This is a genomic window from Paenisporosarcina sp. NPDC076907 (assembly GCF_050269735.1).
Taxonomy (GTDB): Bacteria; Bacillota; Bacilli; order Bacillales_A; family Planococcaceae; genus Paenisporosarcina.
This window is the reverse complement of the sequence record NZ_JBNNIX010000004.1, coordinates 57347-115017: the sequence shown is the minus strand read 5'-3', so window position 1 is coordinate 115017 and position 57671 is coordinate 57347. Positions and strand designations below refer to the sequence as shown.

The 57671-nt window shown below is 38.0% G+C and carries 56 protein-coding genes (1 of these 56 cut by a window edge); 18 read left to right on the top strand and 38 right to left on the bottom strand.

The window, feature by feature from the left end; genetic code table 11:
* Window positions 1–3: 3 nt before the first annotated feature.
* From ACQKEV_RS13585 to ACQKEV_RS13575, 3 genes are all read right to left on the bottom strand, one after another.
* Window positions 4–354, bottom strand: coding sequence for a hypothetical protein (locus ACQKEV_RS13585; RefSeq protein ID WP_427446882.1), 351 nt, complete (start codon window positions 352–354; stop codon window positions 4–6).
* Window positions 355–554: 200 nt separating this feature from the next.
* On the bottom strand, window positions 555–893 hold the full coding sequence (locus ACQKEV_RS13580) for a hypothetical protein (RefSeq protein ID WP_427446880.1): 339 nt from the start codon (window positions 891–893) through the stop codon (window positions 555–557).
* Window positions 894–1021: 128 nt separating this feature from the next.
* Window positions 1022–2317 carry an MFS transporter gene (locus tag ACQKEV_RS13575; protein WP_427446878.1) on the bottom strand — a complete coding sequence of 432 codons (1296 nt, stop codon included), beginning with the start codon at window positions 2315–2317 and terminating at the stop codon, window positions 1022–1024.
* A gap of 175 nt (window positions 2318–2492) precedes the next feature.
* On the opposite strand from ACQKEV_RS13575, the gene ACQKEV_RS13570 reads away from it, so the two are divergent.
* Complete coding sequence (locus tag ACQKEV_RS13570; protein WP_427446876.1) at window positions 2493–2954, top strand: GNAT family N-acetyltransferase; 462 nt, start codon at window positions 2493–2495, stop codon at window positions 2952–2954.
* 198 nt (window positions 2955–3152) lie between these two features.
* Here the strand turns inward: ACQKEV_RS13570 and ACQKEV_RS13565 are convergent, their stop codons facing one another.
* Together ACQKEV_RS13565 and ACQKEV_RS13560 are read right to left on the bottom strand one after the other, a co-directional pair.
* The gene (locus ACQKEV_RS13565) at window positions 3153–3668 is read right to left on the bottom strand and encodes a hypothetical protein (protein ID WP_427446874.1); all 516 of its coding nucleotides are present in this window, start codon (window positions 3666–3668) and stop codon (window positions 3153–3155) included.
* 185 nt (window positions 3669–3853) lie between these two features.
* A complete protein-coding gene (locus ACQKEV_RS13560; RefSeq protein WP_427446872.1) occupies window positions 3854–4354 on the bottom strand; it encodes a hypothetical protein in 501 nt (166 codons plus the stop codon).
* A gap of 96 nt (window positions 4355–4450) precedes the next feature.
* On the opposite strand from ACQKEV_RS13560, the gene ACQKEV_RS13555 reads away from it, so the two are divergent.
* Complete coding sequence (locus tag ACQKEV_RS13555) at window positions 4451–5035, top strand: vWA domain-containing protein (protein WP_427446870.1); 585 nt, start codon at window positions 4451–4453, stop codon at window positions 5033–5035.
* Window positions 5036–5109: 74 nt separating this feature from the next.
* Here the strand turns inward: ACQKEV_RS13555 and ACQKEV_RS13550 are convergent, their stop codons facing one another.
* The 5 genes from ACQKEV_RS13550 to ACQKEV_RS13530 form a co-directional block, all read right to left on the bottom strand.
* Window positions 5110–5484 (bottom strand): VOC family protein, encoded by a 375-nt coding sequence (locus tag ACQKEV_RS13550; protein WP_427446868.1) that lies wholly within the window; start codon window positions 5482–5484, stop codon window positions 5110–5112.
* A gap of 33 nt (window positions 5485–5517) precedes the next feature.
* A complete protein-coding gene (locus ACQKEV_RS13545; RefSeq protein WP_427446866.1) occupies window positions 5518–6156 on the bottom strand; it encodes a VOC family protein in 639 nt (212 codons plus the stop codon).
* Between the two features lie 115 nt (window positions 6157–6271).
* Complete coding sequence (locus tag ACQKEV_RS13540; RefSeq protein ID WP_427446864.1) at window positions 6272–6730, bottom strand: N-acetyltransferase family protein; 459 nt, start codon at window positions 6728–6730, stop codon at window positions 6272–6274.
* A 189-nt stretch (window positions 6731–6919) separates the two neighbouring features.
* Complete coding sequence (locus ACQKEV_RS13535; protein WP_427446862.1) at window positions 6920–7408, bottom strand: DinB family protein; 489 nt, start codon at window positions 7406–7408, stop codon at window positions 6920–6922.
* Window positions 7409–7636: 228 nt separating this feature from the next.
* On the bottom strand, window positions 7637–9328 hold the full coding sequence (locus ACQKEV_RS13530) for a M3 family oligoendopeptidase (RefSeq protein WP_427446860.1): 1692 nt from the start codon (window positions 9326–9328) through the stop codon (window positions 7637–7639).
* 297 nt (window positions 9329–9625) lie between these two features.
* Here ACQKEV_RS13530 and ACQKEV_RS13525 point away from each other — a divergent pair, with 297 nt between their 5' ends.
* Together ACQKEV_RS13525 and ACQKEV_RS13520 are read left to right on the top strand one after the other, a co-directional pair.
* On the top strand, window positions 9626–9751 hold the full coding sequence (locus tag ACQKEV_RS13525) for a hypothetical protein (protein WP_427446858.1): 126 nt from the start codon (window positions 9626–9628) through the stop codon (window positions 9749–9751).
* A 30-nt stretch (window positions 9752–9781) separates the two neighbouring features.
* A complete protein-coding gene (locus ACQKEV_RS13520) occupies window positions 9782–10213 on the top strand; it encodes a hypothetical protein (protein WP_427446856.1) in 432 nt (143 codons plus the stop codon).
* Between the two features lie 66 nt (window positions 10214–10279).
* Here ACQKEV_RS13520 and ACQKEV_RS13515 read toward each other — a convergent pair whose 3' ends face one another.
* The 3 genes from ACQKEV_RS13515 to ACQKEV_RS13505 all read right to left on the bottom strand — a co-directional run bounded on the left by ACQKEV_RS13515 (window position 10280) and on the right by ACQKEV_RS13505 (window position 13878).
* On the bottom strand, window positions 10280–11062 hold the full coding sequence (locus ACQKEV_RS13515) for a GNAT family N-acetyltransferase (protein WP_427446854.1): 783 nt from the start codon (window positions 11060–11062) through the stop codon (window positions 10280–10282).
* Between the two features lie 169 nt (window positions 11063–11231).
* Window positions 11232–13199, bottom strand: coding sequence for a phospholipase D-like domain-containing protein (locus ACQKEV_RS13510; protein WP_427446852.1), 1968 nt, complete (start codon window positions 13197–13199; stop codon window positions 11232–11234).
* A 337-nt stretch (window positions 13200–13536) separates the two neighbouring features.
* On the bottom strand, window positions 13537–13878 hold the full coding sequence (locus ACQKEV_RS13505; protein ID WP_427446850.1) for a winged helix-turn-helix transcriptional regulator: 342 nt from the start codon (window positions 13876–13878) through the stop codon (window positions 13537–13539).
* Window positions 13879–14015: 137 nt separating this feature from the next.
* On the opposite strand from ACQKEV_RS13505, the gene ACQKEV_RS13500 reads away from it, so the two are divergent.
* Complete coding sequence (locus ACQKEV_RS13500; protein WP_427446848.1) at window positions 14016–14510, top strand: lactoylglutathione lyase family protein; 495 nt, start codon at window positions 14016–14018, stop codon at window positions 14508–14510.
* Window positions 14511–14578: 68 nt separating this feature from the next.
* Here the strand turns inward: ACQKEV_RS13500 and ACQKEV_RS13495 are convergent, their stop codons facing one another.
* The 4 genes from ACQKEV_RS13495 to ACQKEV_RS13480 all read right to left on the bottom strand — a co-directional run bounded on the left by ACQKEV_RS13495 (window position 14579) and on the right by ACQKEV_RS13480 (window position 18163).
* On the bottom strand, window positions 14579–15193 hold the full coding sequence (locus ACQKEV_RS13495) for an NUDIX hydrolase (protein ID WP_427446846.1): 615 nt from the start codon (window positions 15191–15193) through the stop codon (window positions 14579–14581).
* A 104-nt stretch (window positions 15194–15297) separates the two neighbouring features.
* Window positions 15298–16233: an SDR family NAD(P)-dependent oxidoreductase gene (locus ACQKEV_RS13490; RefSeq protein WP_427446844.1), complete on the bottom strand. Its 936-nt coding sequence runs from the start codon at window positions 16231–16233 to the stop codon at window positions 15298–15300.
* 50 nt (window positions 16234–16283) lie between these two features.
* Window positions 16284–16853 carry a TetR/AcrR family transcriptional regulator gene (locus ACQKEV_RS13485; RefSeq protein WP_427446842.1) on the bottom strand — a complete coding sequence of 190 codons (570 nt, stop codon included), beginning with the start codon at window positions 16851–16853 and terminating at the stop codon, window positions 16284–16286.
* A gap of 119 nt (window positions 16854–16972) precedes the next feature.
* Window positions 16973–18163: an oxalate decarboxylase family bicupin gene (locus ACQKEV_RS13480; protein WP_427446840.1), complete on the bottom strand. Its 1191-nt coding sequence runs from the start codon at window positions 18161–18163 to the stop codon at window positions 16973–16975.
* A 228-nt stretch (window positions 18164–18391) separates the two neighbouring features.
* On the opposite strand from ACQKEV_RS13480, the gene ACQKEV_RS13475 reads away from it, so the two are divergent.
* Window positions 18392–18778 carry a hypothetical protein gene (locus ACQKEV_RS13475; protein ID WP_427446838.1) on the top strand — a complete coding sequence of 129 codons (387 nt, stop codon included), beginning with the start codon at window positions 18392–18394 and terminating at the stop codon, window positions 18776–18778.
* Between the two features lie 153 nt (window positions 18779–18931).
* Here ACQKEV_RS13475 and ACQKEV_RS13470 read toward each other — a convergent pair whose 3' ends face one another.
* On the bottom strand, window positions 18932–22090 hold the full coding sequence (locus ACQKEV_RS13470; RefSeq protein WP_427446836.1) for an SNF2 helicase associated domain-containing protein: 3159 nt from the start codon (window positions 22088–22090) through the stop codon (window positions 18932–18934).
* Between the two features lie 322 nt (window positions 22091–22412).
* On the opposite strand from ACQKEV_RS13470, the gene ACQKEV_RS13465 reads away from it, so the two are divergent.
* Window positions 22413–23888, top strand: a complete 1476-nt coding sequence (locus ACQKEV_RS13465; RefSeq protein ID WP_427447098.1) for a protein adenylyltransferase SelO — start codon at window positions 22413–22415, stop codon at window positions 23886–23888.
* 241 nt (window positions 23889–24129) lie between these two features.
* Here the strand turns inward: ACQKEV_RS13465 and ACQKEV_RS13460 are convergent, their stop codons facing one another.
* The 4 genes from ACQKEV_RS13460 to lexA all read right to left on the bottom strand — a co-directional run bounded on the left by ACQKEV_RS13460 (window position 24130) and on the right by lexA (window position 31410).
* Window positions 24130–26517 (bottom strand): AAA family ATPase, encoded by a 2388-nt coding sequence (locus ACQKEV_RS13460; protein WP_427446834.1) that lies wholly within the window; start codon window positions 26515–26517, stop codon window positions 24130–24132.
* Window positions 26504–27211 carry an ABC-three component system middle component 1 gene (locus tag ACQKEV_RS13455; RefSeq protein WP_427446832.1) on the bottom strand — a complete coding sequence of 236 codons (708 nt, stop codon included), beginning with the start codon at window positions 27209–27211 and terminating at the stop codon, window positions 26504–26506. The genes ACQKEV_RS13460 and ACQKEV_RS13455 overlap by 14 nt, the downstream gene beginning before the upstream one ends.
* Window positions 27211–28665 carry an ABC-three component system protein gene (locus tag ACQKEV_RS13450; protein ID WP_427447097.1) on the bottom strand — a complete coding sequence of 485 codons (1455 nt, stop codon included), beginning with the start codon at window positions 28663–28665 and terminating at the stop codon, window positions 27211–27213. Before ACQKEV_RS13450 ends, ACQKEV_RS13455 begins: the two co-directional genes overlap by 1 nt.
* A 309-nt stretch (window positions 28666–28974) precedes the next feature.
* Window positions 28975–31410, bottom strand: a complete 2436-nt coding sequence (lexA, locus tag ACQKEV_RS13445; protein ID WP_427446830.1) for a transcriptional repressor LexA — start codon at window positions 31408–31410, stop codon at window positions 28975–28977.
* Between the two features lie 388 nt (window positions 31411–31798).
* On the opposite strand from lexA, the gene ACQKEV_RS13440 reads away from it, so the two are divergent.
* Both ACQKEV_RS13440 and ACQKEV_RS13435 read left to right on the top strand, forming a co-directional pair.
* Window positions 31799–32281 (top strand): RNA polymerase sigma factor, encoded by a 483-nt coding sequence (locus ACQKEV_RS13440; protein ID WP_427446828.1) that lies wholly within the window; start codon window positions 31799–31801, stop codon window positions 32279–32281.
* A complete protein-coding gene (locus ACQKEV_RS13435; protein ID WP_427446826.1) occupies window positions 32271–33122 on the top strand; it encodes a zf-HC2 domain-containing protein in 852 nt (283 codons plus the stop codon). The genes ACQKEV_RS13440 and ACQKEV_RS13435 overlap by 11 nt, the downstream gene beginning before the upstream one ends.
* A gap of 101 nt (window positions 33123–33223) precedes the next feature.
* Here the strand turns inward: ACQKEV_RS13435 and ACQKEV_RS13430 are convergent, their stop codons facing one another.
* Both ACQKEV_RS13430 and ACQKEV_RS13425 read right to left on the bottom strand, forming a co-directional pair.
* Window positions 33224–33970 carry a hypothetical protein gene (locus ACQKEV_RS13430; RefSeq protein WP_427446824.1) on the bottom strand — a complete coding sequence of 249 codons (747 nt, stop codon included), beginning with the start codon at window positions 33968–33970 and terminating at the stop codon, window positions 33224–33226.
* 1 nt (window position 33971) lies between these two features.
* Window positions 33972–34673, bottom strand: a complete 702-nt coding sequence (locus tag ACQKEV_RS13425; protein WP_427446822.1) for a hypothetical protein — start codon at window positions 34671–34673, stop codon at window positions 33972–33974.
* 263 nt (window positions 34674–34936) lie between these two features.
* Here ACQKEV_RS13425 and ACQKEV_RS13420 point away from each other — a divergent pair, with 263 nt between their 5' ends.
* Window positions 34937–35563 (top strand): restriction endonuclease, encoded by a 627-nt coding sequence (locus ACQKEV_RS13420; protein ID WP_427446820.1) that lies wholly within the window; start codon window positions 34937–34939, stop codon window positions 35561–35563.
* A gap of 185 nt (window positions 35564–35748) precedes the next feature.
* On the opposite strand, the gene ACQKEV_RS13415 is transcribed toward ACQKEV_RS13420, so the two are convergent.
* Together ACQKEV_RS13415 and ACQKEV_RS13410 are read right to left on the bottom strand one after the other, a co-directional pair.
* Complete coding sequence (locus ACQKEV_RS13415; protein WP_427446818.1) at window positions 35749–36516, bottom strand: DUF6710 family protein; 768 nt, start codon at window positions 36514–36516, stop codon at window positions 35749–35751.
* 224 nt (window positions 36517–36740) lie between these two features.
* Window positions 36741–37604 carry an HAD family hydrolase gene (locus ACQKEV_RS13410; protein WP_427446817.1) on the bottom strand — a complete coding sequence of 288 codons (864 nt, stop codon included), beginning with the start codon at window positions 37602–37604 and terminating at the stop codon, window positions 36741–36743.
* Between the two features lie 272 nt (window positions 37605–37876).
* Between ACQKEV_RS13410 and glcT the strand changes: the two genes are divergently transcribed.
* Together glcT and ptsG are read left to right on the top strand one after the other, a co-directional pair.
* Complete coding sequence (gene glcT, locus ACQKEV_RS13405; protein ID WP_427446815.1) at window positions 37877–38719, top strand: glucose PTS transporter transcription antiterminator GlcT; 843 nt, start codon at window positions 37877–37879, stop codon at window positions 38717–38719.
* 204 nt (window positions 38720–38923) lie between these two features.
* A complete protein-coding gene (gene ptsG / locus ACQKEV_RS13400) occupies window positions 38924–40990 on the top strand; it encodes a glucose-specific PTS transporter subunit IIBC (RefSeq protein WP_427446813.1) in 2067 nt (688 codons plus the stop codon).
* A 136-nt stretch (window positions 40991–41126) separates the two neighbouring features.
* Here the strand turns inward: ptsG and ACQKEV_RS13395 are convergent, their stop codons facing one another.
* The gene (locus ACQKEV_RS13395) at window positions 41127–42743 is read right to left on the bottom strand and encodes a DUF2075 domain-containing protein (protein ID WP_427446811.1); all 1617 of its coding nucleotides are present in this window, start codon (window positions 42741–42743) and stop codon (window positions 41127–41129) included.
* Window positions 42744–43328: 585 nt separating this feature from the next.
* On the opposite strand from ACQKEV_RS13395, the gene ACQKEV_RS13390 reads away from it, so the two are divergent.
* Window positions 43329–43985, top strand: a complete 657-nt coding sequence (locus ACQKEV_RS13390) for a hypothetical protein (protein WP_427446809.1) — start codon at window positions 43329–43331, stop codon at window positions 43983–43985.
* A 73-nt stretch (window positions 43986–44058) separates the two neighbouring features.
* Window positions 44059–45618, top strand: coding sequence for a glycine betaine uptake BCCT transporter (locus tag ACQKEV_RS13385; RefSeq protein WP_427446807.1), 1560 nt, complete (start codon window positions 44059–44061; stop codon window positions 45616–45618).
* A gap of 119 nt (window positions 45619–45737) precedes the next feature.
* On the opposite strand, the gene ACQKEV_RS13380 is transcribed toward ACQKEV_RS13385, so the two are convergent.
* From ACQKEV_RS13380 to ACQKEV_RS13350, 7 genes are all read right to left on the bottom strand, one after another.
* Window positions 45738–46001 (bottom strand): zinc ribbon domain-containing protein, encoded by a 264-nt coding sequence (locus tag ACQKEV_RS13380; protein ID WP_427446806.1) that lies wholly within the window; start codon window positions 45999–46001, stop codon window positions 45738–45740.
* A gap of 34 nt (window positions 46002–46035) precedes the next feature.
* Window positions 46036–46431, bottom strand: a complete 396-nt coding sequence (locus ACQKEV_RS13375) for a VOC family protein (protein ID WP_427446805.1) — start codon at window positions 46429–46431, stop codon at window positions 46036–46038.
* A 327-nt stretch (window positions 46432–46758) separates the two neighbouring features.
* On the bottom strand, window positions 46759–47985 hold the full coding sequence (gene sstT, locus ACQKEV_RS13370) for a serine/threonine transporter SstT (protein WP_427446803.1): 1227 nt from the start codon (window positions 47983–47985) through the stop codon (window positions 46759–46761).
* Window positions 47986–48517: 532 nt separating this feature from the next.
* Complete coding sequence (locus tag ACQKEV_RS13365; protein WP_427446801.1) at window positions 48518–49480, bottom strand: tRNA dihydrouridine synthase; 963 nt, start codon at window positions 49478–49480, stop codon at window positions 48518–48520.
* A gap of 474 nt (window positions 49481–49954) precedes the next feature.
* Window positions 49955–50695: a hypothetical protein gene (locus ACQKEV_RS13360; protein WP_427446799.1), complete on the bottom strand. Its 741-nt coding sequence runs from the start codon at window positions 50693–50695 to the stop codon at window positions 49955–49957.
* Window positions 50696–50936: 241 nt separating this feature from the next.
* Entirely contained in the window at window positions 50937–52304 is a 1368-nt protein-coding gene (rlmD, locus tag ACQKEV_RS13355) for a 23S rRNA (uracil(1939)-C(5))-methyltransferase RlmD (protein ID WP_427446797.1), read from the bottom strand.
* 110 nt (window positions 52305–52414) lie between these two features.
* Window positions 52415–52633: a hypothetical protein gene (locus ACQKEV_RS13350; protein WP_427446795.1), complete on the bottom strand. Its 219-nt coding sequence runs from the start codon at window positions 52631–52633 to the stop codon at window positions 52415–52417.
* Window positions 52634–52912: 279 nt separating this feature from the next.
* On the opposite strand from ACQKEV_RS13350, the gene ACQKEV_RS13345 reads away from it, so the two are divergent.
* Window positions 52913–53386: an SRPBCC family protein gene (locus ACQKEV_RS13345; RefSeq protein WP_427446793.1), complete on the top strand. Its 474-nt coding sequence runs from the start codon at window positions 52913–52915 to the stop codon at window positions 53384–53386.
* 32 nt (window positions 53387–53418) lie between these two features.
* Window positions 53419–53832, top strand: a complete 414-nt coding sequence (locus ACQKEV_RS13340) for a VOC family protein (protein WP_427446792.1) — start codon at window positions 53419–53421, stop codon at window positions 53830–53832.
* Window positions 53833–54032: 200 nt separating this feature from the next.
* Here the strand turns inward: ACQKEV_RS13340 and ACQKEV_RS13335 are convergent, their stop codons facing one another.
* The 3 genes from ACQKEV_RS13335 to ACQKEV_RS13325 form a co-directional block, all read right to left on the bottom strand.
* Entirely contained in the window at window positions 54033–54722 is a 690-nt protein-coding gene (locus ACQKEV_RS13335) for an aspartate/glutamate racemase family protein (RefSeq protein ID WP_427446790.1), read from the bottom strand.
* 30 nt (window positions 54723–54752) lie between these two features.
* Window positions 54753–55193 carry an SRPBCC family protein gene (locus ACQKEV_RS13330; RefSeq protein WP_427446788.1) on the bottom strand — a complete coding sequence of 147 codons (441 nt, stop codon included), beginning with the start codon at window positions 55191–55193 and terminating at the stop codon, window positions 54753–54755.
* A 109-nt stretch (window positions 55194–55302) separates the two neighbouring features.
* Window positions 55303–55593, bottom strand: a complete 291-nt coding sequence (locus tag ACQKEV_RS13325) for a DUF3221 domain-containing protein (RefSeq protein WP_427446787.1) — start codon at window positions 55591–55593, stop codon at window positions 55303–55305.
* A 142-nt stretch (window positions 55594–55735) separates the two neighbouring features.
* On the opposite strand from ACQKEV_RS13325, the gene ACQKEV_RS13320 reads away from it, so the two are divergent.
* Together ACQKEV_RS13320 and ACQKEV_RS13315 are read left to right on the top strand one after the other, a co-directional pair.
* Window positions 55736–56719 (top strand): quinone oxidoreductase family protein, encoded by a 984-nt coding sequence (locus ACQKEV_RS13320; protein WP_427446785.1) that lies wholly within the window; start codon window positions 55736–55738, stop codon window positions 56717–56719.
* A complete protein-coding gene (locus ACQKEV_RS13315; RefSeq protein ID WP_427446784.1) occupies window positions 56716–57531 on the top strand; it encodes an MBL fold metallo-hydrolase in 816 nt (271 codons plus the stop codon). Before ACQKEV_RS13320 ends, ACQKEV_RS13315 begins: the two co-directional genes overlap by 4 nt.
* A gap of 64 nt (window positions 57532–57595) precedes the next feature.
* On the opposite strand, the gene ACQKEV_RS13310 is transcribed toward ACQKEV_RS13315, so the two are convergent.
* On the bottom strand, window positions 57596–57671 hold the end of the coding sequence (locus ACQKEV_RS13310) for a hypothetical protein (RefSeq protein WP_427446782.1). Its footprint extends 683 nt past the window's final position; 76 of the gene's 759 nt are visible here — the last part of the coding sequence; the start codon falls outside the window, past its right edge; the stop codon is at window positions 57596–57598.

Below are 57671 nucleotides of genomic sequence, written 5' to 3'. Positions count from 1 at the left end.
TCATTACCAGAAAAAACCGTAGCCGTAAGCGAGAAATACAATTAGGGCAATTGCAAATAGGGTCAAGCTTCTTTTTATACTTATTGACCACATGACAAAACCCGAAGAGATACTAGAAACAATAAATAAGAAGACAGCAATATGCTGAAACATCACAGTGGAAGTAATTATTCCAGTGACATATAGAGCCATCCACACGGTACTTCCTGCATGGGATAGTAGAACAGATGGACGTTTCAGTTCCTGCTTTATTTCTATTTTCTCTTCTTGAGTCAATTTCCTATATTCTTTCCTAAGTAGAAAAAGGGGAATTCCCCATAATAAAAATAGAAATATAGAATCAATTACGATCATTTGGAACAACCCCTTTTTAATTCCAAATTAACAATTACTTATGGTATAGATTCTTATGTTTTTTAATAAATAATATTGTTGGTTTTCTTTAGTAAGATTGTTCTTCTATAACTCTTACAACCTCAAAGCAATTTTGATTGGCGCTTGGAAATTAGATGTATCTGAATAAAAGACACGATTTTCAAGTGCTCCTGTCTTTTTTATGTTGTTTCAAGTGTTTTCTTCTTGGTAGACGAAAACTTGCTTAATCCTAATAACAAAAACAACATACTGATTGCCCATAAAACTCCTGTAATTCCGAGTCGAAGAGAAATTTCTTCAGAGGCCATCGGATGGTTTATATCAAATCGGAGTGTCTGTAAAGCTTGAACTATCGCCCAACTAAAGAACACGAAGAACCCAAGTACCCATGCATATGCAACTTTAAAAGGCTTACGTTCTTTGGAAAGCATGAGCCACAGTACGACAATAAACGAGATACCCATTACAATTGAAAACCCACCGATTAACATTCCCATTGTTTCCTCTTCCATTGGCATACTTCTTCACTCCTAGAAGACTAAATTTTCATTTAATTAATTTTAACATAAATTTACAATAGCTTTCAGAGAATATTTCAATAAACAAAAGGAGGTCAATTCACATTTGAATTGACCTCCTTTTTATCTTATTTGGCTATTTTACGTGACCAGATTACAACAGGTATGAGCAACAATGACAGGAAGCCCCCTCCTAGTGAAAGTGTGGCGTAACTCGTCTGTGCGAATAACATGCCAGAAAATCCGCCTCCTGTTGCGCCAGCTAAAGCTACTAACACATCTACCTTCCCTTGCGTCTTCGCGCGAGTGGTTTGATCTGTGGAATCAACGATAAGTGCAGTTCCACTAATTAATCCAAAATTCCAGCCTAGTCCAAGCAGAATCAGTGCTAGGATGATTCCAGATAAGGAATCTACAGGTGCGAATGCTGCCACAATTCCTGCAGCCATCAACGTAACTCCAGCTGCGATGGTGATTCCCATACGCCCTACTTTATCTACTAGAACTCCAGTCACCAAAGACGGCAAATACATAGCAGCGATATGAAAGCCGATGACCATGCCGACATCACCCGCTCCATGTCCATGATGCTTCATATGTACAGTTGACATGGTCATAATAGCAACCATGACCATCTGGGTGATTACCATTACGGTTGCCCCCAAGACAATGCCTCGATTATTAAGTACGGGTGCAGGTGGAGTGTGATCCGGAGATTCGCTCATTTTCTGATCTTCTGCAATGGCTTTCGCCACGATAAGCGGATCTGGTCGTAAGAATAATAGCAAGACTAAACCGGCAACGATAAAAGCTGCGGCTGCTAAAATGAAAGGCCCTGCAAGAGCCGGTACCCCAATGGAAGTCGCAAAACTGCCCATGACATCCACTAAGTTCGGACCTGCAACAGCACCGAATGTGGTAGAAACCATGGCAATACTAATTGCCTTGCCACGTTGTTTGGCACTTGCCAAATCCGTTCCTGCATAACGTGCCTGCAGGTTGGTCGCAGTCCCGAAACCATAGATGAGTAATGATATAAATAACAGGAAGATACTGTTTGTTAACGCTGCCGTCACGACGCCGACCGCGCCGATTCCACCAGTTATGAAACCTGTGGCCAATCCAAAACGTCGACCAAATCGTTGAGAAATTCTTCCTACTGCAAGCGCTGCACCAGCTGAACCAAGTGTAAACAAGGCGACCGGAACTCCTGCAAAACGATCCGTTCCGAGCATATCCTGTGCAAGAAGTGCTCCGACCGTTATTCCTGCTGCTAGACCTGCTCCGCCAAATATTTGTGAGATTACTACAACCCATAATGTCCTACGATACAGCTGTTGTTGCTTTTCAGGAGAATCAATATAACTTTTTATCCACTCTGGTTGACTGTTATTTACGCCTGATTCATCAGGGATTTGTGACATTGCAAAGTCCTCATTTCTTAAGATGCATCTCTAGTAAGTTTATGAATCTTGTATTTGTTTATCAGAATAATTATATGCTTTCCCATTTAAAATAGAAATTCATTAATCGAACAGTTTTCGTTTATAATTAACTAATTGTACACAGTAACTACCTCTTGCTAAGGAGCTAACTTTAATGGAATTAAGACGTGCCACACTATCTGATGAACTTCTAATTGCCGATTGGTTACAAAATGATACTGATTGTTTCTATGCGACCGGAGAAGATGTTTACTCTGCTGAAATGTATCGTAGCTGGTATGAAGCTTCTGACCAATTTGGCTACATCTTATTGAAGGAAGACCAACCGGTAGCCTATGGGGAGATTTGGGAAGATGTTGAAGAGAGGGACTTGGAACTGGCTCACTTGATAGTCCACCCTTCCTATCGCAACAAAGGAATTGGAAAACAACTTGTGCGAATGCTACAAAAAGAATGTCTGGCATTTCCTTATCCATGGATTTATTTAAGAATTGAGCCTGAAAATAGCCGTGCTCAAAAATGCTACGCAGGAGCAGGATTTATCGAAGATGTGAGTCTACGTACATCATGTAACTCACAATGGATTTGGATGAAAGCAAGAAATGGTGAAGCATAAGCAAAAGCAGTTAGGAAATGCATCTCCTAACTGCTTTTTGTGTTTGATTTATAAGTGCCACGGATTATTTTCGTAGCCAGGTAGACGGATTGTCATTCCAAGTAGACAGAAATACTCTCCAGGTTGAAGATTTGGTATTCCAGGTAGACAGAATCACTTTCCAGGTTGCACAAAAACAAGTCCCCAGTCCTTAAACAGCTAAATATCGTTCAAGACAACCAACGTTTCCAACACATGATCAAGAAATTCAGGGATTTCACTAATATGGTCCTCATTGATTTTGTGGTTAAATACCACTTCAATCATGTTCATATAACTAGAAGCTTCATGACCATACACGAAGCTCAGCGTTTGAGTAATATAGACGTCTTCCTCCCAAATACCGTTTAGTGCTAACTCAATGTTCTTGCACTGTTCCGTTACATTTTGAACCTGCTTGTAAAATCTTAATATCAAGAAACAACCAGGATTCCCGTCAGGCTTCTCCAAAATCTCTGCTGCCAGATCTTCCAAAGATGCTTTCAACACAATTTCCGCAGTCACGTTATTTTGATCGACAAGCGTAAATTCAATGGCAAAATCCCTAGCCATCACGGAAAAATCCATCCGATCGTCCCGGTTCGTGATATCGATAATGCGCTCCAGATTATCCAGGTCGTACACCTGATTTTCAATTGCCACTTTTAAGTTCTCGAAAATGGTTGGATCGTACATATAGACACCTCCGAATTTTATTCACTTATGCTATGAAATGAAAGACTCTGATATCACTTTTGCAAAACAAATGATTGTTGCCACATTGCTAACTGCAGGCTGCAGCTTAAACTGAAATTATTTTCTTCCTTCGTATCCGTTCTATAAATTTTGTTTAGTCATTCTCCTCGTATTTCCTGTTATCCCTACAAACATTTTTGATCGAAGTGATCTAACGCCACATTGACTGAATAAATGTCGTGGATGTTATGTTCAAGACAATATTGGATGACCAGATCGAAGACGTTGCTGTCCGATAACGAGTAGCCCGCAGCACTTAAAAGCTCTTCCGTGTCATCGATATCGAGTTGCAACGCCAAAGCAAGCGCAATGGTCGTGTTTTTACTTGGACGATAGTCAGGATTGGAGCGTATCTTTGAAAACAGCTTCCGATCGATTCCTGCTTTTTTATAAATGTCGACATCGCTTTCACCTGAATCGTCAATCAAACGAAATAACACTTGGTTTAATGTAGGCTTCCGGTGATTGTTTATATAGTCTTCCAAATCAATGGTAAGACTTTCGGATTGTTGGATGTATTCCATATCCATATTCATTGGAGATTCCAAAATGATGTTCAATGTCTCGTTATGTAAGTGATTCTGAATATACGCGTCTATGTCTTTCAAAATTTGTGGATTGAGCAAAACATCCGCCTCCTAAAATGTCGCTTTGCAGGCGACCAAATCGTTTTGATTACTGGTTATGATTATCTTACCAACAAATGAAAGAGGATGATGACTTTGATTAACAATCGTACAGAAATTATTTTTCTGCTTGACCGAAGTGGCTCGATGTCAGGACTAGAAAAAGATACAATTGGTGGATTTAACGCGTTTATTGAAAAGCAATGTGAACTTGACGGCGAAGTATCACTAACAACTGTGCTGTTTGATCACGAATATGAAATTTTGTGGAACGGCATCAATGCAAAAGGTGCAAAGCTAACACAGGAAGATTATTATGTACGAGGTTCAACTGCTTTGTTGGATGCAGTCGGAAAGACTATTTTAGATGTCGACCGCAGATTGGCAAAGACAGCAGATGAGCTTAAACCGGGCAAAGTCATTTTCGTCATCACGACAGACGGAATGGAAAATGCTAGCCGAGAATTTACGCATGAAAAAGTAAAAAAACTAATTTCGCTTCAGGAAGAGAAACAGCAATGGGAGTTCATTTTCATCGGAGCCAACATGGATGCAGCAAAAGAAGCAAGCAGCTTAGGTATCCAGGCAGAAAATGCCTTTGATTTTGTCGCATCTGAAATGGGTGTAGAAGCCATGTATGAAATGGTGAACGAGAATGTTTCGATGAGAAGAAAACGTTAAAAAGTTCTTAATTCATAAATGGAGCGATGACAACCGTCATCGCTCCATTCTCTATTAAAAGACGATTCTAATATTTATAGCCCAGTCGAACAAAATAAAACAATTCGCCAGCCATCTGGATCTTCAATGGTAATACTATCTTCTTCCCAATAAGGATTTTCCGCTTCAACCTCCGGGTATCCCATCTTCGCTAATCTGTTCGCAACATCGGTAATGACCGCCCAATTCGGTAAATAAAGAACGAGGAGATTGTCTTTAGTTGGTGCTGGGCATGGTGACCCTGATACATGACGCGTAAACTCCAAGTGATAATTCTTGTCGGGCAGCCCGTACATCACCCCGTCATATTCATTATGGCCCCAAAACTCCCCGACCCGCTGTAGCCCTAAACCTACTTCATAAAAATCAATCACCCTATCTAGTTGATCTGTCGGTCTTGCGATTCTCATTTGCACAACAGGTAGTGCACTGGACCAAGGCTTTTACAACTTAACAGTAATCGGCAATACCGGATGTTTCAACTCTTGATATTGATCCCCTTCAACTTCGACTACGATTGGATGAATCGTAGCCGGTCGATTTGTCGGATACCAATGACGGCCTTCTTTCACTAATACAAGACTCCCAAGATTATCACCATAAAAACTAAAGGTATCTGACTCAGTTTGATACACATTTTTTATCGGCGATAAGAAATTGCTAAATTCAGTAACACTTGCAGAAGGTATTCCGACTTCACAAACATCAACCCAACCCGATTGATCATTAGAAATTTCCCGCTCCAAGATCTCCACAATATTCCCATCCGGATCAGTAAAGTACACTTGCTTTCCTTCCCAATACCCACTTAATTCCCCGTTAGAATTCGGCAAAATATTCACTTTTAAATCACTCAGTTTCTCAAACATATAATCATAAAAAGAAAGACTCGTTTTTAATGCAAAGTGGTAAAGGGGAGCTTCAGCACTGTCAGTTTGCTGAAAGGTAACAAGTGTTTTTCCCGCTCTTACGGTAAAGAAGCTTTGCTTTTCCTTTACAATGGGCATCTCCAAAGTTTCCGTATAAAATTTTTTCATCTCTTGAATATTCACGGTTTCAAAAACAACTTTTAAAATCTTCATTCTCAACACCTCAATGTATTGTACAAAATCACTTACCCCAAACCATATGTACATAAGGATGAAAGAATGCTACGGCTTTTGATTGATGACTTTTTTTCGCAAACAAAATCACCCTTTAAATCATTTGTTTGGATATCCATTCATATTGAATATCAGGTAAATTTTCTTCATTTTCTTGTCCTCTAGCTATGATTTCAAATCCATGTTTTTCATAAAATCGTTGTGCATTTTCATTTACTACAAATGTGTATAACGTTAATTTCCCACTTGATTGCGCTTTTACTTTATCTAATAATTTATGACCTATACCGATGCCTTGATATTCTGTATGTATATAAAGTTGGCTTATTTCCCGTTCATTGTAGGCAATCATTCCAACTACTTTTTCATCAATTAACGCAATATCTATTTGAAACTGTTCAGGTAATATTTGATTTAAAAAATAAACGTGATTTTCAAAGCTGTGAATTTCTTTCTGACCAATAGCCTGTTCCTTACTACCTCGCCACATTTCAACTGTTTGTTCAGCGTATTCGGGGCTATACTGTGTAATTATCATTTTGTGTTGTTTCACTACACTACCTCCTCAAGTTTCGTTATAGATTAATTAACAACAAAAAATGACCATCAAATTAGTTTTCAAATTGATGATCAATTTAATGTTTGCGATATAACGGAACGCGTTAATGGAACCCATTCCTTCTTTAATCTCCAATTCAGTTATATTCAGTTTGATTCATTTCCACACCCCATAGTAGATAATCTAATATTCCTCTTCTATTTTCCAGCTGTTTTGTAACTTCCTAATATAAATGATTTGACCAATGTGATAGGCATTATGAGTTGAGACATTACCGAGTACTTCCCACCACTCCACATGTTCAGGAAAACCATTTACTTCACTTTCAACTTTCTCTTCAGTTAATAATCCTTGCCATTGTAATAGCACTTCTAACAGTTGTTTTTTTAAGTCAGTAAATGTTTGACGTTCAAGAATGATAAAGCTATTATCATTATTTCCTATAGAAGGCACGGCATTGACGTGAGATTTTTGGTACCTTGTTTGCCATGTTTGATTCCAATATAAGAGATGCTGGACTATTTCAGCTATGCTATTACTATTTTCATTTGGTTTCCAAAATGCTTCTTCCTCAGACAAACTTTTCACTGATTCTGAAAATGGAGCGTACCAGCTAGGGTCATTCGCATTTGCTAACAACTGATCCGCTAAAACATCTTTTGCATGAAACATACTCTCACACTCCCTATCTTTTAGAGTTATTAGTAAATTCTACAAAGTACATGAATTGTCCTGTTATTATTGTTTATCACCTGTTCGCTTATTCTGGAATCAAAAATGGTCAATGTATCGATGGACTTTTTCAAAGGGATGCTTGATGGAAGAATGAAAGAATCGACACCAGCTTCCACAAAAAACAAGTAGCCGAAGATGCTATTTCGGCTACCCACAGACTTGCTATTAAAATGAACGGTCATCCACCTGATCGACCCAGCTTTTGACCTTTTCAAGAAGCCGCTCCATGCTTCCTTCTTCAAAAGGTGACTCCAGTTCGGCACTCTTTAATAGCTCTGGATACGGGAGTCTTCCCCCTTGCTTGCACATGTTCAGGAAGCTTTCCCAAGCCGATTTCGGATCCTCCTGCTGTTTGATCCACAACTGGACTGCCGCAAAATGGGCCAGGTCATAGTCCATGTAATAGAACGGCGTCGTGAACAGATGCCCGATTTCATAATATCCCGTTCCTTGCTCTAAAAATTCATCGTCATCATAGTCGCGCTCTGGCAAGTATTCCTGCTCCAGCTCTCTCCACTTTTGCTTACGCTCTTGCGCGGAGGCTGTCGGGAGATCGTACAGGAAATGTTCAAATTCATCGACGACAGAAACAAAAGGCATATATATGAATGCTTCCGTCAGATTCGAAAACTGGTATTTCTGTGTGTCCTCCCAAAAAAAACGATCCAGCCATGTCCAGACAAAACGTTCCATCGTAAATGAAAACACTTCACAGGAATCATACGGAATAATGTACTCATGCATGTTCGAGTGCCGGCTCATATAAAACTGGAAGGCATGACCAGCTTCATGTGCAAAAACCCGGACATCATTGGACGTGCCATTGAAATTAGCGAAAATAAATGAAGAACTTTCGGGACTCTGATACAAAGCGAATGCCCCGCCTACTTTGTTTGCACGCGATTCTACGTCCACATTCTTTTTTTCCATCAGCTCATCAATAAATGCGCCAGTTTCAGGTGACAGTTCATGGAATATGGAACGATAGACCTCCAGTATTTCCTCAGGTGTTCCTTTTGGCGCCGGTGCACCACTTGGGAAAGAAAAGGGCTCATCATAATACTTCATTTTGGATACGCCGATTCGGTTCCGCTGTTTCTCTTTAAGCGCCGAAATGAATGGCACTCCATGTACTTTTACTTGCTTGCGATATTGTACCAAATCTTCTGGAGTATGCCCGGTTCGATGCATACGGTCATAGCCAAGACCAACAAAAGAAGAATAGCCTAACGTTTTCCCGATCTTGTTACGTGTCTTTACCAGCTCATCAAGAATCCTGTCAAATTCAGCTGAATGTTTTTTGAAATATCGCGATTTCGCTTCAAACGCTTCTTTTCGCACCAAGCGATCAGTTGAGGCCAGATATGGGGCCATGGAGCTTAATCCCAATTCCTTCCCATCGAAAGGAATGACCGCTTTCCCTAACAGTTGCTGATACTCGGATACCAATTGATTTTCCTTTTGGATATCCACTCCCACTTCATCTGAGTAGGTTCTCTGCCTAATCTCCGCAATTTTAAAAATCTGTTTTCCCCACTGACCTTCCAGCTGTTCCCGAAACGTCGCGCTTAAGATAGCTCGGTAATAGGCACCGGTCATCCCCAGCCAAAGCGGTTCAAGCTGTTGGAATATTTCATACTTTTTTTTGTACTCTTCATTTGCCGTATCTCCAAAGTAAAGAATCCTCGCTTCATTTTCTGACGCTTGATAAATAAGACGATGACGGTTCAGTCTTTCGAACTGGATATTTTGCTCCTCAAAAGAAGCTGCATTTATAAAGCCTTTCAACATTCCCTCAAAGTCTTTTCCATATTGGTCAATATCCAAGATGGCATTCTTTTGTTTGATCGTATTCATCTTTCTCCCCCTACCCTTGTTACCTTAAAGAGTAATTTATTTTACTTTAAAACACAACAAAAAATACTCTGAAATAAAAAATAATTACGGCAAAGCGCAATTAATTCCCAGTCAGAATTAGGTAAAATTTAAGAGTGGGAAAAACACTTGCCCTTTCAGCAATCTGACATTGCTGAAGCGATTAGCATCGTAATAAGGGAGTAATTGGAAACGTATACATGAACAATACAACCAAGCCATTCAATTTCTTAACAAGCACGCATTGAGGATAAATTTAATAATAAAAGGGGGTTTGAAATGAAGTATGTAAAACTTGGTGTTCTCACGATATTCCTGTTAAGCGCTTGTTCGGGGGAATCTAAAAATGGAGATGCCGAAATTAAGCGTTCCGAATTGACCCAATTTGAAGAGAATCTGCTTTAACTTTCCAGTCAACATTCCCTGGTCTATGATTTGGAATTGAAGAAGGAAGCGGCAAAAGAAATCGTTGTGACAATCGACTATTATGAAAAAGGGAAGTTTGTCCGTCAAATTACCGAAATGACAGATCGGATTGTAGAAGATCAAGACAGTTTAAGACTTGCTGTTCTCCAACAAGTCAATAAGGACGAAGATAATTGGATTACTTCCATCATGAATGAGTCCGGTATGTCTTCAATTGCTTTTCCGCAACATACTGATGAACGGGAAAGAATGAATTTTGCAGCTACATCTGGCGGAATCGAATTAGGGGCCTTGGTGATTGGGGAAAGAAAAATAATACATACTATTGTTTACTCTAATTCAGACGATATGTCCATTTTACATGACATTGAAACAAAAGAAGATTTGAAGAAAGCCACTGACTATGAGCAAGTGTATATTGTTTCTGTAGAATTACGATAAAAACGAGAGGTGACTAAGTCATCGCTCGTTTTCAGTTATAGATGATGGTTGCTCAGTCAAAAGTGCCTACCCTCGAATCTCCGTAATGCTTTTCCCACGTAAATATGCGTGTCCTGTTATCCGTTTCTCCACTGACTGAAATCCATACTTTTGATATACTTTTTCTATTTTTTCATCGATTGGAAACACCCAAAGATTTTCAATTTCTTGTTTGACCGCTTCTTTTTGAATATGTCGAATAAGTTCTCCTATCAAACCTCTTCCTCTATATCCTTCTAATGTCGCGACGCTTTCCAATCTTGCTTGCTTCTCATTAATGAATAGACAGGCAGTGGCACAAGCTACCCCCTTGTAGCGGAGTAAATAGTGAACAAAGCTTGGATGATTAAATTCTTCTTCAAATGCTTTTTCCCTTACTTCTTTGCCACCAAATTCTTTAATGCTGCAATCAATAAACAAGGTATCCTCATAATTCTCTTCGGTGACAATTTCTATTGTGACATCATCATTGTGCTCTAATTCTATTATCTTTTTGTCCCAAAGCTGAACAGGGCTAATTAATTCTTCATAGCCAAAATGATTTTCTTTTAATGAAGCAATTAGATTTTGTAGCGAGTCCAGATTATACAGATAGAATCTAGGAACTAGTTGACGTGACTCATAAAAGGCAATCACTTCATCAATGATCGCTTGCGGATTATCACATGTCTCGCTGACTTGGGCATGGTTGGCATCATAATAAGATGGTTGATGTTCATTACAAAATAACGTCCCCCAAGTGGTATCGGTACGTTTTGAAAAAGTTTCTAAATAGGCAAAATCCAATTGAAAAATATCTTGTACAATCATGTTCTTACTCTCCTAATAAAAATCAATTCTATTTTCTACTTTCAATAAATTGCATTAAAATACCTGCATTCCACGACAGTAAAAACCTAATAATTTATACATAAAAAGTAGCCGATGATACAACCTCGGCTACTTTTGTATTTCCTATTTATTTTCGAAGTTACTGGTTTTAAGGATTGTTAATCGTACCGCCCGCCAGTGAATAACGTGCATTGAACTCCTGCAAGAATTGATTCGTAATTGCTTGATCATGAATGATAAGTAAATTCTCATCATTGATGTCTTCGCCGTTGGTACTCCAATTTGTAGAACCCACAATGACCGTTGGATCGCTATTCGTATCGGCATCAACAATCATCGTTTTGCTGTGCAGTTTGCGAGATTCAGCATCTTTGTAAACCGGTGCCGGATTTGCCCAACGTGTATTTGGATTGTTGACACTTCCCGTCACGGTTTGGCCAGTCATTTCAATACTTGCTGACCACCATTGCGTCCAGAAGCTACTGTCAAACACACCTTTTACATCGAACCCGGTAAGCGTTCCTTGTTGGTCTTCATAAGACCCTTCCCACTTATTCTTCAACTCATCTACAAGTTCCTGACTACTCCAAGCAAATATGGTGAAATAGGTTTTATAATCAGCTTCTGTTTTAATCAGATCGACCATTCTAGCAACTGCATTATCACCAGGTGAGAAATACACTTCGATTTTTTTACCGCCAACTGTAACTTGATGGGCAGTATTATCACTTTTACGTGAGCTGAAGTTAGAGATTTGAAGATTTGGAATCAATGTGCTTGACCCCCACATTTCATTAAACTCTGTTTCATAAATACGAGCCATTTCAGGTGAATTAACTTCTACAACATGATTCTGGTTGCCATCAAGAACACCCTTGGCCATGTTCTCATCAGACCCGTAAAGACCTGTAACGGTGAAATTCCAACTTCCAGTAAATACCCATTTATCATCAATAATAGCAAATTTATTGTGCATTTGTGTTGAGGGTGAGTAATAGCTACCATCCGTATCCTGTTCCGCCTCTACAAATAAATACCCTGTCATTTCAGTATTTCCCACCATAATGGTCTTTTGAGGAAAGTCGTTTGGTGACGAAGGTAATCCATGACTGCCGCGTTTTGTTGAATCTTCAACAGCTAACATAGCTGAGTCTGAAAGAACGGTTATATCATCTGTTGTTCCGATTACCATGTCTTTTCCTCTGACCATTTCTTCTATATAAAGTCTCATTTCTTCAAAACGTTCAATATAACTTGGGTCTGTCGCATCTTTTGAATCTGCAATTACTCGAACATCAACGCCTTGAGACGCTTTCAATAGTAGTGCATCCACTACTTTCGGAAGATTGATTTCATACGTGGCAAAATCAATACTCGTTTGCGCTCCGTTAATTCGCTCAATCAATCGGTTTTCAAGATTCACATTGTAATTGGCTTCATTATTAGTTGAATCATATTGATTAAGTGCACATTTATTAAAGTAAACATTAATGGCATCAGCAGCATTAGAAACCTGGTTTAAATGTTCAGCTGTATCAGTGCAGGCTCCATTTTGAATTTCTTTGGAATTAACTTTTCCAGGAGTCCCTATTCCTTCTACGTATGTGTCTGTTGATGTACGCCAATTGGTACCATCTGTACCTGCCGCCAATGGATCAATTCTTTCCATCGTCGCTTTTGCTGTATTGTCACCACTATGCCAAGCGTTAACTTGATCAATAACAGCTCCGCTAGCATCTTTTAATATAAAATTCTCACCAGCATTACCCATGCCCCCACTATAAATCTGGTTAGCAGAGACTTCAGAAATCGTTGCATCATCTGTTCTTTCAAGAATAAAGTAGCCGTTTGCAGGAATGGTTCCTGTTAAAGCAATATTCGGAGTTCCATCGGCAGTAGTCAATGTCCATCCATTTAAAGATATGGAAGCACTTGAATTATTGTAAAGCTCGATCCATTCATCATTATAATCTACGGTTGTTCCCATCCATGCGATTTCATTAATGACAATTTCCCCGGTCGCAGCAGCCTGAGCAACCTTTACCGGTGATACCGTTGGGATTAGTAAAGCTAACATTAAACCTACAGATGCGATGATTCTAACGATTTTTTTCATCAGTTCTCCCTTTTAAAAAATATTTGTTTTTTCAAACAAGTTAATCTTACCTGCAAGGAATGATTATTCACATGATTCTTTGTTTTTAATTTTTTGTTAATTTAACCCTTCAAAATCTTATATTTTAAAAACATGTTAATAACTTAGTAGGAGATGGGAGTGTCTTATTCCCTGCTCTGCGCATCAAATTGGGTGGCACCTTTTCCCCTTTCGGTACCTGTGCGTTTTGGGCATTAAAGTGCCACCCATATCTACATTCAGTACCACCTTTGAAGGTGCCTAATAATACAACAGGAAGCAAAAAAGCCAAGTTGGGCATCATCCAACTTGGCACTTTCTATTCATGTAGTGTTATCTCATTTTCTTTCGCATATTCTTCCGTCCACGTACAGAGACCATTGATTAATGGAATCAGACTGGTGCCGAAGTCAGTCATTGAATATTCTACTTTCGGGGGAACCGTGGCGTAGACTTTTCTCGAGATAATCGCTCGTTCTTCAAGCTCCCTTAACTGCTCAGTGAGCATTTTTTGCGTGATGCTCGGGATTGATTTTTTCAATTCGCCAAAACGCTTCGCCCCACTGATTAAATACCACAGAATAATGAGCTTCCATTTGCCCCCGATTAAATCGATTGTCAGTACCAACGCGCAATCGTACTCCTTTTTGACTTTGCTCATGTCGTCCTCCCTTTATTCATTCGTATGGTTTTCGTGCCTAACGCACAAAATAGTGCCGTATTGTGAAATTAATAAGCACTTCGTATACTAGCATCGTAAAGAAAACAATTATATTAACTGATAGGAGAGAATTAAAAATGACTTATCCACGCGCATTTTCACACATTGGATTATCTGTACCCAATTTGGAAGCAGCCGTTACATTTTATCACGAGGTCATGGGTTGGTATATCGTTATGGAACCATCGGAGGTTGTGGAAGAAAGAGAAACAGCAATCGGCCAAATGTGCATCGACGTATTCGGAGAAGGCTGGAAAACATTCAAGATTGCTCACATGGTCACATCTGACGGTATCGGCATCGAATTATTTGAGTTTGCCAATAGTGAAAAACCTGAAAATAACTTTGAATACTGGAAGAGTGGCGTCTTCCACTTCAGTATCCAGGATCCAGATATCGAAGGCATGGTGAACAAAATTGTGGAAGCCGGTGGCAAACAGCGAATGCCAATCCGCGAATATTACCCGAACGAAAAACCGTATAGAATGTGTTACGTCGAAGATCCTTTCGGCATCATCTTTGAAGTGTATAGCCATAGCTATGAAGTTACTTATTCCAAGGGAGCTTACTAAGCTACCTCCTACTCAGCAGGAAAGAAACGAGCGATGAATTGATCATCGCTCGTTTACTTCCTATTCTTCTACCTAATCGTTTCAATAAAGTGTTTCAAAATCCGCGCAGTCAAACCCCAAATCGTGTATTGCTCGTAATCATAAAACCATTCCTCCATCATCCGTGATCTCCATTGGTACTGATTACCGTTGGCTATTTTGTCGTATGGGAAATCGTTTTGTGGCATTGGTTGAACGGGAACCATATGCACGTATGGCTTGTGCTCCAACAGCCATTTGACTGGGATTGTGAAGATTTCTTCCACTTCATCTTTATTAAGGGCATGTATATGATGATTATCAATCGTCGCAACGAATGGGTAGACCACTAGTGAAGACGAAGGAATAAACACGCTCATCTGACCCAGCACGTGGATTGCTGAAGGTTCAATGCCCAACTCTTCATGGGTTTCACGAACTGCCGCATCCATTGGTGATGCATCAGTCGGATCGATTCGGCCACCTGGAAAACTGATATCCCCTGGTTGCTTTCTCATCGTCAGTGAACGCACTTCAAAAAGAACATGCCATTCTCCATCCACTTCAACTAGTGGAATGAGAACTGCCGATCGCATCGCTGTCTCTTCTCCAATAAATAGAGGTTGATTATGATTCAACCCATTTTTAATCTTTTCTAGAAACATTGAATCTTCCCCCACTTCATCGTTTTATCTCCCCCTATCGTATCATGAAAATGGTTTAATAAAAGAAATGAAGTGCTTGCTAATAACGGACTTGGAATCAGTTTCTATTGATTATGTCTCATATATACTATGGTCTGTTTCAAGCCTTCTTCATATGAAGTATTCGAGACTTTTCCAATCAGCTTTTCAACTTTTTCACCATTTAGTACAACTGGTTCTTCATTTAAATAGAACATTTCAACCACTTCACGCATCTGGCGATTAAACATCCCCAAAAAGCGAATCATATTCTTTGATATCGTGGACACACTCTTTTGATAGCCCGTGATTTCTCTGATCGTCTTGACCATTTCTTCACCAGAAATGACACTATGCCCCGGAATGTTCCAATTTTGACCATATGTCTCATTAAGTAGGGATAGACTGACGATGGCCTTTGCACCGTCTGGCGTGTAAATAAATTCCCTGGCAATCCGTTGATCTCCGACATAGCTCGATTTTTTATCTTTCACCACATTGACCAATGTGTAATGTAATATCGTATTTTCCGCATTGGGACCGTAGAAGTCAGGAAAATGGGCAATGAATGCCGAAACACTAGATTCCTTGACTAGTGTTTCAACTTGCAATCGTATGTTTCCTTTTTTCGTATGTGGATTTTTGATCGTCGTTTCACTTACTAGCGCACCACCACTACGTCCATAAGCATAAACATTATCCACTACGGCCAGCTTTGCAGCATGTTTTTCTGCAGTTTGAAGGATATTGGACATCAACAGAGGAAGCCGTTCTTTCCATTCGATATATGGAATATTGGCGGATTGATAAATAATGTCCACGCCCTGAGCCGCCTTATCCAAATCATCTAAACGAAATACATCTCCAACAAAGATCGTGACATTTTCATCGTTCCCAAAAAGCTTTTCTAACTTTTCCCGATTGCGTGCAAATGCGGTCACCATAATCCCTCTACTTAGCAATTCTTTTACAATTGAATAACCCATTCCACCGGAAGCGCCCAATACTAACACTTTCATCATCCCGATCCCCCTCGTTAATTAACCACCGGTAAATTAATATCAAAAAAAAATTAGGCAATGGCTTTCATCAAAAATTTTACGTGAACAATTGCCATTTCCCTAACATCCTCAAATGTATGAACATGCCTGCAATAATGCGTGACAAAACCATGTAAAGACAAGAAGATACTGTATATCTCCTGGAGTGATACTTTATCGCCACATAATGAGGATACGTTTTGTGCAAACAATTCGTAGCTCTTGGAAGGTCCTTGATTGATAAAATTTCGGACTTGCTCATCTTTAATTAAAAACATGATTTCATAATGACTTTGATGTGTAAGACCAAACTCAATAAACCCCAAAAGAATTTCCTTTAGTTTATCTTCGTTGCCGATCTCTTTTTTCATTACATCCATTTGTATTTGATCCAACATGAAGAAATGTTCTTGCACTAATGCGTAAAACAACTCGGCTTTATTTTCAAAATGATAATAAAGTGCCCCATGACTATACCCTAATTCTTTTGCTATTTGTCTCATGGATACATGCTGATACCCCTTCTTCACAAAAAGGTTTCTCGCAGCTTCCATAATCATTTCTCTTGTTAATTCCTGAAGCACAGATTTTCTTGGTGACATAATTTCCTCCTAATTAACCACTGTTCAATTAAATTATATTTGATAAATTTTCCATTGTCAATTTCAAAAAGAATCCAGCCACTAACTTAGTTGCTGGATTCTTGTGTACGTAAAAAAGGTTATTTAGGATAGTAGGAAAACCCCGGATATTTGACGACCGGCGAATCCACTTTGCGCAACGCATTCAATAATTCTGGTCCAACATGCAAATTGCTACTAACCAGTTGTTGAGGGGTAAGGGCCATCCATTGGTTTAACGACACATCAACAAATCGATCGCTCTTAAATATCTCCAAAAACCACAATGTTTCCGTACCGGTATTTTGAATATAGTGCCCTGTGGCAAAAGGGACATAACCTACATCACCAGCTCGATAATCAAAAGTACGAGCTGTCCCATTTCCAGCAAACACCGTCATGCGTCCCTGTCCGGTTAGGTAATACTGCCACTCATCGTTGTTCGGGTGCCAATGTAGTTCTCTCATCGCACCTGGTTTAATCTCAACAAGCGCAGCTGCAATTTTTTTAGATATAGGGAAATTTGATGAGTCGACGATTCGAACGCTACCACCAGGGGTAATAATTGGTGTTTGTGCTAGCAACTGATGCTTGAAGCTTTGAGGAATGGTTCCATAAGGAGACTGGACCTTCTCGCTTTCCAACGGACCGGGGACCTTGTCTTGATATATATAGACCTGCCCCGAAGGAATGTGGTCAAATGTACTGATTGGCACACCAAAATTGGCAGACAACACATCGTTCGGCGTGTGTGCAAACCAATCGGAGATGGATAACGTGTTAAGGTCTGAAAAGTTGCCGTCATCGAAGACAAGTAGAAATTCACAGTGTTCTAACCCTTGAATTGAATGCGGAAGACCAGGGGGGAAGTACCAAAGGTCGCCGGGACCTACGTCGGCAATGAAATTTCGCCCCTCTGAGTCGATTGCTGTAATTCGTGCCCTACCTAATATCATATAAGACCATTCCGCTTGTTGATGCCAATGCAATTCCCGAACACCACCGGCTGTTAAGCTCATATCTACCCCTGCCAGCGTGGTCGCAATGGGCAATTCCCTGACGGTTATTTCCCTTGACCAACCCCCGTGATTTAATGTCATTGAAGTATCTGAGAACGAAAATTTCATGTTAGGAAGCAAACCAGCGTCCGTTATAGGTGGCACTAACAAGTCAGGGTTTTCAAGATCCCGCATAATATCCCGGGGACCTGTATCATACCCTCCCGCACCGTCATTTCGGATCGGTTGTGGCACATTTACGCACATACCTTGATTCTGTTCCGGACTTTCCATCTCATAGACCCCTCTCATTGATTCGCATTCTGCGTGTACTCACTAAATGATATATGATGCAGAATCCGTATAAATGATGCCTCTCAAGTGTGATTAATAAAAATCGACGCTTTCTAATTAGGAAGAAACGGCAAAAGAATAAAGGAACATTTAAAATGATAGGGAATATAGTAAATTAAATTTAATAAAAGGCACAAGTCTAATTTTGAACTGAAAGGGAGGATAATCATGATACCACCCAAAAAATCGTTTCAATGGATTGGAATTTTTATTCTTTATACAGTAATTATATTTATCAGTTTGCTTGCAACCAGAGTACTGTTTGGAAGTGAACTTTCGAATCCTTCGATAATTAGTTTGCTGATCATTTCCAAAGTCTCTGCTTTAATACCGAGTATTGGTGGGTTTTTGGGTAAGCGGATTTTCTTTATCATCTATACAGTGTCTACGATAGTAGGTATGCTTTATATGTTTTATGTAGTGTTAGGGAATACTGCACCTGGATGGGGAGATTTAACCAGCATTATAGGTTACCTATTTATCGTTGGAGTTGGAGCTGTTTTAGCTTTAGTAACGGAAGTTGTTAGTTACTTTGTAAAAAAAAACACTAAATAAATAAAAACCCCCTGTCAAGTTTGCAGGAGGCTCAAATATCAAGATTTAATATTAATGTCAATCGTTGAAGCGACCGAATTCAATTTCGGCCGCTTTTTTATTTTGACCAGTCCTCATATTGCTGACAAAGAGCCATAAAGTTTCTTATTTTTCTCAACCCATTAATATTTCGCGGATATCTTCTTCCGTCATAGCCTTTACTGGCTCTTCACCTGCCTGAATGACTTCGTCAATCAGGTTTTGCTTTTTCATTTGAAGTTCGGTGATTTTCTCTTCAATGGTTCCTTTCGCGACTAAGCGGATGACCTGAACTTCGTTTTTCTGCCCCATGCGGTATGCCCGGTCGGCAGCTTGCTGCTCGACCGCAGGATTCCACCAAAGATCATACAGAATCACCGTATCGGCACCTGTCAGATTCAATCCAGTACCGCCTGCTTTTAATGAAATAAGAAATAAATCTCCTTCGCCTTCATTGAAGCGGTTGCATAAATCTACACGTTCCCTAGGAGGTGTTTTGCCGTCTAAATAAAAATAATGGTGTCCACTTTTACTCAGTCGCTGCGCGATGATACCGAGCATTTGCGTAAACTGGGAAAAGACCAATACTCTTCTTCCTGAGACTCGGCATTCTTCCAAAATTTCCATCAATTGATCAAATTTCGCTGACCCACCATCATATCCTTCAACAAATAAAGCAGGATGGCAACATAGTTGCCGAAGCCTGGTCAATCCAGCTAAAATTTTAATGCGATTTTTTCTAAAGCTGTCTTTGTTCAAATGCTTTAACGCATCTTGTTTCAATTCCGCCAAATAAGCGGCATACAACTTCTTCTGCTCTTTATGCAACTCGGACAACTGAATGATTTCGACTTTATCAGGCAGTTCTTTCAAGACCTCTTTTTTCAATCTACGTAAAATGAACGGGCGTACTCGTTTTGCTATATCTGCCCGTCTCATTTCACTATAGAGTCTTCGATTCGGCAGCAGTTCCGGAAAGACGACAGAGAAAATCGACCATAATTCATCCAACGAATTTTCAATTGGCGTCCCAGTAAGAGCAAAACGATATTCTGCCTGAATCACTTTGACTGCTTTCGCCGTTTGTGTGACCGGATTTTTAAATGCCTGTGCTTCGTCTAAAAACAAAGTATGAAAGTTTTTATCACGGTACAGCGCTCGATCCATACGCAACACCGGGTAAGAGGTAATGATGACATCAAGTCCCGTACTTTTTTTTGATAAAGACGCTCTTTTGGCTTTATTGCCATCTATAATTCCTGCTTGTATATCAGGAGCAAATTTTTTCAATTCATTCAACCAGTTATAGACCAAAGATGAAGGCGCGACAATCAAGACCGGCAACTTCCGCGCACGAATATCCGGAAGCACAGATAAGATGAACGCAATGCTTTGCAGTGTTTTGCCAAGCCCCATATCGTCAGCCAGAATGCCTCCAAATTTATATTTGGCCAGCAACTTGAACCAGCTAAATCCGACTTTCTGGTAGTCACGGAGCACGTTCTCTAAACTCTCCGGCACTTCACTAATCAAGTCATTGGGACGATGTAAATTCTTCATTAACTTTGCAAATGTTTTCCCTTGATCCACAAGCTGCCCTTCTTCAAGAGACTCAACCAGATGCATTCCTTGAATCAAAGGGACACGAATAACTTCCTCATCGAAATTATCTGCCGTTATTCCTAAGTCCCGCAGGAAATCATTCAATGCCAAGAATTCCTTTGTCTCGAGAGACATTAACGTACCGTTAGGAATTCGGTAGTATTTTCGCTTTTCTTCAAGAGACTTCAAGATTTTCTTGATTTCTGATTCTGGAATTCCTTGAAGGTCAAAACGGAAAGCCAACCAATCCGTTCTTTCCCCAATTTCCACTTTGATTTTTGGACCGGCATACGCTTTTTGCACCCGTAATTTCACCGCAGTCGTGGCATAAATCTGAACGAGTTTTTCTATTTCGGGAACGACATGAAACAGAAAATGATATTCCGATTCTTCGTCGTGCATGTAAAAACCACCATCAGTTTGATTAAAAGAACTGTCTTGGATTAATTTCATGATTTCTAATTCTTTATTACGCTGCCGACGGACTCCAGGATAGTGACGGAACTCATCTTCCGTTTCTTCACAAGGATTAATGACTAAATGTCCATAATGGAACTCCAGCCCAGCTACCAGGCGATGTTTGATTCGGTCCAAATACAATCTTGCGCTAAGTGGCGTTTCCACCCAGCGTTCTGTAATCGAATCTGCAATCTGTACTTTCCCTATTCGTTCTAAACCAGGAATGACCGTTTCCATAAAGTGATTCATTTGAGCAGAAGAAATGTGGAGCCGCTTTTGTGACCCTTCCATTAGTTCTTTTAGTTCGGATAGACGGTTATTATCTTCTGTGGACATTTGGATGAATGCCCCACCAGATAATGCTGTTTCGTATGCTTTTAACACGAGAATCTCATCTAATCCATTAACATTCAGTTGATAACCACCTGAACGAGCTTCGTCAAATCGAAAAGACAAAGGCAATTCTTTCTTTAAATGAACACCTTCCACCTTCCTACCAGCATGCGCCACCTTCACTAAAGGAGCTTTCAGCAATAAAGGCAGTAGCTGCTCCCAATCGGAGGCAGAGATGACCAATGTATCTTCTGCAGAATCCAAACCTTCTGCAATACGCTGGCTTTTCATTAAGAAGAGAATGACGTCCTCTGTTTCTTTGTCAAAACTATAGATTTCCGGACTATACAAAAAAGCTGGAGCACATTCATATGAATCTCCTTGCTCCACTTTCTTCAAGAATTCTCTCACGTTTACGATACTAGCCATACTTTCAGTACCAGCTTTTATTTGTATCCCCAATACATAGCCTGCTTTCCCAAGAAACACAGGGCTACAGTGAAACTCTACTTGGAGAACCTGCCGCTTATCAAAATGAAGCCGCTTGCCTCTTGGTCTTGGCGTTTGTGGAGTAAATAAACCAAGCATTTTAGCCGTCATGGGATTTTCCCGCTGTTGGTTTTCATCAATCGCCAAAAGAACACCCGCAATATGATGGCAGTATGTCGTTACGAATCCTACAGGCGGACAACTGCAGGAAGCTAGAACTTTCCCATCTTGCGTTTGTGTCACGTTTACCTCAAACATGTCTCGGCCTTCGACAATTGCCTTAAAGGATAAATCATCCTCTGAACCGGGCTTGATAAAGATTTTCCCTGCTTGGTTTAAGGCTCTGCCTTTTTTATAAGCGACCATTCCGCACAGATTTTTTATTTTTGAGTCATTTATTGAAAAATTCATAGGGTGATCCTTCCTGAAGCTCCAGGTTGAATGGAGAAATCTGTCTAGGTGTTTTCCCTATTATCTCGGACTGAGGTTTTCGTTACAAGCATCCAGCCACACAATGCCATATTCCACTGCTCACGATTATGTTTTTTGTCCTTACGTTTCTGAGATTAGTACATACTTGGAGAGTTTAGAGAACGCTATCTAAATGTAAGAAGGGTATAATTAATTGGAAGAAGGTAACATTAAATGAGATGTTTTTATATAGGAAGTAAATCAAAAAATATAGTATGTGAATGAAAAAATACAAAAAGACAGTAGAAGAAAAGGTGATTCGATGACAGAGGAAAAACCAATGTTAGAAACAGGATGGAACTTAGACAACAGTTATGCTCGACTCCCTAAATCATTTTTCACGAAAATCACTCCAAATGCTGTTCCTTCACCGGAATTCGTAATCTTTAATGATACTTTGGCAACAAATCTGGGTTTGAATATCGAGGAGTTAAAAAGTAAAGACGGAGTAGCGGTGCTTGCTGGCAATAGCATTCCCCAAGGTTCAATCCCGCTAGCTCAAGCGTATGCTGGGCATCAATTCGGGAATTTCAATATGTTAGGCGATGGTCGGGCATTGTTGGTTGGCGAACAAAGCACGCCTTCAGGTGAACGGTTTGATATCCAGCTCAAAGGTTCTGGTCCAACTCCTTATTCACGCAATGGCGACGGCCGAGCGGCACTTGGTCCGATGCTGCGTGAATACATTATCAGCGAGGCTATGCATGCCCTTGGTATTCCTACTACCCGTAGTCTTGCAGTAGTGACTACCGGTGAGTCCATCATCCGTGAAACCGAACTGCCTGGTGCTATTCTTACTCGTGTCGCTGCCAGTCATATACGTGTTGGTACTTTTCAATACGCTGCAAACTTTGGGTCCCTTGAAGACGTCCGGACACTGGCTGACTATACAATTGAGCGCCATTATCCACATATTGCAGATGATGAAAATCGATATTTATCACTACTCCAGGAAGTCATTAACCGTCAGGCTGATTTGATTGCCAAATGGCAACTAGTTGGCTTTATCCACGGGGTCATGAACACCGACAACATGACCATCAGCGGTGAAACCATCGACTATGGTCCTTGCGCTTTCATGGATACCTATGATCCAGCAACAGTATTCAGTTCAATTGACCGTCAAGGCCGCTATGCTTATGGGAATCAACCCTATATTGGTGGGTGGAATCTCGCACGATTTGCAGAAACACTATTGCCGCTTCTGGATGATGATCAGAATGAGGCGATTAAAATGGCCACAGTAGCAATCGGGGAATATAATAAGTTCTATCACGAGAACTGGTATGCTGGAATGAGAGCAAAACTTGGTATTTTCAACGAAGAAGAAGCGGATGAAAAACTAATTGAGGATCTCCTAAATATGATGCAGAATTATAGTGCGGATTATACAAATACGTTCCGTGCACTCACTTTAGATAAGTTGGAAGAGACGGCTCTATTTAACAGTGAAGAATTTAAGCTGTGGAATGAGCTGTGGCAAGCAAGACTAAAAAGACAGCAGGAATCAAAAGACGACTCTCAGCGGTTAATGCGAAACAGCAATCCTGCAATAATTCCTCGTAATCATCGAGTGGAAGAAGCACTTGAAGCTGCAGTTGAACGTGGAGATTATAGTGTGATGAAGAAGCTGTTAGAGGTTCTTTTTAGTCCTTTTGAACATACTAGCGAAAAGGGTAATTATTGTATGGTTCCTGGGGAATCGACAGGTTTTTATCGGACTTTTTGTGGTACATAATCAAAATCAATTACTAATATACACAAGAAAATGCCTGTCATCGAGTGAAGTGTGAAACTACTTCATTCGATGACAGGCAAATTGATCAACACATCTGGCTGTCTAGCTGCCTCCAATATTGAATATGAAACCAAAATGGATGACCATCTATACGGTAATGGCATGATCCCGTATAATTGTCCGAGAGTTCCACGATTTCCTCGAACTGAACACCTGAATTATAGTAATCGATACCTTGATCTTATTCTCCAACATTAAGATTAGAATATAGTTCGTTTTTCATATTTAAACGCTGCGTATTTAAGTTGTATTTAGAAAACTTGTACCTCATATACCTTGAGATATCTTCTTCATGTGTAGATAAAAATATCTGTTTCTCTCTAAACTCATTTCGTAAAAGCTCAACAAATGATGCCATATTTATTTCATCCATAGTTTGTACTGGGTCATCTATCAAAAGCATATTTATAGAATCATTTCCATACACCTTATTCAAAGCTAATGTAAACGCAATAACAAGACCTGATAGTTGCCCTGATGATAGATAATTTATTGCATCGTGATTTGACTCAATACTTGCAACAAATCTGATACTCTTTTGGCCAAAACTATCACTTTCATGAATGAACATACCACATCCTCTTTGATAATCTTGTATAATCTTCCCACTATAAATATAGAAAGGAATCTCTATATCACGAATGATTTTTGTCCAATGAGAGATAATCTTTTCTTCATATATTTGGACAATAGCTCTAATCTTTTGCAGAGCCCTTTCTAATTTATCTAATTTTATATTAATTTCTTGAATTTCTCTTTTTAAATTAATGATGCTTTCTGAACTTTTATGATAATATTGATAATCAATATAACGTACCTTTTCTTCAATTTTTTGTAATTCAATACTCCTAACTCTTTTTGAATCATTATCAAATATTCGAGAATACAATGATTTTTTTTCATCATGTTTAGAATATTCAGCACTACTTTGATATTTTTTTTGTAATAAAAGTGTGATAAGACCTTCTTTTTTTATTTCTATATCTAATACTTCTTTTTTGTCTTTATTCAAAAAATCATCAATGATTACATTATTATTTTGACACCATTTATTAAAAGCCAAGATATCTTCTTTAATTTTATCACTTTCTTTTAATTGATATAAAAATTTTCTATCAATAATATTCTCATTATTTGTTAGATAACTATCAATCCAATTAATTATGGGAACCAAATAATCCCTATGTAATTGATTAATTTCTATATCAAAATTTCTTGTTGATGTATCGTATGAACCTTTAAACTTTTTACTTTTTGTTTGAATAGCACTAATTAAACCTTCATACGATTTCCAATCCGCACCACATAATGGGCAATCACTATTATTTTCGGAATTTTTAATTTTATCAAAGTGCTCAATTAAAATATCCCTTGTAACATTCATCTCTTGTATTACTTCAGAAAGTTCTCCCATTCTTTGCTTATAACTTTTTAAAACATCAACTTTTTGACTAATCGTATTAATATCAGACTCTATATCAACCAAACTTTCTATTTCAGCAAAAGGAAAAACTTTTAAATTTTCTTTTAAATTTTCTATGCTTAGCTTTTCCTTAAGTTTTCTGATGCGATCTTCCTTTACCACTAATTCTCTAAATGAACTATATTCATTTAAAAATTCATAACCGATAATAGTACTAGATAATAATTGATGATTTTCTACATATTTTTGTATCTCTAAATTAGATTCCACTTTAATAAATTCATTAAAATCCCTAGAAAACCTATAAATTTCTCTAAGCTCTTGTAAATATCTATCTCTTGTTTCTTTTTGAACAATAATATCTTCTTTATCCCAATCCTTTTTAATTTTATCCTCTGGAAATAATGAAAAGTATTCTACATTTTTTAATTGTTCTTTTTGAACTTGACTAATACCTATTGTTAGAGATTTTAGAAGTCTTTGCTTTTCATTTAGCTGACCCTTCGGATTATTAAGGGTTCTAAATTCTTTTTCTAATTTTATTTTTATTTTTTTAAATTTATAAAGTTCTTGCTCCTCAGTTTTTGTGTCAAATAACTGCGATATTACATCCATTCTTTCTTTTGCAGGCTGCTTTAAAAAATATGTATTCTCTTCTTGCTGAACATAATAAAATAAACTAAAATACCGATTTAAATTTTTAAAACCTAACTTCTTATTTATCTCTACTAAATCTATTATTGTTTCTCCTGAACAAGGTGAATAAAATTCTTGTAATAAGTGAGTTTCAAATAGTCCCCAATTATCCGGTTTCCTGTCTAATGCATTTAAAGGAATTTGAGAATTAAATCGTTTTGCTACGGTAAAAGTTTCTTCTTCATTACAAAACTCTATCTTAATTATAGTGTCTCTTTTTTTATTATTCGAAAATAGTAAATCATTATAGCCAAATCTCCCATCAGCTGTATTGGATACTCTAGATATTACTCCGCTCAACACTAATTCAATGGCATCAAATATTGTAGTTTTACCAAAACCATTTGGTCCATCTAATACAATAAAATCTTTATTCAAAAAATCCATTTCTAATTTTTGTATATGTTTAAAATTTTCAATATAAATTCTTTTAATTTTATAGTTTCCCATCTTCACCACCTACCATTTCTAAAATTCGATTTACACATTCATCACTTTCTTCGTCCAGTGTTAATACATATTTAGATAAATGATGAAGTTTTTCAGATTCCAGTTTTGTTTTTAAGTTCAATGCTAAATCGTCCAACTGTTTATCATTTCTTTGAAATCTAATAAAAGGTACTTTTATCAACAACTTAGAAGAAATGTCATATAGTTCTGCTTCTGAACCTTCATTTGAATTTTTAAATTTAGAAAATAAACTTGAATTATTCACAATGTCATTAAGTATCATATTGGAAGATTTTTCTTCTTCATTAAATAAACTACTTAAATTTTCTAATTCTTTTTGTGAATAAGAAATAACATATTTTTTGAAATAGTAGGGATCTTCTTCTATTTCAAATATCAAATCCATTATTTTATCTTTAGATCGGTCACTCTGTTTTAAACACACTAACATTGAAAGGTTTTTATCTATTCGTTCATCATACCCTTCATCCAAACTTTTAATTTTATTATAATAATCTGGCACTTTATTGATTAAAAAATCCTCGCTGATTTCTGTCAAAAACACAACTAAATAAAAGTTTACTGAATCATTTTGATAATTCGATGCGAAAAAAGCTTCTTCTTCAATTAAGTCCGCAAAGTTTTGGACTATAAAATTATTATCTAAAAAAATGCTTCTTAATATATTTTTCATTAGTTTAATTCTCCTTCCGCATTATTCATATCAATTAATCTAATACTCTTTATTTTTGATATTCTTTGGTAATAATTTTCTTCTTGTTCTATTACGGAATCTTTTAATATATTTGGATCAGGAATATTTTTGTGAATTTTATCATCATCTAATTTGTCTAAATTTATTGATTTAGTAATTATGATATCTATTTCATTTAATAATTCAGGATTTGCGTTACTTACAATTCTTTTTGCTAATTTTTTATTTCTAATTGGATGATTATCATCAATAATTGCAGAAGGTAAGTATGTAAGATTAGTTTTTTGTTCATCTTGTTTTTTTATATATACAACTTTCCCAAAATCTAACTCTATCTTGATTTTTTTTATAATTTCAAAGAATCCATCCGACATACTTGTTTTATAAAGACACGCGGAGAGCATTTTAATTATATGGTCAGGATGATCTCGATTAATTTCATTATCAGGAGTGATTTTTAAACAAAATTCTATAAACTGGTTTTCATCTAATAAATTCAAGCTATCCATAAATGCTTTTATTTTTTTTATATCATCATTAGTTATTAATCCTTCTTGCTCTTCCATACACAACTCATCTAAATAATCTCTAGTAATATAATTAAAATGGTTCTTCAAATAATAAGATGCGTACTCTTTACTAAATATTTCATAATTTGTAGTTGCTATTATATAAATATTTTCAAAATTAATAGTTACCTTTTCCTCATTTTCACCTCTTTGAATTGAATTGTGTCTTTCTCTAATATTCCTATCAACCAATCCCAACAATTGGTAATATGCTCTATCCAAATGTATTAGTGTTGCAGTATCTCCCAAAATCGTTTCCAATTCATTTTTTATCATTGCTTCAATTTCATCCATTGTACAATGTTGGGAATTTTCTCCATAATTATATAATTTAAATTTATTAAAAACCTCATCATATTTGCCAGATTTTTTCACATAATCATGACATTCCTTAGGTGTGAAATATTTCCTTTTTTTACCTAGAGTAACTTCGGAATCATCAGAACCATCAGGATCTTTTTTATTTTCTATTGGCGCTGTATACGTTAATAGATTCTCTTTAAGATTTTCTAATCTACTCAAAGCTTTAGTCACATGAAGATAAGCGTAATTCACTTCTTCAATGTCTAAAGTTTTGGCTAACAATGACCATATAGCATCTTTATAATTTGCAGGCCCTGATTCATTGTAGGTCTTTACTTGATGAATAAATTTGTACTTTCCATCTACTTTAATAGAAAAATCCTCTAACCATTCGAGTTCTAGTTCATATTTCTTAGAACTTTCTTTATCTAGTTGCAACTCATTTATCATCTTGAGTACAACATATATTCCAACCTTACCTTGGTGATTATAACCATTCCAACTAGGGCTAGCATCAGTTGTATAACCTGATGTGCTACTCTTCATTACTTTTAAATCCACTATTTCCAACTCGCTTCCAACTCCTATTACTTAAAATTAAATAGATATTTTTTCATTGAAAATTTTCCGAGCATTTGCATTAAATTTTTATTACTATGTCTTACTTTTCCACCTTGATTCATGAACAAATGCAATGTTTGTAGCCATTGTTCTAGACAGCTCAAGCTCCGTAACGATGACATAATCAATTTCTTGGCACTCTCAATAAACGCGTACTATTTCAAACTTTTCTGGTGACGGTTCGTAGCTAAATCTTTCTCTGGGTTGCTGAAATTGCTTAAAGCTTGTTGCTACATGTTTCTCTTGAACTTACTTCCCCTTCATAACCCCAATAAGCTTCCCATTAATCAGCACATCTTCTTTCTTCATCTGAATAGGCTCGTATTTTGGGTTCTCAGAAAGAAGCAGGATAGAATCTCCCATCGGCATGAATTTTTTCATGGTTGCTTCTTCATCAATGATGGCAATAACGATATCCCCATTGGATGCAGATTGCTGACGGTTGACGATGACGACATCGCCTTTATCAATTCCGGCATCCTTCATGCTATCGCCCGTTACAATCAGTGCGAATGAGTTTGATTCTGAAATTAGCCAATCCTCAGGTAGTGTTAATGAAGAATCGTATTCGATATTAACGGTGATTGGTACACCTGCTGCTACGTTGCCGATAAGTGGTATTTGGCATTTGGTTTCGTAATCGACAAATAATCCTGATTCTTCGTCAGTAATTTCCACTACTTCTTCATTGTCTAATTCTGTTGCGACACTATATTTTTTATTGTTTTTAAAGTTTGTGTACGTTCTTCTGTTTTTTGTTTCAGGCAAGAATTGCGGTTGACATTTTGGTAGGTCATTGAGAATTTCTCCTGATCGATTCATACAAATGACATCAAGTCCATCCGTGACAATGCCATACAGTACACGAGGATTTGCTTCCATGTACGTCTTTAATTGTTCGGTGGCATCTTTAATGCCACTTCCGAATTGCTTTACTTCGGCAAAAATGTAAGGGAAGACTTCCCCGTTTTTATAAATTTGTACTGCAATATCTACATAGCCTTTTTGGGAAAATTGTTGGACCGGAAACTCCAATTCCAAAAGTTCTAGTGGGTATCCATATGTTTGTTTAAGTTCACGGATCAACCATTGCCGAACCACTTCTTCTTTTGAATTGGGATCTTGGATTTGGTTTTTCAATTGATAATCCTGAATGCCTATGGATCGGAATGGACGTAAGTGGCAGTCTCTCTGAATCCTCAAGTATTCCAAGTTCATTTCTTTAATAAACTTGGATGGTTTAGCAACAGATGACATATACAACAACTCATTTGCACGTGTCATCCCTACGTACAATAATTTTCGTTCTTCCGAGTCCATCGTTTCCTCGTCATCTAAATCAACCAATCGCGTATTTGGCAGAACTCCGGCATTTAAATCAATTAAGAAAATAACTTTAAATTCTAATCCTTTAATCGAGTGCATGGTGATTAATTTCACTTTATCTGAATCAAAGTTTGCTTCGGCAGACTGAAGAATTTCACATGGTATCCCTCCATTCTCTAGGCCTAAGCTCGCGCTTTCAATGAGACGTTTTTCTTTTGCCACGATACAGATTTCGGAATACTCATAGTCATTCTTCAGCGTCTGTATTTCTTTTAATAGGAAGTTGATTTGGTCTTGGCTAGTCTTAAAGAATCGATAAATCGGTGGATGTCCGTGACGATCGATTAAGGAAGGCCTTACAAAGTCTACATTCGTATTGATGGTCGGATCATTTTCAATGAGCTGAAAAGCTGCTTTAGAGATTTCAGTCGTCGTTCGATAATTTTTGCTCAGTATTCTTGATTTTCCGCTCATGTCATAGCCAATTGTGGTGTACGGTCTGCCTTTTCCAAGCCATGATTGCGAATAAATACTCTGGGTGTTGTCTGCAACAAAGAGAATCGAAGAATACGATTTCTCCTGGTAAATACACTTTATAAACTCAAGCTGTACTTTGGTCAGGTCTTGGCTTTCATCAATGATGACATGCGTGTACTTCCTATGTTTCATTTGTTGGGCTTCTAGCAAAGCCATTGCGTTCATTTGCTTGTAGGTCACATATCCCTCTTTTGCAAGCATGTCATTGAAAGTTTCCATTAATTCATAGATTGCTGCTCGAAGGTCAGAGTTTTTCAATAGTTTTTGAGGTGTACCACTCCCCCCTGCTGCACGGCCGATTCGGTCAATTTGTTGGTACGTTTCTAAATCTTCAATTTGACAAGCATTAATCCAAGTCACTTCATCCAATAAAAACATACTGTTTTTTGGTGATAGGATTTTGCTTTTCGGATATTTCTGTTGCACTTGATGAATTGCCCTGATGATCACCTTATGCTCCAAACCATAATTGGATGGTTCCAAGGCTAATTTCATACGCTTCGTATATTGTTTAAAATATTTATACATGAGGCTATCAATTGTGACGATTTCAACTTCACTTTCTTTTGAAAATAACTGCTCATATTGTTCCTGTTCTTCATCGGCAAGTTTATGAAATTGATACTTTATGTATTGAAGTAATGTTTTGTTGTAAGTAACGAGTAGAATCGTGTCATCTTCTTCGTGACTATAATGATTTTGCAAAAAAGAAATGCGTCGGATTGCCACGGTCGTCTTCCCTGACCCTGCCACACCCTTCACCATCATATGACCATTTGGTTCAAGCTCCACAATCCGTCTTTGCTCCATGTTCAGTTTCATTTTGCCACCTCCATTCTATAATTTTCCAATATTATCTTCTTCTCTCTATTTTAGGTATTGAATAGGTATATAGCAACTTCATTTTCTGAAATATCAACAATTTCTCGGTAGTTTCTCACTTTCTCAACAACTCAAAAAGCCCCGGAAAACAAGTTTTCCAGAACTCCACCTTAAGAGGTTTTGTTGTTTATTAATATCCGAGTGAAAACACCCCTCCCGGAATGGAATCAAATGAAGAATGTGACTATGTTAGCCTCAAACAGAATGCATTTCCACTTCTAATTTTTCATATATAAAAATGATAAAATATAGCAAATTATAAAAATTTAAAAATGTCTGTAACGAAACGATGATTTTTTAGATATATAAGTTGAAAGGAGGTTGAACATTGGGTGAGCTTACGGAGATTTATGAAGAATATGCGGATCAAGTATTAAAATATTTAATGGTACTTTGTCGTAATGTAGACATTGCAGAAGAGCTGACGCAAGAGACTTTTTATCAAGCTGTTCGTTCAATTGATACTTATAATGGCGAATGTAAAATGTCGGTTTGGCTTTGTCAAATTGCAAAATATACATATTATAAATACGTTGATAACCAGGTCAAACAACCGCAATTACCACATTTACTGAACGAATACCCTTCAGTAGAAAACAACGTTATTGAAAATGAAAATAAAATTGCACTTTATCAGATGATTCATTTGTTAGAGGAGCCGTATAAAGAAATTGTGTTACTTCGTATTCTTGGCGGATTAACCTTTAAAGAAATTGGAGAAATACACCTAAAAAACGAGAATTGGGCAAGGGTTACCTTTTACCGAGCCAAATTAAAATTAAGAGAGCGAGGGAGTTTGAATGAAGAATGAATGTTATATTGTGCGAGATTTATTACCGTCTTATATAGATCAACTATGTAGTGAAGAAAGTTCAAGATTTGTAGAGCAACACATCAACACATGCGAACAATGTGCTCAGCATCTGCAACAAATGCGTGTTGAATTTAATACGAAAGAGCAAACAGAGATTCCAGCTCGTTTAGAACAAAAGAAACCTTTTTACAAGATCTCTCATTTTTTCAAAGCACAAAAGATTTTTACAAATTTTTTAAGTATTTCCTTCTGGGTTGCTCTCATCGTAACAGTTGTACTTTTTATATACTCTTTTAACATGTTATCCGATCTTAACGATGAGCGTGAAGAGGCACAAGCAATTGAACAACAAAAGCAGGATATTATGGAAAAGTCGTTTGATGTTTTATCGACACAGACAACTATTGATGAAGCAGCACTACAATCCATTTATCAAGAATACAATGGACAATTAGAGCATTTAGCTGTGTTTTCCACTAAAAATATGGAAGATGATTTAACATATTTACAAAAAGGTCCAACTAATACATTTCCAATTGATTATTCACAAGCAGCACTTGTTATTGGAGACGGTGGAAAGATCACAGAGCCGATCATTCCTAGTGATTATGATATTGGAACTGTGGCGATGGCAAATGATCAATGGATTGTGCAATATGAATTTCAAGAATCTTATCTACAAACAATTGAAAATGCATTTCAGATTAAACATTATGCTCCATCAAATTGGACTGTCTTTCAGTTACCAATTGTGTTTATCATCATTACTATGTTCATTTTAGGGAGCTGGCTGTTTCAAAAACGTATTACAAAACCTGTAAAAAATATGTTAGTTTAAATCATCTTTGGATTGAGTAAATATACAAAATAAAATGCCTGTCATCAGTGAAGTGATAAACTACTTCATTCGATGACAGGCATTAATAATTACTCGAATCGCTACTCGGCTGTTTCAATCTCTAACTTATCCAGTAACCTAATATGCTCAATATGTTCATCCCCACCAGTAAAGCCACTTCCATTCAACGCATTTACAGTGGGTAGCACTTTGCCGGAACGATCATAGGCCATCCAGCCAAGATACATATAATGTTCTATAAAGAAATTACTGAATATATCTGGCTGTTTAGCTGTCTCCAACTCTGTATAGGAAGCCAAAATGGATGACCAACTATCTGGCAATGGCATGGTACCGTATGATGTGTCCGAGAGTTCAACCATTTTCTCGAGCTGAACACCTGGATCATAGTAATCGATGTCATCCGTAATGTGGAATGACCGATCTTTTATCAGATAGAATTTCAACTTTTCAATGGGTATTTCAGGTGAGATGTTCCACACCAAGTGAGTAGTGGAGAAATCTCCATCCTCAATGCGCCATGAATGTGGTTCTCCTCCTGTATTGACTCTCGCTAGCTTCCATTTTCTTTGTTGCCAAACCCAATGACTGACTCCATAATTGTTCTCTTCCGATATAAACGGAACAAATACATGTTTTTCATCAAGCACGATGGTATCCTGAATCTCTTTTACATTTGCTAGGGGGAAAATGTGATTGATTTCCTCAATCAATTCGTCCTTGTCCGGAAAGGAACTCGGATTAATAGAAGTAATCCAATAAATCAAACTTAAGATCAGCAATATGGCCATGACACTTAATATGATAAGTAGTTTTTTCTTTGACACCTTAATTTCCCCCCTCAATCAGAGAGTGTTTAAAGCGAAAATAATGTTGTTCTTTTGGAGTGGATATCAAAAGTCCTTTTCCATCTTCTTCAATATAAGCTACAGAGATCAGTCCACTGCCCCATTTTGGGATAGCTCCAATTAGTTGGTAAGGAAACTTTTCTTGTGTGTTGGTCGAATCCGCCCCCAAATCCGCTTTGTGGTACCAGACTTCGCTATGAATCGGTTCTTCACTGAAATCAAGGATGGTTGCCAAAGCATTTTCTTTATCCATTTTCTCATGCTTTACCCCAGCGTGAATTGGGATAATGGTAGCATTATCAATGTTCGAAAGAAATATTGAAGGTTCACTTGGATAAATGAACTGAAAAATGGGAACCGCAAGCAACGCAAAAGCGAGAAAGATAAAGTTGGCTGCAAAACCAAGCCAGGCAAAAGGCCGGTACGTCTGCCACTCCTCATTCTTTTTCCTGAAATAAGCATATAAAATCCATACACCTATCGGTAAAATCGATATTCTCATCAACGTACCGAAAATCTCAGTATTAATTGAAAACGAAAATAATCCGACTAGCATGACCACTAGCACTTTCCAGATTCTCGATTTATTTAATTGTCTGTTATATAGTCGATATGCAATCCATGCTACGACACACCATGCTAATATTGTCACACTCACTTCCACCACATTGTTATTCTCCAAGAAAATCATTCCCCTTATTGCAATGATTGTACCGTTTCAAGCTCATAATTCTAGTGAGCATCTTTTTAACTTCGACAAACAAGTCTAAAAACCTTCCAAAATTTTCTTTTTATAGGTCTATTTCCTAATCTCTTTAGATTAACAAGATGAGACCGATTAATATATTAAAAATGAATGGTAACAGCAATATCTTTTATTTCTACATAAAATTCTTATAAGCGGGGATCTTAAGGAGAGTTCTAATAACGATCATTAATTGGATGGTGTTCGCTATCAAAAAAATTAAAAGAAACCAGGATTCTTTAGAAATATTTGTAAAGATATCTGCTATTTCAGGATTTACTGTTTTAATGTTAACTGACGACATAGGAGTTGCAGTCCTTACGAGCATCCTTACATTTTTATTTGCAAAAGCTTGGGAAACTTATCGTATTTATTCAATTAAATCCATGTTACAAAAATCTAATATATCGGATATTGATATGATGAATGGCGTTGAGTTTGAGAATTTTTTAGCACAATTATTTGCATCTAGAGGATACAAAGTTGAATTAACTGCAACGTCAGGAGACAACGGTGCAGATTTGATATTAAACAGAGGAAAAAAACGAATTGTAGTTCAAGTGAAACGTTATAGCAAACCTGTAGGTGTAAAAGCAATTCAAGAAGTTAATTCATCAATTAAAGTGTATAAAGCTAATGAAGCTTGGGTGGTTACGAATAATGAATATACAAGAGCTGCAATTGCATTAGCTAAAGTAAATGATGTACATTTGATTGGAAGAAACCAACTTATTAAATTGATAGCTCAAGCCAATTCAATTCATAAACCAAAAATATTTGCAAACTTTTGGAAGTTTAACTTTCAAGATAAGATAAGGAAAATTTGAATTAAACTATATTTTCAAATTACAGAAGTAAATTCCTCGCAATATTATTTGTTTCCTACTCAGTAGTATGCGGATGATCTTGCTCTCCTTAAAACCTTCAAGCATTAAGCTTTACTGTTATTCTTTATAAGAGATACGACACTTTATCTATAAAAGCGAAGCAGCCGAAGATTCAATTTCGGCTGCTAAAAACTTATGGACATCTCCCTCATCATACGGCCTATCTCAAAAATCGCTGCAAATTCAGCATTTGTTACTTTAGAAAGGACGGATCCATCTTCGCTTCGGTAATAGTTGAAGCCATCACAATACACATAATCGTACACATCACTAATGTCATAAACAGACCTAGGAATTACTTCTCCTTTGCCTTGTATAATACCAGTTGATATTGAATGATTTCCTCCATGGACAAATGCTACCCCCATTGGTAACCATAATTCTACATAGTGATTATTGAAATCTTGACACCACTGTCCCATTTTTCTACCTTCCCCAATCAGAGCGATAGAAGTGACCAACCTAGATTTTTTCCAAGACCATGGTAATACTAAATCCCGATTTAAAGAAATGGCTCTATCTATTTTTACTTCTCTCATTACATCTGTAAACTTTGTACCATCATTAGATATCCTGGTTATTGGATCAAATAACACTTCTTTTGGAAACAAATTTGGTAAATCAGATTCATCTATTTCATATAAAAGGTTCGATAAATAGAGAGATTGCAGTTGCTTTCCAATTAATCTAACAACATCGATTAATGGATGTTCATTCTTTACATGTATTCCATTTTCAATTTCCTTAAAATCCTTTGATTCTTTCAAAACTGATTGAGTAAATTCCATAATCATATCAAAGTTGTTTTTAGCTTCTAAATTGATTGATGATGTATGGAATTCTTCATTGTGATGCATGAAGCCTTTTGAATGCTTTTTTCTATATTCGAACATTTCAAAGCCTCCTTCATAGGTAAATTAAACATATGAAGATTTTAGACTATTAATTCTTCTTAATCTGTCTCTTTAACCTTGAATAATATATCCCTTAGCCTTGTTCCCCAGTGTCAAATATGATCATATTTGACACTGGCATGTCTGTTCTGATACCACAAAAAGCCCCAGAATCAGATTACGATTCCAGGGCAATGATTAACTCTATTTTAATACCAGCACTACTATATTTTCACATCTAATACGTTCGTCTTAAGATAATGATAAACCCCATCCTCATCACAACTATATTCTGTTACATCATCCACCACCGTTTTAATGTGATCCGGTGCATTTTTCATCGCCACTGAGTGAGTGACAAACTCGAACATTTTCAGGTCGTTGTCACTGTCGCCGATGGCTAACGTTTCACAGCCTGTTAAGTTAAATCGCTCCAGCATTTGTTTGATTCCTGATGCTTTGCTGATGTTTGCGACCATGACTTCTGCATTGTGAGGAGAGGAAGGTGTCATCGTGAATGGCATTTCTTTCTGTAATTGTTCCAGTTCCATTTTCCAGTTATTTATTGCTTCTTTGGTTCTTGCGAAGAAGTAAAACTTCGAAAAATGCGTTCCTGTGATCTCTTCTGTCCACTCAATTTCTTCTTTAATCGCTTTTTGGCGTGAAATCCACTCATTGATTTCAACTGATTCAGGCTTCGGTTCTCTTATTTCATCTAACACATATTCTTTATCCTGCTGTAAAACCTTTCGAGAATGGCCGTATGGGAAAAGCTCGTAATACACTTTGTTTTCCCGTGCTTTGTCGATGATCGTTTCGACTAGTTCACGTGATAGTGAATGCTCGAATACTACTTCTTCTCCGATATAGCCAGCCATGCCGTTAGCGGTGATCATCGCGTCTACTTCAAATCCTTCAGGCAGCATCTCTTTTATTTCCGCTGCGTTTCTCCCAGTCGCAATAAAAACGAAAATCCCTTCTTTTCGCAGGTCATCTATGATTTCTTTCGTGTGAATGCTTACCTTGTTGTGATGATTTAAGATGGTTCCGTCCATGTCTAAAAATATCGCTTTCGGTTTTACGTTCATTGTGCTTCCTCCTAAATATGTAAATCGAATTCATTCAGCTAGTATACGCTTCGAGTTTTCCAAACTCAATGAATATACCTCTACTCTTTTAGGTGTTCCTGTATAATAGAAGGAACATCTATTTTTCCACAACTTCCAAGTATGATTCATGTTCTTTCTTGAATATAATGAAGGTTAAACAAGTGTACATAACTGAACGACGATAGAAAAATTGTCTGTTTGTACAAGTCCATCTGGCAGAAGAAAAGACCAGACGGCGGATGGAGGCTGCTATGAAACAGATACTGACGATAGAAAAAGTGCTGAATAATAATGTTGTCATTGCCCATCATGATACGTTCAAAGAAGTTGTATTGATTGGAAAAGGCATTGGATTTGATCGAAAAAAAGGAGATGACATCTCTTTTGATAAGGCGGATAAAACGTTTTTGCTGAAAGATGAGAAGGAAAAGGAGCAATACGTGAATCTGCTCCCTCATATTGAAGAAAACCTCATTACCTTTATCCAGGAACTGCTTCTCTATATCGAAGAACAAATGGACAAAGAGTTGAATGAGCATATTCATGTAGCGCTAACCGACCATCTTGCTTTTGCGATTAGGCGTGCTAAAAAAGATATGCAGTTCTCCAATCCATTCCTTTATGAAATCGAGGCCTTGTATCCAAAAGAGCACCAAGTCGCTAAAGGCGTCGTAAAAAAAGTGGAAGATCACCTGGAACTGGTGTTTCCAGAAGGAGAAATCGGTTTTATCGCGCTTCATATTCATAGTGCGGTAACGGACAAATCGTTGCGTGACATCAACCGATATAATCTTCTTATTACAAAACTGGTTGAAATCATTGAGGAAAACCTATCCATTCATCTGGAAAAGAACGATGTCGATTATCATAGGCTAATCCAGCATTTGCACCGGGCCATTGACCGGGCACATAAAGGAAATCCGATTGAAAAAGAGAGCAAGCTGGAGGAATTGTTGAAAAAAGAATATCCTGTGTGCTATACTCTTGCGTGGAAGCTAATAAAAGTGATGCAAAATCAATTAAATAAACCAGTAGATGAAGCTGAAGTCTTATATTTGACGATTCATCTGCAACGCTTAATAAATAAATCCTAAGTCAACCATACGTGTTACTGATTCGATCAGGCATGAGTATGAAAAGATTTACAGGTTATTTCTGTGGGGAACTTCTCCCCCCTTTTTAACCTTGTCTTTTCTACTCATGCCTTTTTATTTTGTGGTTATTGATTATTTGTGTCCTTTCATTAGCAGAATTTACATTATTGCATCTCTCATTTGATTAAAAAGGAGGAATTTTCGATGTCTACTAAATCTGCTCGATCCACTAATTTATTTGGCGTTATGCAAAAGGTCGGTAAAGCGTTGATGCTTCCGGTAGCCCTTTTGCCAGCAGCAGGTATTCTGCTTGCATTTGGTACAAGTTTTGCACAAGATTCATTTATTGAAGCAGTGCCATTTATGGGTGCTGACTGGATTCAAAAGTTATTGTTCATCATGGCCCAGGCCGGTGGGGTTGTATTTGATAATCTGCCTTTACTGTTTGCTGTTGGAGTGGCAATTGGTCTAGCCGGTGGTGACGGTGTAGCTGGTCTCGCCGCGATTATCGGGTACTTGATTATGAATGTGACCATGAAAGCCATTGGCAATATAACGCCAGAGATGGTTACCGAATCTCCTGCCTATGCCACCGTCTTAGGTACCCCTACGCTACAAACGGGTGTATTCGGTGGTATTATCGTCGGTGTATTAGCTGCATTTTTGTACAATAAGTTCTTTAACATTCAATTGCCGCAGTTTCTTGGCTTCTTTGCAGGGAAACGTTTTGTCCCAATTGTTACCGCTTTCTCTGCGGTTCTACTTGGTATCGTGATGTTTATGGTTTGGCCATTTGCTCAAAGTGGCTTGAACGGTTTATCACATTTCATGTTGGAAACAAACCGCACACTTGCGGCTTTCGTATTCGGTTTAGTTGAACGTTCATTAATTCCATTTGGGTTGCACCATATTTTCTATTCACCATTTTGGTTTGAATTTGGAACATATACAAATGCAGCTGGAGAAATTTTCCGTGGCGACCAACGAATTTTCTTTGCACAGTTAGAAGATGGCACAGAGTTCACAGCTGGTACCTTTATGACAGGTAAATTCCCGTTCATGATGTTCGGTCTTCCGGCAGCGGCACTGGCGATTTATCACACGGCTCGTCCTGAGAAGAAAAAACTTGTCGGTGGGATTATGGCTTCAGGTGCTCTTACTTCATTCTTAACAGGAATTACAGAACCACTTGAATTCTCTTTCTTGTTCGTAGCACCAGTATTATTCGGTATCCATGCAGTTTTCGCAGGACTATCGTTTATGACGATGCACTTGCTAGACGTTAAAATCGGAATGACCTTCTCCGGTGGTTTGATTGACTTCCTACTATTCGGCGTTATGCCAGGTAGAACTGAATGGTTCTGGGTAATTGTTGTAGGACTAGTCTTCGCTGTCATTTACTACTTCGGTTTCCGTTTTGCGATTAAGAAGTTCAACTTGATGACACCAGGTCGTGAAGAAGACGATGCTGACGATAAAGACGGCGAAGTTGTCGGTGATCTTCCTTATGAGATTCTTGCAGCAATGGGTGGAAAAGAAAATATTAACCACCTGGATGCATGTATCACACGTCTGCGTGTCAGTGTAAATGATAAAGGCAATGTAGATAAAAACAGATTGAAAAAACTCGGCGCTTCCGGAGTTATGGAAGTCGGCAACAACATCCAAGCTATTTTCGGACCAGTTTCAGACAGTCTGCGCGGGCAAATGCAAGATATTATGAATGGCAAAGCTCCACGCAAACAAGAAGAAACGCCGAAAAATGTTGAAGTGAACGATACAGAAGTTGCAACTGATCACTCGAGTACACTTGCGTTCAGTAGTCCCCTTACAGGAGAAATCTTGCCGATTACAGACGTTCCTGACCAAGTATTCTCAGGAAAAATGGTAGGCGACGGATTTGCCATTAAACCTTCCAATGGTCAAGTCGTTTCACCTGTAAACGGTAAAGTGGTAACTGTCTTCCCTACCAAACATGCAATTGGCCTCGTAGCTGATAACGGCACAGAAATCCTGATTCACTTCGGAATTGATACCGTTAAGCTGAAAGGTGAAGGATTTACCTCGAAGATTGAACAAGGTGAACTTGTAAAACAAGGCCAAGTCTTGATGGAAGTAGATTTGGATTACGTTGAAAAGAACGCTCCATCTATTATCACGCCAATCGTCTTTACGAATTTGGCAGCAGGACAAACAGTGAACATCAAGAAATCTGGCAATGTGAATGCCAATGATCAAGACATTGTTGAGATTAGTGATGGGAACAACTGAAATATGTAAGTAACTTTTAAACCCCAGGTACCAGCGAATTATCGCAGGTGCCTGGGGTTTTTATCTCTAAATGGTTCAATAATAAAATTCTATAAAAGCACATCAAACTTTCATATCACTAACAAACCAGAAACTACTATTTTTGCAGCTCTAATAATCTCTTTCTTAACTTTGGATCACTCGCATAAATGTATAAACCATGGATGCCTCTTTTCATTAATACATTGATTGAATTAAGTATTATTTGTTCCTTGGCCTTTTCCACATCATGTATCCCATCTTTACCTCTATAAGCTTCTGTATCGCTATAGTTTCTTGTAACAATCCTCAAGTTATCTTTATTTTCATCGTAGGATACAGATGGACCTAAAATTACACCAACAAAATTTAAATCAAATCCTTGAATTGTATAAATTGAACCTGCTTCATTAACAGTAGATGCATTTTCAGCCCATGTTAATTTACTACTAGTAGAATTCCATGGTATTTTCAATCCATCTTCTTCAATAAAGTAGTGATTTCCATCTTTCTTATGCTCGTAGTCAAATGTAGCGACAACTCTTGATAAACTATGTTCTTTATTTTCCTTAGCTATTACATCATGCATTTCCTTTGCTGATTCAAAAATACGGAAGTCATATTTATCATTAGAAGGCATCTTAGTAATTTTTTTCTCAACGAATTCATCAATCCATTTAACCATTTCATCACTAGCTTGCATTCGAAACTGATCTTTTAAAATATATGGATCTTCTGTACCACAGTTAGTTAGAATCGCTTTTAATTTGGACTCATCCCAGTAGCTCTTTAACTTTAATACTTGCTTTTCATCGTAGACAACAATTACGATACGACTCCTCTTGATAATTTCTTCTAATTGATTTTGTCCATTAAACCCATTAAAACTATCAGCTCGACTTAGTAATAGATGTGCTTCGTCTACTAAAACGATATCTGCTTTTTTCTCATCTGAATTATGCTTGTTAATAAAGCTTGTTGGTTTCTCAAAATTATTTTTCTTAAGAGCTTTCACATTTTCTGCAATGCTTTTGTATGTCTTAAGCATTTCTGTATGATTTACAAGTAAAAAATTCTTTGTATCAAGTAATTTAGAATTCTTGTCCGCTGCAAGTTCCTGTATGCTATTAAATACAGAACTAAGCACCACACTTTTTCCGACACCCGCTTCGCCTTTTATTATAAAGACATAAGGTTGATCATCATTAATATGTTCTTCACATACTTCGATTATTTTGTTTTTCAGCTCTAATTGCGTAATAGATAATTCTTTAAAAGGTGACAACTTAAATACATCTCTATTTTCAATTACCTGTTTAGCATTATCCACGATTTTTTCACTTAATAGTTTTTTCCAGATTTCCTCAAATATCTGTTTATCAAAAAGATCCTTATCATAATAATTATGTACAACGTTTTGGATAGTTTGACTTTTATTCTGAAGCTTGTAACGACCATCACCTAAAAAATAATTAATCAATTTCGTTTCTATATTATATGTAGCTGAACGGTGAAATTTCTCATGGGTTATTAACGTCATTTTACTTAATTTTTTTCTTTCAGGATTTTTCAAATGCGCTTTCATACGGTTTTTGAAGGCGACAGTCTCACCAATATATACAGTTGTATGGTTATTAAGAAAATACACTACAGGGTAATCCAAAAAAAATTCATTTTCAATCGTATTCAAAGCAGTTTTATCAAATGGCCATTTCCTAATTTCCACACTACTCATTTTCACGCACCCTCTCTCTATATCGGATAACTCATCCAAAAGCCTTAAAGCGTTTTTGTAAATTATACCATTTTAATTTCAAGTATATTGTTCGAAATTTACTGATTTTAAAAAGCAGAATACCAACTCCAACTATCACGCCAATCGTATTTTCGAATTTGGCAGCAGGACAAACTGTGAACATCAAGAAATCTGGCAATGTGAATGCGAATGAGCAAGACATTGTTGATATTATTGATGGAGACAACTGAAATATGTAATTAACTTTTAAACCCCAGGTACCAGCGAATCGCAGGTGCCTGGGGTTTTTATCATTCTCGACTAGTGGCCTTAAAATTGCCTTGATTCCATATAGAACATGAGAAATAAATCTAGAATAAGTTAATGTTCCATAAACTTACTTTTCTCTTTTAAAAATTTTATCGATTTTCTCGCTGTCGAATTTTTCTGTAAATCACTGATTTTGTTTAATTTGAATTGGTTAGGGAATACTAAATTTGGTCATTTAGAATCCTTAAATAGAAATAGGGTCTATAAAAATATTAGAAATAATTAAATGCGTAATTATTGGAGGGTGAGCTTTCTGTGAAATTGTATCAAGTTAGAAAAGGGCAAATAGTATATTTTCAGAATGAATTACACAAGGTTTATTCGGTAAAACCTATGTATAGAAAATCTGTCCATCTTATGAAATTGAGGGATTTATCACAGCATTTAAGCAGTGCGGCGGAAATCGATAAGTACCAGCCAAAGGAGCTGGATAGCTTTATTTTCAATAAAAACATCTATACTCTCAGCAAGGATCGAAAAGCTGAAGAAGGAGACTATATTTTAATTACTAATCCGAATCCTGATTACTTGGATCATTATTCTCTTAATGAAATCGAGGTCGTGGCATCCGTTGAATCCAAAGGTGTTGTTACGAGCAAGTCTAATGGGGTTAGGCATAATGAGTATCTTTTGATGGTTCCAGGCCGCCATGAACACAGCAACCCGATTGAATATAGAGACATTCAAAATATAGAGGACAACAGCTTGAATGACCTTTCGAACTTCAATGCTGATATGCTGCCATCTATAGGGGATGTGTATAGAAGCAATGATAAAGACGAATCAATCGAAGCGATGGTGATCGCTATGCAAGGCAATACTGTATTTCTCGGTGGCAATTTAGAGTTGGCACTTGAAGAGTTGATGAACACTGAAAAATGGGAATTTCTCTATAACCTACTTGATCAATAATTTCTTGATTTCATCTTCACAATCGGACTTATCTGCCTTTTAATTTCACATTTTATTTCTGTTGGAGGTTTACATGAACGTTAATAAGCTAAAAGAAAATAGTGTATTTATCATTTCACTTATATTGACCCTTATCTTCATTGCATGGGGGGTCTTTTTCACAGATTTACTTACCAAAGTAACCGATACCATTTATAATGCATCCATTGATTATCTTGGATGGGTTTATATTGGCGCTACCCTTTTCTTTGTGATTTTTTCCATCTATTTGCTGTTTTCAAAGTATGGCCATATTCGGTTAGGCAAGCAGACAGACCGTCCTGATTTCAATACCGCATCCTGGCTAGCCATGTTGTTTGGAGCAGGAATGGGTATTGGGATTGTTTACTGGAGTGTCGCTGAGCCAATCACTCACTATACGACCCCTCCATATGGAGAAGGCTATACAATTGATGCTGCCAATACGGCCATGAAATATACCTTTTTCCATTGGGGTCTTCATCCTTGGGCGATTTACACGGTTATTGGACTAGCTCTTGCTCTATGCCAATATAACAAAAAACTGCCTGCAGCCATTAGTTCTGTTTTCTATCCGTTGCTAAAAGAAAGAATTTATGGACCCATTGGTAAAACAATTGATATTCTGTCTGTATTTGCAACTGTCTTTGGCATTGCCACATCTCTTGGCCTTGGAGCCTTACAAGTTACTGCAGGGATGCATTCCATATTCGGTGCTCCCAATACGTTACTTGTTCAGTTGATTGTTATTGCCGTAGCTACAGTTATTTTCCTGATTTCAATCAACACTGGTTTGGAGAAGGGAATTCAATACTTATCAAACGCGGCCATGATTATATCGTTTGCTATTTTGTTATTAATATTAATTGTCGGTCCAACCCTGACCATCATTAAAGTATTCTTTAATACGTCTGGTCTCTATATCAATGATTTTGTCCAAATGAGTTTAAGGATGAGACCATTTGGTGAAGGAGAATGGATTGCATCCTGGACATTATTTTATTGGGCTTGGTGGATTGCATGGGCACCGTTTGTCGGCATGTTCATCGCTCGAATTTCTAGGGGAAGAACGGTAAAAGAGTTTGTCATCGGCGTGTTAATCGTTCCGACACTAGGTACGTGTATTTGGATGTCTATCTTTGGCGGTTCCGCTCTTGACATGGTTGTCAACTCAGAAAACCATGAACTGGCCACCTACATTAAGGACAATGTATCTCTGGCAATTTTCACATTCTTTGATCATCTTCCGTTAAGTTCCGTATTAAGCCTTATGGGATTTGCTCTTGTTGCTATTTACTACGTAACCGTTGCAGATACGTCTACCTTTGTATTAGGCATGTTGAGTGAAGGTGGTACATTGAATCCTTCCAATAAAATCAAAATGACATGGGGCATTATTCAATCAGCAGTAGCAGCAGTCCTGCTAATATCGGGTGGATTAGAAGTATTGCAAACAGCTTCTATTGCAGCAGCATTTCCATTCGCTATCATAATGATCTTCATGTGCTACTCCTTGCTGAAAGGGCTGCAAAGTGAATTGGAAATACAACCAAGAAGTAAAAGTCATAGAACAGTGGTAAGAAAAACGACACCATCTTCGTTTAAAAATATTTGAATCGAAAAAAATGGAGCCTTTTGTGGCTCCATTTTTTTGTGTATATGAAGTTATTTCGTCCAAAGTTCAAGCTTATAAATGTCCCCGTAAATTAGCCCGTTAGAAATTTATGAAAATTCTTATTTAGCCCAGCGTTCAAGTTTAGGGATATTTCTTGTAAAGAAGCCCGTTAGGAATTTTGGGATTTTGAACTCGATTAGCTTTTGCTTTACTAGTTCCTTCATTTGTTCTGCGGTTAAATCCGGATGGGTAAAGACACCGTTTTCATAGCAATGGCTACAGTATTTTTTGCTTTTTTCTCCGTTTGCTTCCGTCCCGCCGCCCTTTTCATCACGGGCAAGTGGCATTCCACAGCTTTGACAATTTTTATATTGTTTTTCCATTTCTACTCTCCTGCTATAGGTGTTATCATGAATTTTATTTTGCGTTTACATCGGGTTGATGAATGCCAAAAATATTGCCTTCGGTATCAATATAATACCCTTGCCAAGCCATTCCAGGCAAAGCATATTTGGCCATTGCAACCTTGCCGCCATTTTCAATAATTTTAGCTTCTGTTAAATCGTAGTTTTCCACGCCCATTGTACAAGCAAATCCATTTAAAGCTTGGCCGGATTCCGGCGGTGCACTTTGACGCTGCATTAGAGCCCCATTGATTCCAGGTTCATTTTCATCACCAGTCACAGCTCCAAAGTAAGGCATCCCTGCATATTCACTATAATCTTGAAATGACCATCCAAATACCTCGCCATAAAATTTCTTTGCCTGTTCCATATCATTCACATGAATTTCAAAGTGTACTAATCTTCCCATAATGACCTCCTGAATTTTGATTACATCTTTGTCAAAAGAAGTTTCTATCATGTAAGTATTCTCTGTCTGTTGACCAGGTTCCTTTTTAACTAGATTAAAATTTTTTCAGTGTTTCGGACACAGGGGAATATCTTATAGTTGATTCCTTTCGAATGACCGTTTTAATTTATTTCATTTTCAAAATATGTTCATGTCGAAGCATTGCCAAAACCTCAGGATTTTTCAAGAAAATAAAACCCCCTTATATCGGTTCACTCTTAATAATTACAAGAGCATTTCCGGCATAGGGGGTTCGCACGAGTAAAGCTAAATTCTTTTGCTTTCCAACTACTTATTAAATACTATTTTCCCTTCCTTACGACGCTTCTTATATTCAGCTGTTGCTGTAAAAAGAACGTCTGTTGATGAATTAAGGGCTGTTTCAAATGAATCTTGTAAAACACCAATAATGAAGCCTACACCAACTACCTGCATAGCAACATCAGCAGGGATTCCAAACAAGCTACACGCTAAAGGAATCAGCAATAGTGAACCACCAGCAACACCAGAGGCACCACAAGCACAAACAGCTGACAATACGCTTAGAATAATGGCTGTAGGAATGTCCACTTGAATTCCAAGTGTATGCACTGCAGCAAGTGTTAAAACAGAAATCGTAACTGCAGCACCAGCCATATTGACTGTAGCACCTAATGGAATGGATACAGAATAAGTGTCTTTATCCAAACCTAGCTTTTCACATAATGTCATATTTACAGGAATGTTTGCAGCAGAGCTGCGTGTAAAGAATGCTGTAATACCGCTTTCCTTTAAGCACTTCAATACAAGTGGATATGGGTTCTGGCGTATGTTTACATATACGATGAGTGGGTTGACCACAAGAGCCACAAAGAACATACATCCAATCAAAACGGCAAGCAATTTACCATAGCTTAGCAACGACGCAATTCCATTTGTAGTTATCGACTCGATCACTAGACCCATAATACCAAATGGCGCGAACTTAATGACCCATCCAACCATTTTGGTTACAGCATCGGAGAAATTTGCTATTAACGTTTTTGTTGTATCAGAGGCAGTTCTTAACGCCAATCCAAGGACAATAGCCCAAGCTAAAATACCAATATAGTTAGCATTGTAAAGCGCACTGACAGGATTATCGACAATGTTTAACACTAATGTTTTAAGAACCTCAACTACACCGCCAGGAGCCGCCAAATCCTCAGCACCCTTTGTAAGTGTTATACTTACAGGGAAAATAAAACTAACAATTACAGCTATTAATCCAGCTAAAAACGTCCCCAATAGGTACAGGAAGATGATTGATTTCATATTTGTTTGCTGGCCACTTCTGTGCTGGGCGATCGACGCCATCACCAAGAACAGCACCAAGACAGGAGCGATTGCTTTTAGTGCACCTACAAATAAAGAACCTAATATGGTCACAGATTTCGCTGTTTCCGGAATCAAAACCGCCAGGATTATCCCAAGAATCAAGCCAATAGATATTTGCTTTACCAGACTTATCTGATTCCACATTTTCAATAGTTTCATAAATATTCCCCCTACTAGTTTCAAATCAAGTAGCACTATAACCAATTACGCTTTATTCATCTCCCATAGCATCAGAAGGATTGAAGGAGAAAATTGAATTCCAACCTATGTGATTGGCAAGGAATCACATGACTGTTTCATCCCACATTTTAAACACAACTATCATTCCAACTATCTGCATTGTAATGAATATTTCGATATTTTACAATACTATCATTACTATTGCAATGCATACAATTAATTGAATGTTCTTATAATTTAATCAGGTTTCGTCTATACTAAACCCTATATATTTAATGTGTATTACTATTCTACAAAGATTTATTCCACTAAAAACCATAATTATTTTCCTGCATTCTTCAAAACAAACTCAACATAAAAACGCCCCTACTTTTGGCAAGTAGAGACGTTATGCGTGTATGAATGGAATAGCTTAAACTTTGTGCCCCTGTGTCAAAACCAATCATGTTGATTTAAACTATCCTGAATGTTTGTATTTTCATGATTGTTTCGGACACAGTGGCATGTCTGATCAATATTCTTCCCCAAAGTTATCGAGCAATGTACGCACTTCATCTGTTGACTTTGTGCTCATCAATTGATTTCTTAATTCAGCAGCTCCACGGAATCCTTTGACATAAATTTTGAAAAAGCGATGAAGCCCTGTAATCGAACGTGGAAGTGCATCCGCATATTGATCTTGAAGATCAAGCTGCAGTCTTAAAAGATCAAGATATTCTTTACTGCTATGCTCTTTTGGCTCTTTTTCAAAAGCAAAAGGATTTTGAAAAATACCTCGCCCGATCATAACACCATCAATACCATATTGTTCAGCGAGCTTCAAGCCAGTTTGCCGGTCAGGAATATCCCCATTGATCGTCAAAAGTGTATCTGGTGCTATCGCGTCACGAAGTTTCTTGATTTCAGGAATCAGCTCCCAATGAGCATCTACTTGGCTCATTTCCTTCCTGGTACGCAGATGGATTGAAAGATTTGCAATGTCTTGTTCTAGTATGTGGGCGAGCCAATCCTGCCACTCCTCTACTTCCGTGTAACCAAGCCTTGTCTTCACACTTACAGGTAATCCTCCCGCTTTTGCGGCTTGAATGATATCTGCAGCGACTTCTGGACGGAGAATTAGACCGCTCCCCTTGCCTCTGGTAGCAACATTAGGGACGGGACAACCCATGTTGATGTCCACTCCCTTAAATCCAAGTTCCGCCATTCCAATACTCATTTGCCGAAAATATTCGGGCTTGTCCCCCCAGATATGGGCAACCATAGGCTGTTCATCTTCTGTAAAAAGCAAACGTCCACGCACACTCTGATTACCTTCTGGGTGACAATAACTCTCCGTGTTTGCAAACTCTGTAAAAAACACATCTGGTTTACCTGCTGCACTCACTACATGGCGAAAAACAACATCCGTCACATCTTCCATTGGTGCAAGTACAAAAAATGGTCGTGGTAAATCACGCCAAAAATTTTCTATCATTTCAAACTCAATTCCTCTCATGATGAATACAACTTTAAACTCTAGTCCAAACATATAAATCCAAATATTTCAATTCTTTTTCACTTATAACATGCTTAATAACTTTTCATCAAAAACAAGTGCACATGGATATCTATTGAAAAGATTAGAAATGTTTATTTTAACAAAAATCAGTCCTGAATGGGACATGTTGAGAAGTGCCTATAAATACGGGAACTTTTAGAATCAGTATACTAAGATTTATCATTAACGCAAAGGAAGTCCTCGAATCCATTATAAGATTCTGGACTTCCTTTTGAATTATTTCTTCAATTCCAACTAAGCAAACGCTATGTTCTGTTTGTCCAAAAAAATATCTCCCCTGTAAGGAATGATACAAGATAAAAAAGACCAATAACTAGAAAAGTAAAGTTAGCATTTAACTTCACTAAATCTAATTATCCTGTCTCTTTAAGACAATTATTAAGTACTCATTTACTCAAGCATAACAAAAAACATTTCAGGATCTAAAACCCAGGATTTATTATGCCCCGTATATTTCCAGTATAATACGATATATCCAAGCTGGTCAGCATGTGATGTTCCAGCTATATCATACTGTCCCTCCAGCTTATATGGCACAGTTCCGTCTATTTTTACAGGGTTTAGATGGGGAAAATCAATTACAAATCCTTCACGCGGTTCGATGAGCTTGCCGTCTTTGTCATAAACTGTTCCCTCATAAACTTCTTTTCTGGCGCTTACATCCAATGTATAGGATTGATTAAGTTTTTCACTTTTAACAAGCACTTTATAATTATCCATATATATAACTTTAAATCCCAAGGTTTCTGAAAGGCCCATAAATTGCTCTGGGTCAAGAATATATTCTGCATTGTTATTGAAAAATGATATGACATAGTAATATGTTAGTGCCCCGCTTCCTCCTACAGGGAGATTTACCATAATCTCCTTCGTATTTGAGTTAGTAAAGTTGACAAGAGTCAGCCATGGAGTATAAGCCATACTGTATTTTGAATACAAAGGAATAACATACCACTGCATCGTCCTGCCGTCCTGTACGATCACTTTTATTTTTTCATAAAAGGGATTCTCTGTCTTTTCACCTACTAGATAAACCGTATCCGGTATTTCGTCGCCATTTACATCTCCTATTTGTTTATCAAGTATATAAGCTCTATGAGGACTATCGTAATCATTGAAATAGTTGTTCAACGTGTCGACCTCCTAAAAATTATTATTCCGTCACTAAGATGTATGCAATTTGTTAAATTAAAATGAATTATTAATCATTCACAGATTTATTGGTTTTTCATACCATTGATTTATGCGCTTAGATTGTAGTGGAAAACGTCCGCATGTAACGGAAATCTACAGTGTCATTTTCAAATGAAAAGAGGGTTGCCCTTAAAAGTCATTTTTTATGACTTTTAGGACAACCCCATGAATAAACTCTTTACTTTTTAAGCTCCAACCATGCCACCGCTTCACAATGCGTAGTCTGCGGGAACATATCGACTGGCTGCACTTCTTGCGTCACATACCCACCATCTTCTAATATGCGCAAATCTCTTGCCAAGGTACCTGGATTACATGATACATAAACCACTCGCTTCGGCTTTTGTTCCAAGATTGTCTGCAATAATGCTTCGTCGCATCCTTTACGAGGAGGATCGACTACTAGTACATCTGCCGTTTTTCCTTCTTTGTACCAGTTCGGAATGACGACTTCTGCAGGACCTGCTTCGAAGTACGTGTTCGTAAAGCCATTGATCTCGGCATTACGTTTAGCGTCTTCGATGGCTTGTGGCACGATTTCCACACCTAGCACTTGTTTCGCTTGTTTAGCAAGGAACAATGAGATCGTGCCGATTCCGCAGTAGGCATCGATGACGGTTTCTCCACCTGTCAGCTGAGCATAATCCAGTGCTTGTTGGTATAGGACTTCCGTTTGCTCTGGATTCACTTGATAGAACGAACGCGCTGAGATTTCAAATCGTACGTCCCCGATCAAATCTTCAATCGCATCTTTGCCCCAAAGTGTAATCGTCTTGTCTCCAAAGATCACGTTTGTTTTTTCTTCGTTTACGTTTTGAACGATGGAAGTGACTTGTGGCAGAATGCGTTTAATCGCTGCCAATGCTTCGTCTTTTTCCTTGAATTTCTTTTTCTTTGTGATGAGAACGACCATGATTTCACCAGTTGCACGACCTTTACGTACTACAACATGTCGCAGCATGCCTTGGTGAGATTTTTCGTCATATGGCATAATCCCAAGGTTGCCGAATTCTTTCTTCAATTCACGCAGGATGTCGTCTGCTTCTTCTGTCTGGATGATGCAGATATCCGTGTCGACGATTTCATGTGAACGCGTCTGATAGAATCCACCGACCACTCGTCCGTCTTGCAATCCGAATGGAATTTGGGATTTGTTCCGGTAACGCCAAGGGTTGTCCATTCCTTTTACCGGTAAGACTGGTACATCAGGCAGTTTGCCAATTCTCGTCATCGCATTTTTAACCATTTGCTGTTTCCACAGAAGCTGTCCTTCGTAGGATAAGTGCTGAACTTGGCAGCCGCCACATTGGTCAAATACATGACAAGGTGGTGCAACACGATGTTCAGATGGTTTGATGACTTCAATTAATTTGGCAAAGCCATATGATTTCAAGGTTTTCAGGACATGGACTTCCGCCATTTCTCCTGGCAATGCGCCAACGATAAATAACGGGTAGCCATTTACTTTAGCGACTCCCGCTCCGTCGTGTGTCAAATCTTCTATATGAACCGTGATTCGGTCGTTTTTTTGTACTGGTAAAGACATTCAACTTCCTCCATTTCAATTGCTTTTATTGTAGCATGAAGGCATGAAAAAAGCAGAATGGCTTAACCCCTTTTTCTATTCACTTTACAGGTTTTATACGACGACCTCTCCTAATACAGAGGCTGTTGACAAGGTGGAAATGGATTGATGTCTTGAATCGTATGATATTCATAATGCTTAATCGCAAACTGCGTATGATACAAATACTCCATAATATAAAGTTCTTCGCCATCAGCATTACATAATATACCGGAAGTTCCTTGACCATTTGTAAATGAAACCCCGATCGGATGTCCAATTAAGTGCATAATTTTATGTTGCCAGTTCATACAAAATCACTCCTTTTGATTACCTTATGAAGTTTGCCAAATGAATGTGTAGTCACTCTGGAGAACACAAATCAGCCGTCCATTTACAAAGAAGTAATGAAATGTTGGAAAGACGGGTATGTATTCAAATAAACATTTATGGATTCCCAATAGTTAAATGGGGTAAAGACACGTTTAATCGGGGTAAACAAGTAGTTAATTGGGGTTGCCATGCGGTTAATTGGGGTTACCAGCCGTTTGACTGGGGTTATATCATTTTTAATTGTGGAGGAATCAATGATGCCAATAAAACACTATCATTTCGAAACTAACTGGCAGTTTGAAGCAGACATCGAACAGATTTGGGGACTCATCAATGAGTTCAACTATGGGGACTGGTGGAAGGGGTTGGACTCAAAAAGAATAGAGGAAGGTTCGGCTAAGATTGGTGTTGGGGATCGTTTTAAGCTGTTTTTCCAGACCAAGTTACCATATCAACTTTCGTTCGAATCCGAAGTCGTGAAAATTAACAACCCTACTTACCTTGAAATTAAGGCGTACGGTGAGTTAGAAGGCAGCGGTATTTGGAAGCTGTCTCAGAAAGGTTCCATCACTCATGTGCAATGTATATGGAACGTGAAATCCAATAAAAAATGGATGAATACATTGGCTCCCCTACTACGACCTGCCTTCATATGGAATCATAACCAAGTGATGAATGAAGGCGCAAAAGGGATTTCCAATTCACTTGGGGTACGGTTGGTTTCATTGTAAACTGATAGTAGAGTCGAAAAAGGAGTGTTGACATGGGACAGGCAAAACAAAAAATCCATTCATTTTTAATGTTTGAGGGGAATGCAGAAGAAGCAATCAATACGTATACGTCACTATTTTCTGAGTCTGAAATCATTAACATCACTCGTTATGGAGCGAACGAAAGTGGCAAAGAAGGTTCGGTCATGCATGCCACATTCTCTATTAAAGGGCAAGAGTTCATGGCGATTGATAGTTATGTTCAGCATGCTTTTACATTCACACCTTCGATTTCATTGTTCGTGACATGTGACACAGCGGAAGAAGTGGAGCAAGCTTTCGAGAAATTATCACAGGATGGCAAAGTGTTAATGCCCCTTGGAGCCTATCCGTTCAGCGCAAAATTCGGGTGGATTAACGACCGGTTCGGTGTTTCGTGGCAATTGAGTCTTCCCATTAATGAATAATGCAAGGGGGCTTCCATTATAAGAAGTCCCCTTCGTCTTTAATCTTATTTATTCTTTACCTCTTTAATAAGTCTGCTTCGCAAGATGATCTTTTTTAATAATCCTACTATAAAAATTGAGAATGAAATGATTCCAATTATGCTTAAAGCTATGATAAAAACAGTAAAAATGACATTCATTTTTTAACCCCCAAGAAATTTCTATTCTAAGGCTCTCTTAACGGCTTCCAAAGCATGTATCACCGTCGTATCAAACAATGGAACTTCCGCGTCTTCCGGTCTTATTAACAATCCAATTTCTGTACACCCCAAGATTATGCCTTCAGCTCCATCATCGACCAATTTCTGAATCACATTCTGATAGGACCTCCTTGACGATTGCTGAATATTCCCGAGGCACAACTCTTCAAAAATCACCCTATTTATTACTTCTCGATCTTCACTAGTTGGCACCAAAACCTTGATTCCATTAGATTCAATACGCGATTTATAAAAGTCTTGTTCCATCGTATATTTGGTTCCGAGTAACCCAATGGTTCGTACATCAGACTTTAGAATTTGATTTGCTGTGGCGTCCGCAATATGTAAAACAGGAATGCTGATTTTTTCTTCGATGTATGTAATGACTTTGTGCATCGTATTGGTACAGATGATAATAAAATCTGCTCCCGCTTTTTCCAGAGACAGTGCCGCATCACCTAATAAACGACCAGCTTTTTCCCATTCACCTGTTGCTTGAAAACGTTGCGTCTCGGCAAAGTCTACGCTATACAGAATGCACTTTGCTGAATGTAATCCGCCTAATTGACTCTTTACTTCCTGGTTGATTAGTTGATAATACTTAGCTGTCGATTCCCAGCTCATGCCACCTATTAGACCAATCGTTTTCATATACATTCCCCCATCACGGCTGAATCGCAATTAGAACACGATTGCTGCTCTCAGATTCGTGCTGCCATTTTCCAAATATCCTTTTAAGCAGGTCAGCATATACACCCAACCCTCTTTGTTCCCTAATAAGTTATTTATTAATTCCGGATCATTTTCATTCCAACCTGTTTCGTTTACTTCAATGATTGTGGACGCTTCATCCAGTTCGTTCAGCGTAATTGTCACCGTGTGTTCTTCCTCTGCCGGCCCCCACTTAAAGACGATTTTCTGATCTTCATGAATTTCCACTACGGTTAATTCAACTTCTGCATTGTATTCTTCATATCTCCAAGTAATGGTCTTGCCCTCTTCCATTTTTTCAGACGCCGAAGAAAACCAAAAATTAGCCATGAGCTCTGGTTCAATGAAGGCATTAAACACTTCATGTGCTGGTTTCATTATTTTAAATTTCGTATGTACTTGAATAGCCATATACTTCCGTGTCCCCTTTAACATTTCGTCATTCTTATATATTCAATATCGGTTGTCCAACACCTTTTAAAAAACAACAAGTTCTTCCTACAATTCGAAAACTTTTATATTATTCATCCACCACTTCGATATGCAATGCATTCGCTTGAGGTGGATCAGATTCCATTAATGAACCATCTGTCCAAACAAAAACTTCTTGGCCAACTTTATAATTACTTATCGAATCCTCTTCCGGTACGTTCACCCAAACTACTTCGGAATCTTCCTCTTCCACTAAAATACTGCCCGATCTTATATCTGTGACAGTTCCGATGATTTGAGCTCCCCCTTCACCTTTCTCATCATTGCACCCCATCAACATGGCGCATAGTATTCCGATCAAAATCAACAATCTTTTCAAATTGAAACACCCCTGACTTCGTTTCAGAATTAGACGGTTGACCTGGTTAAATGTTCCAGTAACTCTTATTTTAGGTTTTTAGTAAAAGGAGTTAGAATGAAAGGAAGGCGAAGCATCTCGCTTACATAATGGAGGTTTTACAATGAAAGCACTTATATATAACACATTTGGTGGACCGGAAGTATTGGAATACGGTGACATGTCGGACCCGGTAATCGGTTCGAATGAAGTCTTGATCCGCATGAAAGCAATCGGCTTGAACTTTGCCGACGTTTATAGAAGAAAAGGAAACTATCATTTAGAGGGAAAACCGCCTTATATTCTGGGCTATGAAGGGGCAGGAATTGTGGAACAAGTCGGAGCAGATATTCAAGACATTCAAATTGGCGACCGTCTGGCATTTGCAGATGTTCCATTTGCTAACGCTGAGCTGGTGGCCGTTCCTTACGATAAAGCCATTCCCCTACCGGAAGCCATTTCATTTGAAGAAGCTTCATCAGTATTGTTGCAAGGATTAACCGCCCATTACTTGACGAAGGACAGTTATGCAGTAAAACAGAACGATATTGTGCTAGTGCATGCGGCTGCAGGTGGAGTCGGACAGTTACTTATTCAGATTGCCAAGTTACTTGGTGGAAAAGTGATTGGATTGACATCATCAGAAGAGAAAGCCGTGGCAGCTCAAGAAGCTGGTGCGGATGTTGTTTTTCTTTATAAGGATGACTGGAAGTCTGCAGTTCTTAATGAAACCAACGGCAAAGGTGTCGATGTTGTGTATGAATCAGTAGGTTCTACGTTAATGGACAGTTTTGCATCGACTCGAATCGGTGGAACCGTTGTCTTCTATGGCATGGCTGGTGGGGATCCGGTTTCGGTAGACCCACGCATGTTGATGGATACATCGAAAACACTGACAGGCGGAGACTTATGGAATGTCCTTACGTCTCGAGAAGAACGTGTCGCTCGCTCAAGCGAGTTATTCCGTTGGATGGAAGTAGGCAAAGTCAAGGTAGCGAAGCCGACGACTTTTGCCTTGCATCAAGGACAGGAAGCCCATCGCTACTTGGAAAGCCGTCAAAGCACTGGGAAGATTTTATTGATTCCTGCGAACGGAGAGGCAGAATGATTCTCTTTCAAAAAGGCGGATTGACCGTTTTTCAAAGTGCATTATGGAAGACGACGAGCTCTGTTGTAGAGACAGACGACTTGGTTTTGGTTGTCGATCCCACTTGGCTCCCTCTTGAAATTCTGGAGATTCAGGAATTTGTGGCAAGCATACGCAATGACAAAGAGTTGTATTTGCTTTTCACACATGGAGATTTTGATCACATTATCGGCTATCAAGCCTTCCTTGATGCCAAGGTAATCGGCAGCAAAGGGATGCAGGAACATCCGAGAAAACAATATAAGCTCGATTTAATCCAGCATTTTGACAATGAATACTATATTGAAAGACCTTACCCAATTGAATTCCCTACACTTGATTTGGTTATCGAAAAGGATGGTCAGCAACTCATTCTTGGCAATACAATCCTGACCTTTTATTTATCCCCAGGACACACGCATGATGGATTATTTACGGTCATCGAGCCTTTGGGCATTTGGATAACAGGGGACTATCTTTCGGATTTTGAGCTTCCCTATTTATTTGATAGTGCTAAAGCATACTTGGAGACACTTCAAAAAGCTCATTTGGTTTTGGACTCGCATAATATTAACGTTCTGGTTCCCGGGCATGGACAACCTACTGGTCAAGAAGACGAGATGAAACGGAGAATTGATTTGGCTCAAGATTATCTAGAAAGGTTGATTGGGGCAGTGAAAAGCGAAGATACGGAAGCAATTTTGGCATTGGAAAAAGAGATCCCATTCCCGTCGAACTTCACGAAAGAATGTCATCTCAAGAACGTAGAAATTATTAGATCAGAGCAAATGTAAACCCATTAGAAAACCGCTTGGATTTTATACATATCCAAGCGGTTTCTTCATTTCGAATAATAGATCAGTTCTTGTTATCGTCTTGTTGTTTCATGGATTGGATGGTTTCTAATACAATTCCCATTACTTGGCCTTTAAGT

Excerpts from the sequence above, each read along its gene's own strand:
- ACQKEV_RS13380 (WP_427446806.1), bottom strand. The coding sequence starts at position 46,001 with ATGGAAAAACAATATAAAAATTGTCAAAGCTGTGGAATGCCACTTGCC.
- ACQKEV_RS13535 (WP_427446862.1), bottom strand. The coding sequence starts at position 7,408 with ATGTTTCATGCAAAAGATGTTTTAGCGGATCAGTTGTTAGCAAATGCG.
- ACQKEV_RS13545 (WP_427446866.1), bottom strand. The coding sequence starts at position 6,156 with ATGAAGATTTTAAAAGTTGTTTTTGAAACCGTGAATATTCAAGAGATG.
- ACQKEV_RS13375 (WP_427446805.1), bottom strand. The coding sequence starts at position 46,431 with ATGGGAAGATTAGTACACTTTGAAATTCATGTGAATGATATGGAACAG.
- ACQKEV_RS13320 (WP_427446785.1), top strand. The coding sequence starts at position 55,736 with ATGAAAGCACTTATATATAACACATTTGGTGGACCGGAAGTATTGGAA.
- ACQKEV_RS13500 (WP_427446848.1), top strand. The coding sequence starts at position 14,016 with ATGACTTATCCACGCGCATTTTCACACATTGGATTATCTGTACCCAAT.
- ACQKEV_RS13580 (WP_427446880.1), bottom strand. The coding sequence starts at position 893 with ATGCCAATGGAAGAGGAAACAATGGGAATGTTAATCGGTGGGTTTTCA.
- ACQKEV_RS13530 (WP_427446860.1), bottom strand. The coding sequence starts at position 9,328 with ATGAATACGATCAAACAAAAGAATGCCATCTTGGATATTGACCAATAT.
- ACQKEV_RS13505 (WP_427446850.1), bottom strand. The coding sequence starts at position 13,878 with ATGAGCAAAGTCAAAAAGGAGTACGATTGCGCGTTGGTACTGACAATC.
- ACQKEV_RS13410 (WP_427446817.1), bottom strand. The coding sequence starts at position 37,604 with ATGAACGTAAAACCGAAAGCGATATTTTTAGACATGGACGGAACCATC.
- ACQKEV_RS13345 (WP_427446793.1), top strand. The coding sequence starts at position 52,913 with ATGCCAATAAAACACTATCATTTCGAAACTAACTGGCAGTTTGAAGCA.
- ACQKEV_RS13465 (WP_427447098.1), top strand. The coding sequence starts at position 22,413 with ATGACAGAGGAAAAACCAATGTTAGAAACAGGATGGAACTTAGACAAC.
- ACQKEV_RS13480 (WP_427446840.1), bottom strand. The coding sequence starts at position 18,163 with ATGGAAAGTCCGGAACAGAATCAAGGTATGTGCGTAAATGTGCCACAA.
- ACQKEV_RS13435 (WP_427446826.1), top strand. The coding sequence starts at position 32,271 with ATGAAGAATGAATGTTATATTGTGCGAGATTTATTACCGTCTTATATA.
- ACQKEV_RS13330 (WP_427446788.1), bottom strand. The coding sequence starts at position 55,193 with ATGGCTATTCAAGTACATACGAAATTTAAAATAATGAAACCAGCACAT.
- sstT (WP_427446803.1), bottom strand. The coding sequence starts at position 47,985 with ATGAAACTATTGAAAATGTGGAATCAGATAAGTCTGGTAAAGCAAATA.
- rlmD (WP_427446797.1), bottom strand. The coding sequence starts at position 52,304 with ATGTCTTTACCAGTACAAAAAAACGACCGAATCACGGTTCATATAGAA.
- lexA (WP_427446830.1), bottom strand. The coding sequence starts at position 31,410 with ATGAAACTGAACATGGAGCAAAGACGGATTGTGGAGCTTGAACCAAAT.
- ACQKEV_RS13485 (WP_427446842.1), bottom strand. The coding sequence starts at position 16,853 with ATGTCACCAAGAAAATCTGTGCTTCAGGAATTAACAAGAGAAATGATT.
- ACQKEV_RS13415 (WP_427446818.1), bottom strand. The coding sequence starts at position 36,516 with ATGTTCGAATATAGAAAAAAGCATTCAAAAGGCTTCATGCATCACAAT.
- ACQKEV_RS13350 (WP_427446795.1), bottom strand. The coding sequence starts at position 52,633 with ATGAACTGGCAACATAAAATTATGCACTTAATTGGACATCCGATCGGG.
- ACQKEV_RS13495 (WP_427446846.1), bottom strand. The coding sequence starts at position 15,193 with ATGTTTCTAGAAAAGATTAAAAATGGGTTGAATCATAATCAACCTCTA.
- ACQKEV_RS13515 (WP_427446854.1), bottom strand. The coding sequence starts at position 11,062 with ATGATTGTACAAGATATTTTTCAATTGGATTTTGCCTATTTAGAAACT.
- ACQKEV_RS13340 (WP_427446792.1), top strand. The coding sequence starts at position 53,419 with ATGGGACAGGCAAAACAAAAAATCCATTCATTTTTAATGTTTGAGGGG.
- ACQKEV_RS13550 (WP_427446868.1), bottom strand. The coding sequence starts at position 5,484 with ATGAGAATCGCAAGACCGACAGATCAACTAGATAGGGTGATTGATTTT.
- ACQKEV_RS13525 (WP_427446858.1), top strand. The coding sequence starts at position 9,626 with ATGAAGTATGTAAAACTTGGTGTTCTCACGATATTCCTGTTAAGCGCT.
- ACQKEV_RS13315 (WP_427446784.1), top strand. The coding sequence starts at position 56,716 with ATGATTCTCTTTCAAAAAGGCGGATTGACCGTTTTTCAAAGTGCATTA.
- glcT (WP_427446815.1), top strand. The coding sequence starts at position 37,877 with ATGAAACAGATACTGACGATAGAAAAAGTGCTGAATAATAATGTTGTC.
- ACQKEV_RS13475 (WP_427446838.1), top strand. The coding sequence starts at position 18,392 with ATGATACCACCCAAAAAATCGTTTCAATGGATTGGAATTTTTATTCTT.
- ACQKEV_RS13470 (WP_427446836.1), bottom strand. The coding sequence starts at position 22,090 with ATGAATTTTTCAATAAATGACTCAAAAATAAAAAATCTGTGCGGAATG.
- ACQKEV_RS13510 (WP_427446852.1), bottom strand. The coding sequence starts at position 13,199 with ATGAAAAAAATCGTTAGAATCATCGCATCTGTAGGTTTAATGTTAGCT.
- ACQKEV_RS13455 (WP_427446832.1), bottom strand. The coding sequence starts at position 27,211 with ATGAAAAATATATTAAGAAGCATTTTTTTAGATAATAATTTTATAGTC.
- ACQKEV_RS13570 (WP_427446876.1), top strand. The coding sequence starts at position 2,493 with ATGGAATTAAGACGTGCCACACTATCTGATGAACTTCTAATTGCCGAT.
- ACQKEV_RS13565 (WP_427446874.1), bottom strand. The coding sequence starts at position 3,668 with ATGTACGATCCAACCATTTTCGAGAACTTAAAAGTGGCAATTGAAAAT.
- ACQKEV_RS13365 (WP_427446801.1), bottom strand. The coding sequence starts at position 49,480 with ATGATAGAAAATTTTTGGCGTGATTTACCACGACCATTTTTTGTACTT.
- ACQKEV_RS13395 (WP_427446811.1), bottom strand. The coding sequence starts at position 42,743 with ATGAGTAGTGTGGAAATTAGGAAATGGCCATTTGATAAAACTGCTTTG.
- ACQKEV_RS13575 (WP_427446878.1), bottom strand. The coding sequence starts at position 2,317 with ATGTCACAAATCCCTGATGAATCAGGCGTAAATAACAGTCAACCAGAG.
- ACQKEV_RS13335 (WP_427446790.1), bottom strand. The coding sequence starts at position 54,722 with ATGAAAACGATTGGTCTAATAGGTGGCATGAGCTGGGAATCGACAGCT.
- ptsG (WP_427446813.1), top strand. The coding sequence starts at position 38,924 with ATGTCTACTAAATCTGCTCGATCCACTAATTTATTTGGCGTTATGCAA.
- ACQKEV_RS13490 (WP_427446844.1), bottom strand. The coding sequence starts at position 16,233 with ATGATGAAAGTGTTAGTATTGGGCGCTTCCGGTGGAATGGGTTATTCA.
- ACQKEV_RS13585 (WP_427446882.1), bottom strand. The coding sequence starts at position 354 with ATGATCGTAATTGATTCTATATTTCTATTTTTATTATGGGGAATTCCC.
- ACQKEV_RS13460 (WP_427446834.1), bottom strand. The coding sequence starts at position 26,517 with ATGGGAAACTATAAAATTAAAAGAATTTATATTGAAAATTTTAAACAT.
- ACQKEV_RS13385 (WP_427446807.1), top strand. The coding sequence starts at position 44,059 with ATGAACGTTAATAAGCTAAAAGAAAATAGTGTATTTATCATTTCACTT.